The organism is Prevotella conceptionensis 9403948, from assembly GCF_000312305.1.
Lineage (GTDB): Bacteria > Bacteroidota > Bacteroidia > Bacteroidales > Bacteroidaceae > Prevotella > Prevotella conceptionensis.
The window spans coordinates 5530-63200 of record NZ_HE999454.1; the positions used below are offsets into that span (position 1 = coordinate 5530).

Annotated in this window: 43 protein-coding genes, 1 tRNA gene and 1 pseudogene (1 of these 45 running past the window's edge); 23 read left to right on the forward strand and 22 right to left on the reverse strand. The window is 44.0% G+C overall.

Annotated features, from left to right (window positions below):
- From BN93_RS14145 to BN93_RS14170, 6 genes are all read left to right on the forward strand, one after another.
- Positions 1-585 (forward strand): 4'-phosphopantetheinyl transferase family protein (locus BN93_RS14145; RefSeq protein ID WP_019188969.1); only part of this gene is annotated, 585 nt, incomplete at its 5' end.
- A gap of 200 nt (positions 586-785) precedes the next feature.
- Positions 786-1925 (forward strand): hypothetical protein, encoded by a 1140-nt coding sequence (locus BN93_RS14150; protein ID WP_019188970.1) that lies wholly within the window; start codon positions 786-788, stop codon positions 1923-1925.
- A gap of 197 nt (positions 1926-2122) precedes the next feature.
- Positions 2123-2995, forward strand: coding sequence for a nucleoside phosphorylase (locus BN93_RS14155; protein ID WP_019188971.1), 873 nt, complete (start codon positions 2123-2125; stop codon positions 2993-2995).
- A gap of 4 nt (positions 2996-2999) precedes the next feature.
- Complete coding sequence (mnmE, locus tag BN93_RS14160; protein WP_019188972.1) at positions 3000-4382, forward strand: tRNA uridine-5-carboxymethylaminomethyl(34) synthesis GTPase MnmE; 1383 nt, start codon at positions 3000-3002, stop codon at positions 4380-4382.
- A gap of 38 nt (positions 4383-4420) precedes the next feature.
- A complete protein-coding gene (locus tag BN93_RS14165; protein ID WP_019188973.1) occupies positions 4421-6520 on the forward strand; it encodes an McrB family protein in 2100 nt (699 codons plus the stop codon).
- Complete coding sequence (locus BN93_RS14170; RefSeq protein ID WP_019188974.1) at positions 6504-7829, forward strand: McrC family protein; 1326 nt, start codon at positions 6504-6506, stop codon at positions 7827-7829. Before BN93_RS14165 ends, BN93_RS14170 begins: the two co-directional genes overlap by 17 nt.
- Positions 7830-7963: 134 nt before the next feature.
- On the opposite strand, the gene BN93_RS14175 is transcribed toward BN93_RS14170, so the two are convergent.
- Entirely contained in the window at positions 7964-8506 is a 543-nt protein-coding gene (locus BN93_RS14175) for a beta-class carbonic anhydrase (protein ID WP_019188975.1), read from the reverse strand.
- Between the two features lie 398 nt (positions 8507-8904).
- On the opposite strand from BN93_RS14175, the gene BN93_RS14180 reads away from it, so the two are divergent.
- The 3 genes from BN93_RS14180 to BN93_RS14190 are packed head-to-tail and all read left to right on the forward strand — an operon-like array spanning position 8905 to position 9770.
- Entirely contained in the window at positions 8905-9198 is a 294-nt protein-coding gene (locus BN93_RS14180; RefSeq protein ID WP_044260972.1) for a hypothetical protein, read from the forward strand.
- A gap of 13 nt (positions 9199-9211) precedes the next feature.
- Positions 9212-9475 (forward strand): GlsB/YeaQ/YmgE family stress response membrane protein, encoded by a 264-nt coding sequence (locus tag BN93_RS14185; protein WP_019188978.1) that lies wholly within the window; start codon positions 9212-9214, stop codon positions 9473-9475.
- Between the two features lie 4 nt (positions 9476-9479).
- A complete protein-coding gene (locus BN93_RS14190) occupies positions 9480-9770 on the forward strand; it encodes a DUF1294 domain-containing protein (RefSeq protein ID WP_019188979.1) in 291 nt (96 codons plus the stop codon).
- Between the two features lie 137 nt (positions 9771-9907).
- On the opposite strand, the gene BN93_RS14195 is transcribed toward BN93_RS14190, so the two are convergent.
- Genes BN93_RS14195 through aroB form a run of 4 tightly spaced genes read right to left on the reverse strand, consistent with a single transcriptional unit; the run spans position 9908 to position 12350 of the window.
- Positions 9908-10468 carry a GNAT family N-acetyltransferase gene (locus BN93_RS14195; RefSeq protein ID WP_019188980.1) on the reverse strand — a complete coding sequence of 187 codons (561 nt, stop codon included), beginning with the start codon at positions 10466-10468 and terminating at the stop codon, positions 9908-9910.
- Between the two features lie 6 nt (positions 10469-10474).
- A complete protein-coding gene (locus BN93_RS17100) occupies positions 10475-10678 on the reverse strand; it encodes a DUF3781 domain-containing protein (RefSeq protein WP_232211201.1) in 204 nt (67 codons plus the stop codon).
- 38 nt (positions 10679-10716) lie between these two features.
- On the reverse strand, positions 10717-11274 hold the full coding sequence (locus BN93_RS14200) for an AAA family ATPase (protein WP_019188981.1): 558 nt from the start codon (positions 11272-11274) through the stop codon (positions 10717-10719).
- Positions 11275-11297: 23 nt separating this feature from the next.
- Complete coding sequence (gene aroB, locus BN93_RS14205; protein ID WP_044260985.1) at positions 11298-12350, reverse strand: 3-dehydroquinate synthase; 1053 nt, start codon at positions 12348-12350, stop codon at positions 11298-11300.
- A 240-nt stretch (positions 12351-12590) separates the two neighbouring features.
- On the opposite strand from aroB, the gene BN93_RS14210 reads away from it, so the two are divergent.
- Complete coding sequence (locus BN93_RS14210) at positions 12591-15563, forward strand: outer membrane beta-barrel protein (protein WP_044260987.1); 2973 nt, start codon at positions 12591-12593, stop codon at positions 15561-15563.
- A 1420-nt stretch (positions 15564-16983) separates the two neighbouring features.
- On the opposite strand, the gene BN93_RS14215 is transcribed toward BN93_RS14210, so the two are convergent.
- The gene (locus BN93_RS14215) at positions 16984-17523 is read right to left on the reverse strand and encodes a ClbS/DfsB family four-helix bundle protein (protein ID WP_019188985.1); all 540 of its coding nucleotides are present in this window, start codon (positions 17521-17523) and stop codon (positions 16984-16986) included.
- A gap of 136 nt (positions 17524-17659) precedes the next feature.
- A complete protein-coding gene (locus BN93_RS14220; protein WP_044260973.1) occupies positions 17660-18874 on the reverse strand; it encodes an L-serine ammonia-lyase in 1215 nt (404 codons plus the stop codon).
- A gap of 443 nt (positions 18875-19317) precedes the next feature.
- On the opposite strand from BN93_RS14220, the gene BN93_RS14225 reads away from it, so the two are divergent.
- Both BN93_RS14225 and BN93_RS18125 read left to right on the forward strand, forming a co-directional pair.
- Positions 19318-20205: an RluA family pseudouridine synthase gene (locus tag BN93_RS14225; RefSeq protein WP_019188987.1), complete on the forward strand. Its 888-nt coding sequence runs from the start codon at positions 19318-19320 to the stop codon at positions 20203-20205.
- Between the two features lie 4 nt (positions 20206-20209).
- Entirely contained in the window at positions 20210-20365 is a 156-nt protein-coding gene (locus tag BN93_RS18125) for a hypothetical protein (protein ID WP_019188988.1), read from the forward strand.
- 35 nt (positions 20366-20400) lie between these two features.
- On the opposite strand, the gene BN93_RS14230 is transcribed toward BN93_RS18125, so the two are convergent.
- Positions 20401-21450: a type I asparaginase gene (locus BN93_RS14230; RefSeq protein WP_019188989.1), complete on the reverse strand. Its 1050-nt coding sequence runs from the start codon at positions 21448-21450 to the stop codon at positions 20401-20403.
- A 223-nt stretch (positions 21451-21673) separates the two neighbouring features.
- Here BN93_RS14230 and uxaC point away from each other — a divergent pair, with 223 nt between their 5' ends.
- The 3 genes from uxaC (at position 21674) to BN93_RS14245 (ending at position 24976) form a co-directional block, all read left to right on the forward strand.
- Complete coding sequence (gene uxaC, locus BN93_RS14235) at positions 21674-23071, forward strand: glucuronate isomerase (RefSeq protein ID WP_019188990.1); 1398 nt, start codon at positions 21674-21676, stop codon at positions 23069-23071.
- Between the two features lie 216 nt (positions 23072-23287).
- A complete protein-coding gene (locus BN93_RS14240; protein WP_044260988.1) occupies positions 23288-24013 on the forward strand; it encodes a hypothetical protein in 726 nt (241 codons plus the stop codon).
- Between the two features lie 144 nt (positions 24014-24157).
- Positions 24158-24976, forward strand: coding sequence for a carboxylesterase family protein (locus BN93_RS14245; protein WP_019188992.1), 819 nt, complete (start codon positions 24158-24160; stop codon positions 24974-24976).
- Positions 24977-25286: 310 nt separating this feature from the next.
- Here BN93_RS14245 and BN93_RS14250 read toward each other — a convergent pair whose 3' ends face one another.
- From BN93_RS14250 to BN93_RS14265, 4 genes are all read right to left on the reverse strand, one after another.
- Positions 25287-26072: a prephenate dehydrogenase/arogenate dehydrogenase family protein gene (locus tag BN93_RS14250; RefSeq protein ID WP_019188993.1), complete on the reverse strand. Its 786-nt coding sequence runs from the start codon at positions 26070-26072 to the stop codon at positions 25287-25289.
- A 4-nt stretch (positions 26073-26076) separates the two neighbouring features.
- Entirely contained in the window at positions 26077-27141 is a 1065-nt protein-coding gene (locus tag BN93_RS14255; RefSeq protein ID WP_044260974.1) for a bifunctional 3-deoxy-7-phosphoheptulonate synthase/chorismate mutase type II, read from the reverse strand.
- Between the two features lie 284 nt (positions 27142-27425).
- Positions 27426-28616: a pyridoxal phosphate-dependent aminotransferase gene (locus BN93_RS14260; RefSeq protein WP_019188995.1), complete on the reverse strand. Its 1191-nt coding sequence runs from the start codon at positions 28614-28616 to the stop codon at positions 27426-27428.
- Positions 28597-29433 carry a prephenate dehydratase gene (locus tag BN93_RS14265; RefSeq protein ID WP_019188996.1) on the reverse strand — a complete coding sequence of 279 codons (837 nt, stop codon included), beginning with the start codon at positions 29431-29433 and terminating at the stop codon, positions 28597-28599. Before BN93_RS14265 ends, BN93_RS14260 begins: the two co-directional genes overlap by 20 nt.
- Positions 29434-31233: 1800 nt before the next feature.
- Between BN93_RS14265 and BN93_RS14270 the strand changes: the two genes are divergently transcribed.
- The 8 genes and pseudogenes from BN93_RS14270 to BN93_RS14305 all read left to right on the forward strand — a co-directional run bounded on the left by BN93_RS14270 (position 31234) and on the right by BN93_RS14305 (position 40341).
- A tRNA-Arg gene (locus tag BN93_RS14270) sits at positions 31234-31308 on the forward strand.
- Positions 31309-31435: 127 nt separating this feature from the next.
- Positions 31436-32002 (forward strand): hypothetical protein, encoded by a 567-nt coding sequence (locus BN93_RS14275; protein ID WP_019188997.1) that lies wholly within the window; start codon positions 31436-31438, stop codon positions 32000-32002.
- Positions 32003-32270: 268 nt separating this feature from the next.
- The gene (locus BN93_RS14280) at positions 32271-33470 is read left to right on the forward strand and encodes a hypothetical protein (protein ID WP_019188998.1); all 1200 of its coding nucleotides are present in this window, start codon (positions 32271-32273) and stop codon (positions 33468-33470) included.
- Positions 33460-34017 carry a condensin complex protein MksE gene (locus tag BN93_RS14285; protein ID WP_019188999.1) on the forward strand — a complete coding sequence of 186 codons (558 nt, stop codon included), beginning with the start codon at positions 33460-33462 and terminating at the stop codon, positions 34015-34017. The genes BN93_RS14280 and BN93_RS14285 overlap by 11 nt, the downstream gene beginning before the upstream one ends.
- Positions 34001-37652, forward strand: a pseudogene (locus BN93_RS19105) (ATP-binding protein). The gene BN93_RS14285 and the pseudogene BN93_RS19105 overlap by 17 nt, the downstream one beginning before the upstream one ends.
- Positions 37653-37656: 4 nt before the next feature.
- The gene (locus tag BN93_RS14295) at positions 37657-38496 is read left to right on the forward strand and encodes a DUF7281 domain-containing protein (protein WP_019189000.1); all 840 of its coding nucleotides are present in this window, start codon (positions 37657-37659) and stop codon (positions 38494-38496) included.
- A gap of 105 nt (positions 38497-38601) precedes the next feature.
- Positions 38602-39042: a LexA family protein gene (locus BN93_RS14300; protein ID WP_019189001.1), complete on the forward strand. Its 441-nt coding sequence runs from the start codon at positions 38602-38604 to the stop codon at positions 39040-39042.
- Positions 39043-39045: 3 nt separating this feature from the next.
- Positions 39046-40341: a Y-family DNA polymerase gene (locus BN93_RS14305; protein WP_019189002.1), complete on the forward strand. Its 1296-nt coding sequence runs from the start codon at positions 39046-39048 to the stop codon at positions 40339-40341.
- A 379-nt stretch (positions 40342-40720) separates the two neighbouring features.
- On the opposite strand, the gene BN93_RS14310 is transcribed toward BN93_RS14305, so the two are convergent.
- From BN93_RS14310 to BN93_RS14350, 10 genes are all read right to left on the reverse strand, one after another.
- Positions 40721-41290 (reverse strand): hypothetical protein, encoded by a 570-nt coding sequence (locus tag BN93_RS14310; protein WP_044260976.1) that lies wholly within the window; start codon positions 41288-41290, stop codon positions 40721-40723.
- A gap of 12 nt (positions 41291-41302) precedes the next feature.
- Positions 41303-41887, reverse strand: a complete 585-nt coding sequence (locus BN93_RS14315; protein ID WP_044260977.1) for a CHAP domain-containing protein — start codon at positions 41885-41887, stop codon at positions 41303-41305.
- Between the two features lie 642 nt (positions 41888-42529).
- A complete protein-coding gene (locus tag BN93_RS14320) occupies positions 42530-46906 on the reverse strand; it encodes a porin family protein (RefSeq protein WP_019189005.1) in 4377 nt (1458 codons plus the stop codon).
- Between the two features lie 33 nt (positions 46907-46939).
- Positions 46940-49345, reverse strand: coding sequence for an OmpA family protein (locus tag BN93_RS14325; protein ID WP_019189006.1), 2406 nt, complete (start codon positions 49343-49345; stop codon positions 46940-46942).
- 15 nt (positions 49346-49360) lie between these two features.
- Complete coding sequence (locus BN93_RS14330; protein WP_009230015.1) at positions 49361-49930, reverse strand: DUF3575 domain-containing protein; 570 nt, start codon at positions 49928-49930, stop codon at positions 49361-49363.
- 16 nt (positions 49931-49946) lie between these two features.
- Positions 49947-51677 carry a DUF3575 domain-containing protein gene (locus tag BN93_RS14335; protein ID WP_019189007.1) on the reverse strand — a complete coding sequence of 577 codons (1731 nt, stop codon included), beginning with the start codon at positions 51675-51677 and terminating at the stop codon, positions 49947-49949.
- 31 nt (positions 51678-51708) lie between these two features.
- The gene (locus BN93_RS14340; protein WP_009230017.1) at positions 51709-53136 is read right to left on the reverse strand and encodes a tetratricopeptide repeat protein; all 1428 of its coding nucleotides are present in this window, start codon (positions 53134-53136) and stop codon (positions 51709-51711) included.
- Positions 53137-53505: 369 nt separating this feature from the next.
- On the reverse strand, positions 53506-54087 hold the full coding sequence (locus tag BN93_RS14345; RefSeq protein ID WP_019189009.1) for a hypothetical protein: 582 nt from the start codon (positions 54085-54087) through the stop codon (positions 53506-53508).
- A 932-nt stretch (positions 54088-55019) separates the two neighbouring features.
- Positions 55020-55172 (reverse strand): hypothetical protein, encoded by a 153-nt coding sequence (locus BN93_RS17785; RefSeq protein WP_019189010.1) that lies wholly within the window; start codon positions 55170-55172, stop codon positions 55020-55022.
- A gap of 1081 nt (positions 55173-56253) precedes the next feature.
- Positions 56254-57671: the 3' portion of a bifunctional dihydroorotate dehydrogenase B NAD binding subunit/NADPH-dependent glutamate synthase gene (locus tag BN93_RS14350; protein WP_019189012.1), read on the reverse strand. Its footprint extends 946 nt past the window's final position; the window shows 1418 of its 2364 coding nt (coding positions 947-2364); its start codon lies beyond the right edge, outside the window; it ends in the stop codon at positions 56254-56256.

Sequence of the window (57671 nt, forward strand, 5' to 3'; positions counted from 1 at the left end):
ATAGAACGTTTAGGCGAAGATGCCACCCTTGGCTTGTGGACATTGACCGAAGAAGAGCGTTTCTTCTTCGACAACTATCCCGGTCTGCACAGCTTTCAAAAGGAGATAGACACCATCGGAAGTAAGCAAAGGCGCATGGAGAAACTGGCAACACGAGCCTTACTCGTTGAAATGACGAAAAACACGGAACTTACTATTGAACACGACAGCAACGGAAAGCCCCTAGTTAAGGGCTATCATGTGAGCATAAGTCATACCAAGGGACTTGTGGCACTGATGCTTTCTACTACTCGCGAAGTAGCAGTAGATGTTGAATACGATAGCGATAGGGTGAGCAGAATAGCCCATAAGTTTGTCAATACCAATGAAACGATGCCCACCAACGCCCACCTTTTATTGTCATGGTGTGCCAAGGAAACCATTTTCAAATACTTTTCATCCGATAATTTGTTGTCGTCTGACATCTATTTGAAGCCTTTCAAGGTCGAAGATAATGGTACTATCGTTGGCAGAAACCTCAAAAGAAACCTTCTTGTTTCTGCTCGTTATTCTCGTTTTAATGGTTTCACGATGGTTTGCATATAAGCCAACTGCCAACTTGCACAGCAAAATAAAGCACACTTTCCCCTACCCCATCAACCGAACGATGCGGGATGTGAGGCGTTGCAACAAACGCTTTTATCCCCCATTTACAGACAAAGCAACCCTAAAATCAAGATAAATAGTGTCAATCGTTACGTAAACTTGTATAAAATGCGTAACTTTGCGGTATAATCTAGACGAAAATGAAGAAAAGATATCTTATATTTACGCTCATCATAGCTTGTTTATGCACCACTGGTTACGCGCAAAGAAAAAAGGCGAGAGCCACGGTTAAGCCCAAACCACAACCAGTGCAACTAAGCGCAGCCGACCTATTGTACCGCAATATGCTGGGTGCAACGGCCAAAGTGATGTTTGTTGACAGTGTTGTTGTGGAGAAATCGCTTTTCCTTTCGAGCATTCCACTGAACCCGGAGGCAGGAACACTGACCTCGTACCCCGCCTTCTTTAAGGAACATAAGTACCTGGATGGTTCTGTTTATGAGAACGAATTTAAGAACACCATCTACTATTCGGAAGGCGATTCCACACGAAGGTCGGCCATCTACACTTCCGACCGTATTGGAACAGAATGGAGCGACCCACAAAGACTCAGCGAAATAGGCGACGAATTTGAACAACAAAACTACCCTTTCCTCATGGCAGACGGCATAACCCTGTTTTTTGCAGCCAAGGGAGCCAACAGTTTGGGTGGGTACGACCTCTTTATGACGCGCAAAGACGGAGAAACGGGTAAGTTTTTTCAACCCGAAAACTACGGAATGCCGTTTAACTCTACCGCCAACGACTATCTGCTGGCCATCGACGAGATGGACAACCTGGGCTGGTTGGTGAGCGATAGGTTTCAACCCGAAGGCAAAGTGTGCATCTACACGTTTGTACCAACAGCCCAACGCCTATCGTTCAAGGACGGCGAAGTGAGCCAACAGCAGTTGGAATCGTTAGCCAAGCTTAGCAGCATCGCCCAAACATGGTCGTTTGGTAATAGGGAGCAAGCCCTAAAAAGCATCGAATCGCTTAAAGCACGTAGTGCAAAGACTGCGAAGAGCACAGCTTTTCGTTTCCCCATCAACGATGCAAAAGTGTACACTTCCCTATCCGACTTCAAGACAAAGCAAGGGAAGGAACTATACATGGAGCTCACCGAGTTATATAAAAAACAGGCCAAAGCCATGCAGACACTAGAAGAGAAACGCGCCATCTACCACAAGGGACGCTACAACGAGGCCGAGGCTATTAAAGCTTTGGAGAAAAACGTTGAGCAGTTGGACGCCAAAATACACAGCACGGAGAAGGCCATCAGAAACTACGAGAACAAGTAGAACGACAGATATAACGAGGTTGTGCATGAACTCAGAAAGTTATGAACCTACGATCTCATGAATTTATAAACCCACAAAACTCATGAACTCATGACCTTACGGGCTGATAAACTGACGAACTTACAAACTCATAAACTCATGAACGCATAAGCTCATGAACTTACAGCCTCATTCATACCTTTAATTCATTCAATATTATGCCTAAATTCTTTGCAGAGTCTGAACTCATCATCAACGGAGACGGAAGTATTTTCCACCTCCACGTAAAGCCCGAACAACTTGCCGACAAGGTTATCTTAGTGGGCGACCCAGGAAGAGTGTCGCTCGTTGCCTCGCATTTCGACAGTAAAGAGTGCGACATCGAGAGCCGCGAGTTCCACACTATCACAGGAACTTACCACGGAAAACGCATCTCTGTGGTTAGTACGGGTATTGGATGCGACAACATCGACATCGTGCTAAACGAACTAGACGCGCTAGCCAACATCGACTTTAAAACTAGAACGGAGAAAGAACAGCTACGCCAACTTACCTTAGTGAGGATTGGAACCTGCGGCGGACTGCAAGAATACACGCCCGTCGGCACGTTCATCGCTAGCGAAAAGAGCATTGGCTTTGATGGTTTGCTTAACTTTTACAGCGGTCGTAACGACGTTTGCGACCTGCCTTTCGAAGAAGCTTTCAAACAGCACATGCAATGGAACCCACAATTATGCGCGCCATACGTTATCGATGCCGACAAAGAAACCCTCGAACGAATTGCCGGCGACGAGATGGTACGAGGTGTTACCATCGCCTGCGGTGGCTTTTTCGGTCCCCAAGGCAGAGAGTTGCGCATACCACTGGCCGACCCTAAGCAAAACGAAAAGGTAGAAAGCTTTGAATACAATGGCTATCGCATCACCAATTTCGAAATGGAAAGCAGTGCATTGGCAGGTCTTGCCCGACTGATGGGACATAAAGCCGTAACCTGTTGCATGGTAATTGCCAACAGACGAGCAAAGAACGTGAATGCTAACTATAAGAACTCGATAGACGAACTAATAAAACTGGTACTCGAAAGAATTTAAAGAAATGCAAGCCCCATTAAACGACCGTCAAACAATATGTGCCTTGGCCACTTCTGTTGGCGGGGCTTTGGGCGTGATACGCGTGTCGGGTAACGAATCTATCGACATCGTAGACCGCGCCTTTAAAGCGCCCAAAGGCAAAAAATTGCATGCACTTCCACCACAAACAGTGCAATACGGACACATTGTAGACGAAGGAGAGCAAACCATCGACGAAGTTCTCGTTACGTGCTTTCGCGCTCCGCACTCGTACACGGGCGAAAATTCAGTGGAGATTTCGTGCCACGGCTCCGCCTATATACTAAACGAAGTGCTCAAACTACTGGTGAGATTGGGATGCCGACAAGCGCAACCAGGCGAGTTTACACAACGTGCTTTCCTTAATGGAAAGATGGATTTGAGCCAAGCCGAGGCCGTGGCCGACCTCATTGCAGCCACCAATAAGGCCAGTGCGCAGTTGGCTTTGGGCCAACTGCGCGGCCATTTCTCTGGCGAACTCGCTGCACTTAGAGATAAGTTGCTGCACATAACGTCGCTAATTGAGCTGGAACTAGATTTCAGCGATCAAGACGTAACCTTTGCCGACCGCCAAGAATTGCAAGCCTTGGCCGAAGAAATTCGCACAAAAATAGCAACGCTCGCCACTTCATTCGAAACAGGAAGGGCGATAAAGGCAGGCATATCGGTGGCCATCGTGGGCAAAACCAACGTAGGGAAAAGCACTTTGCTTAACCGATTGTTGAAAGAAGAACGCGCCATCGTTAGCGATATTCATGGCACTACGCGCGACGTGATTGAAGATACCATACAGATTAACGGCATCAACTTCCGCTTTATCGACACGGCAGGCATTAGAAAGACAAGCGACGAGATTGAGTCGTTGGGCATTGAACGCACTTATCAAAAGCTAACCGAGGCCGCCATCGTGCTTTGGGTGATAGACAAAGCACCCACATTAAGCGAAATAGAAGAGATGGACGCACACACACGAGGTAAGCGCCTCATTGTGGTTTCAAACAAAACCGATGCACAATCGTTCACCTTCCCCACTTTCTCGTGGACCGAACAGCCCACATTCGTATCTGTTTCGGCCAAGTTTAACACCAACATCGAGAGCCTAGAAACTTGCATCTACAACGCGGCAAACATCCCAGAGATACACGAAAACGATGTGGTTGTTACCAACGTACGCCATTATGAGGCCCTGTCGCAAGCTCTCGCAAGCATCCAACGTGTGCTTGAAGGCATCGCTCTCGACCTCAGCGGCGACCTTCTTGCCGAAGACCTGCGCCAATGTCTGCATTTCTTAGCCGAGATAACAGGGGGCTGCATCACCTCTAATGAGGTTCTTGGCAACATATTTAAGCATTTTTGCATCGGAAAATGATTGTAATATAATCACTTTTATCTACTATAACAAAAAAAATGGAAAGAACTGATTTTATTGAAAGCAGAATTGATGTTGTAAAAAACATCTATACGCTATACTCTTATGCAAAGAGTGATATTGAAGAGGAGAAAGAATGGGCTTTGGAACGTTTCAAACTTGGGAAATGGTTTGTGGTAGAACCATTTGGAAACACCTTGCTTTTTGCTCCAAGCCGTTTTGTTGGTTACAAGAACAACACAATAGAGAAACATACAAAAAAACACGGAGATGGTACACAAACCAATTCCAAGTTTCTAGAATTAAAATTGTACAAAGAATTAGCAGATGATTTCCTATCAGAGCAATTTGAAAGTTTCATGGCAACGCTAGGAATAGAAAAAGACACCCCCAAGTTTCTTATACCTTATAATGCTAACATCAAAGATTTACAACAACAACGCAAATGCTATTTTATTTGCCCTACACATTGTCAGGGACAAAAAGAGGAGGCATGGCAAAGTTTCTTGTCTAAGAACATCATGTCAATAGGCTGGAATAGTACAGATTACACGGACTATAACATAGACAAAATTAAACAGGAATATCAAAATGACTCTGCGGCGATTAGGGCTTTCACGTTAATAAAACAAATTAACGAGGGGGACATCGTATGCTGTACAAATAACAACCATGGGTTATGGGGCATTGGAATTGCCTTATCTCAATACAAATACGAGAAACATATTCACTATGCAGGAACAGATGAAGAAGGGAATGACTCTTTCTATTCACATTATACAGATGTGGCTTGGCTGTGCTTTAACAAACAGGGGTATATACATGTTACCGAATTGGGCATAAAATCACCTGAAACGCAATGGTCGCCTTACGTAACACTGAGCAAGAAAGACGAAATTCCTCATTACATACAGGACTATTTGCTAAAAAACAACAAAAAAAAGGAAATGGTCGACAGATACGTAAAGTTGTTAGAAACGAACAAGAATCTCATCCTAACCGGTGCTCCTGGAACTGGAAAAACTTACTTGGCAAAAGGCATAGCAGAGGCAATGAACGCAGAATATGAGTTCGTTCAATTTCATCCATCATATGATTATACAGACTTTGTTGAAGGATTGCGTCCTACTCCGCCTGACGGAAATGGCAACATAGGGTTTGAAAGAAAAGATGGCGTATTCAAAGAATTTTGCAAAAAGGCAATAAAAGGCAAGAGCTGTTTCGTAGCATTAAAATCTATTTCAGACGCGATACAGGCCTTTAAAGACGAATTAAGAGAAAAAGGAAACGTCGACATCAAAAGTTTCAGAAGTAATACGATCATTAAAACTGCACTAAACGAAAATCAACTCATCTCTGTTCCTGACAAATCAGGATGGAGTATTTCAGATAGAAGAATGTCTGACTACATCGCAAACGGAGTTTGGCATCCTAATGACACATATATAAAGTCAATTGGAGACTATATAAAAGATCATTATCTTAGCAACCAACCTAACGACATTCAAAATGATCCATCAAAGAAGTTCGTCTTCATCATTGATGAAATAAATCGTGGGGAAATGTCAAAGATATTTGGAGAGCTTTTCTTCAGCATTGATCCTGCTTATCGGGGAGGAAAGGGAATGGTTAAAACGCAATATCAAAATATGATAAGCGATAAGACGGATCCGTTTTGTGAATATTTCTTTGTTCCTGAAAATGTGTACATCATCGGAACAATGAACGATATAGACAGAAGTGTTGAAAGTATGGATTTCGCCATGCGCCGACGTTTTGCATGGGAAGAAATAAAGGCTAACGAAAATACAGCAATGTTAGACGAATTTCAAGAAATGAAAGACGAAGTGGTTGAAGTAATGAGGCGTCTAAATGCCGCGATATGGGACGAAGAAACCAATACGGGCATTGAGGGGCTTAACTCGGCATATCATATTGGCGGAGCATATTTTAGCAAACTAAGCCTTTACCTAAACGAAGACCATTCAAACAAGACGGCCGCCTACATGCATCTTTGGGATAACCATCTGAAAGGGGTTCTTTTCGAGTATCTAAGAGGTACTGCCAATGCAATGGAGAATTTAGATATGTTGCAGCAGATATATTATAAGGGGAACAACAATGATGAAATTAACTGATAATGCCTCATATTCTTCAGCGCCCGACAATCTTGAAACGTTTCTATCATTGCAAAATATCGCAAATAAGAAGATATCAGACATTCTAGATGAGAATGAAAATAGCCTACTTATCTACCCTTATTCATTCGACAAGTGCGAGGATAGCATTGGTCAGCAATACCTTCTGTCACTACAAACTCATTGGAAAGGGAAACAATGCACCAAAGCCACCTTGCAAACAGGCAACACAATAGGCTTTATTAGTGCCAACGGACACGCTATTTCCATCCATTCACGCTTTTCTCCAAAAGCAGAAGAAGACTTTTTCTTGCATTATATGCTTCAAAAAGTTTTGTCTATAAACATCGTCAATCTTTCACACAGTACAACGGATGAGCCCACATTCAACTTTCTACTGTACCTATTCCCAAAACTTCTCAACGATGCATTAATGCAAGGAATATACAAAGAATATCAACGAAATGAATATAACGACGCCAATCTGCGGGGCAAAATAGACATTAGCAGACATCTAAAAAGGAATTTGCCTTTTAATGGGCGTGTTGCATACCGCACACGAGAGTTTAGTCATGATAATCATGTAACCCAATTGATACGTCACACAATTGACTATATCAGCAAAAGCAAATTAGGAAAGGAGGTATTAGAAAACAACGCAGAGACTCGCACATGCGTAGCACAAATCATTGCTGCAACGCCACGCTACAATAAACAGGAAAGAGAAAAGGTTATAAAAAGCAATTCAAAAACCATAAGCCACCCTTATTACTCTCGTTATACGCCTCTTCAAAAACTATGCCTACGAATATTGAGGAATGAGAAAGTAAAGTATGGGGTACAGGATGATAAAATACATGGTGTAGTGTTCGATGCATCCTATCTATGGGAGGAGTATATTGCCACCATTCTTACAAAAGAAGGCTTTAAACATCCCAACAACAAAAAAGGGTCTGGCCGCATTTATCTGGCTAAAAACAAAAAGATTCCACGCTATCCAGACTTTTATAGGGAACAAGATAGCATCGTTATTGATGCAAAATATAAGTGGGACGCCAACCGAGATGATACACATCAAATGATCAGCTACATGTATCGACTGAAAGGAAGACGTGGAATATTCATTCATCCAAGTCATACTAATGGCCAAGAAGTATCTTATTTACTAGGTCATGGAGAAGAGAATAGTGCCGAACTACAAACATATCATTATTCCATACCCCAGACGGCAAGTGACTACAGCAAGTTTACAGCAGACATGAAGTATTCGGAAGTAGCACTTAAATCGCAATTCCAACTTAAAATATAGTTATGGGAGAGGTGAACCTATATACATTCCACTCTTCTTAACTGAAATAACAGGGGACAGTATATGCCTATCAGAACCTTCTCCAACAAGGAATTGGCCTTTTGGAGAAGGCTCGTTTAAAACACGTAAGCTACTTAATAAATCTCTTCTAACGCCCCTGTTTCGGAATCAATGATAAACCCACGAACCACAACATCTTTTGGAACTAGCGGATGAGTTTTGATGGTATCTACGGTTTTGCGCACAGAAGTATGCGTATCTTTAAAACCTTCAAGCCAAGAGTTGAGGTCTATTCCACATTTACGGATGGTGTTTAGCGTCTCGTCTGTTATGCCACGGGCAATCATTTCGTGGTGAAAGTGGTCGTAGTTCATGTGGCAAGCACCGCAATGCGAGTGAGCCACCACCATGATTTCTTTCACACCTAGTTCGTAAATGGCCACGATAAGACTTCGCATGGCCGAATCGAAAGCAGAAATAACCAAGCCTCCTGCATTCTTGATAATCTTTGCATCACCGTTTTTTAGCCCCAATGCTGCGGGAAGAAGTTCGGTAAGCCTTGTGTCCATGCAAGAAAGCACAGCCAATTTCTTGTCTGGATACTTATCCGTGATATACTTTTCGTAGCCTTTTTGCGCCACAAAAGTCTTGTTGTGGTTTATAATCTGGTCTATCATAACCTAGGTATTTAATGTTGAAACTTGTTTATTTCATTAAATGCTTAAAGCACTTGCAGTAAAATTACGAATGCTAATTTACAACATTTTCCCCTACCTTATGCTAAGTTGGCATAAATAACTGCCCATCTACAAAGTATTATTAACAATTCAAAGACCATTCCATGCAGGTGCATACAGCAATTACAACGTGCCAAGAGTTGTTTTTGCTTTATCTTGAAAGCTTAGGCTAAGGATGCAACGCCAAAACAAGAACAGTTTCAGATACATCATGCAAGAAGGTGGATTTCAGATAATTTACTGTAACTTTGCATTAGCAAAGAACAAATTCACGTCAAAGAACGCCAATCAACTTCGATGACGTAACATTTAAAAATAAAATAGATAAACAATAGATTATGACTAAGGTATTTGTAATGTCAACCTGTCCGGATTGCGTTCAGGTAAAGGCACAACTGGCGGATAATCCTGCCTACGAATTGATAGATATTGGTGAACACGTAAGAAACTTAAAGCAATTCTTGGCCCTTCGCGACAACAACCCTGCGTTTGCCGAGGTTAAACAACATGGCAGCGTTGGCATTCCGTGCTTTTTGCTAGAAGACGGAAACGTACAGTTTGCCCTAGACAACATCACGATAGAAGATGCTCCCGAAGGTGCCGCTTGCAGCCTTGACGGAAAGGGATGCTAAAAACAGACGACTTATGTTAGAACATATTGCAGAATTTACAGCATGGCCCATACTTACTGGGTTCTTGATTGGCTACATTGCCAACCGCATCATGAGCGGCGAGGGCAAAGGTTGCTGCATGAACTTTATCGTAGGTGTTGTGGGTAGCTATGCTGGTACGTTTATCAGTCACCTGCTGAACATCGAGTTGTTCGGCAGAGGCTATCTCACCAACTTCGTTTTCTGTGTGCTTGGAGCTGTGACTGTGCTGTGGATATGGAAGAAAATATTTGACTAGAACGATGAAAGGCGTTACATTACCTGTCGTTCTTGTTTACCTCATCGCCGTCAACGCGTTGGGTTTAGTTCTGTTTGGCATAGACAAATGGAAGGCCAAGCATGCCAAATGGCGCATTTCCGAACCCACGCTTTTAGCCATTGCCGCCATTGGTGGCAGCATTGGCTCATGGATAGGCATGAAAATGTGGCACCATAAAACGCTGCACAAGAAGTTTAAGTATGGCATACCACTGATAATGATGGTTCAATTCGCCTTATTGCTGTTTGCCTTGTATAAGGCAAACAGCGTATAGCTAATAACATTCCCCTCCCCAGTTCGAGTACATAAAACTTACATTTCATGTTGGCATGAAGACCATCCAGAGATGATCTAAAATCAAAGACACCATCCTTTTAATGGCGTTGTTCTCATCGAAAATGGTCTTGCCATTTACTTCAAACCGTCGATACGTTTCTTCCAATCCTCCAAAGTTATTTTAGTAAAATGTTCCGTGCGAAAGTCGTTCATCAATGGAACAGGCTTGTTTTCTTCTGTATGACTGTAAACGAACCCACATTTCTCTTGTGCTCGTTTCGATTTCTCGTTGCCATCATAATACCCACACCAAACCGTAGTCTGTTGTAAGTTCTCAAAAGCATATCGAAGTAATTCGTTTACCCCTTCTGGTATTAGGCCTTGTCCCCAATAGGGTTCACCAATCCAATAACCAATCTCACACTCATTGTCTGCTATCCTTGCGCTATGGATTTCACTTTTTGCGGTCATTATGCCAATGCAGCCAACAACCTCGCCCGTTTCTTTTAGTACAACCGCATAGGTTTCTGGGGCAGAGAGCACATTCTTTATGATTTCGCGACTGTTCTCTACGCTGGTATGCGGTGGCCAGCCCGCAATGGGACCAATGTTAGGGTTACTGGCATACTTGTAGAGTGCTTCTGCATCACTTTCCTGCCATGCCCTTAAAATCAGGCGTTTTGTTTGTAATTCCATATCTCTTTATATTATATCTACTGTAATAACTCTGTATGTAAAAGAATCGACTGTGATACGGACATGTGCCGCATCGTTGGTAATATAATAATTCTTTCCTTTCTTCTGAAAATGTGCATCGTCCGTACTCTCGACAATTCCCGAAACAAAGCTTTCAATTTCGTGGGTCGAAAGATGAAGTCCGAGTTTTCGGTTTATTCTGTCACACACAAGTTCTGTGTAGCAAAGCTTCTCTATGATCAAAACCTTCAAAGACAGTCAATGCTTTCAACATCTTTATTGCCTGTTATTGGAGAAAGAATCTCAGAAACCTTTTCTTTTAGTTCCGTTTCACACTGCCTAATGTTTTTTCCTGCTGTATCAATGACAATGCGACTGGTTTGCCACTCTTGATACGTTCTTTTCTCAATGTCGTCCCATGTCGGTAGTTTCATGTTCGCCACGTCTGACCTCCTTTGTTCAGCACGTTTTCTGTGTTCCACCTTATCCGAACACACAATCTCTATGTTTACAAAACGGCAACCATTCTTGTTTGCAACGTCTTCCCACTCCTTCCGTGTTAGTTCAATAGGATTGCAGCAATCGGCCACAACATTGTTGTTCAAGTGCAAATTATCACTAGCCATACGGTATGCCAATCTATACCCCTCACCCTCAACATGGATGTGGCATAAGTCTTTCAGTCCTTGCTCAATGGTATCAATTCGTAAATAAACTGCCCCAAACTCTTTTACAATAAACTTCGCCAACGTGGATTTTCCAACAGCAGGCAGTCCCGAAAGAATAAAAAGGATGGCGTTATTCATATCACACAGTCCATATTCGTTCTTTACATCGTCTCCCTAAAAAAGTCGAGAGCCTCTTTTATCTCGTCCCTTGTAGCGGTTTGATTGATAATTGGCTTACCGATGTCTTCCAAAAGCGTGAAGTTTATGCCTGCTGATGTATTCTTCTTATCGTGTTGCATCAGTTCGATAAGGTCGTCGTAGTCGTTGCACGATAGCGGAAACGTACCATAATAACTACGAATAAACTGCACCGTTTGGCGCATTTTGCTTGTAGGAAAGTTTGTTTTAAACGTCGACAGGTACAGCTCGCACACCAAACCGAAGGCCACCGCATAGCCATGCAATATAGGTTGGCCTCTATGTAGAGCCATCGACTCGAATGCGTGCCCCACGGTATGTCCAAGATTCAAGGTCTTTCTCAATCCCTGCTCATGCGGATCTTTTGCAACCACCTCCTCTTTCACCCTTACCGATTGGGCCACCATCTGCTGCAATCGTCCCCAATTGGGCTCTCCAAGGTCGAAATTCAACAGTTCAGCCCACATCCGTTCGTTACTTATCAACCCATGTTTCAGCATTTCGGCATAACCCGAACGCGTGTTCTTGTCGTCAAGCGTATCGAGGAACAACGTATTAAGCAGAACAAACCGGGCATTACAAAACGCGCCAATCTCGTTTTTCAGTCCGTTAAAGTTAATTCCTGTTTTACCTCCCACAGCTGCATCCACCATAGCCAACAGCGTTGTTGGGATATTGATAAAGCTAATGCCCCTTTTAAAAGTGGCCGCAGCAAATCCTCCCAAGTCCGTCACCATTCCTCCGCCAAGGTTTATCAGGCACGAGCGGCGTGTTCCGTCTTGTTCGCTCAACATTTCCCATACCATTGCAAGCGTTGCAATATTCTTATGTTCGTCTGTCGAAGGAATGGTTATCAACTTAGCCCCTTTCACGCAATCAAATCCTTCTATCTTAGGCCAACAATGTTCTCTTGTTGTCTTGTCTGTTAGTACAAACAGCTTATCGGGCGCGCAAACGTCGATGGCGTGCGCCAAATCTCGCTCCAAATTGTCTGAAATAAGAACTTCTTGCATCATGTCCATGTTAGGTTTATTGTTCTCACAAAGTTAAAACAAACCGCCAAACCAGCAAAATTTCATTGTAGAAATTTCGTTTAACCCATTAAACCCTTTTTCCTTTTCATCGTCACATATCGTAAAGTGTCACTCAAAAAGCGTGGCATTGCTGCACTTAACGTGGCTAGTAGCTCGTCAACTTGTCAACTAATAAAAACAAAGGGCGTAGCCAACCCGAGTGCCTTAAAAGGAATTTGGTTTATGAATAAGTATTGTTTAATTATCTTGTTATGCTTTGTTGCAGCGGTTACAAAGGCACAAGAACGTAAGATTAGCGGCACGCTTACCGACCGCGACACGCACGACCCCGTTACACAAACTACGGTTCAATTGTTAAAATCAGACAGCACTTTTGTTGTTGGAGCTATCTCTAACGAGAAAGGCGAGTTCGCATTAAGCGCGCCCGCCGATGGCAATTACCTGCTCAAAATATCGAGTGCGGGCTATATCACCTATTTTAAGAAACTGCACATCGACGGTAAAGACCTGGCTTTGGGCCAGATTGTGATGAATGGCGATGCCATCATGCTGAAAGGAGCCACCGTTACGGGACAGGCCATGAAGGTAACGGTGCGCGAAGACACATTTGTATACAACTCGGCTGCTTTCAGAACGCCCGAAGGTTCTACCATAGAAGAGTTGGTTAAGCGTTTGCCAGGCGCGCAAATAAGCGACGACGGCAAGATAACCATCAACGGTAAGGAGGTGAAAAAGATATTGGTAGACGGCAAAGAGTTTATGACGGGCGACACCAAAACGGCCTTAAAAAACCTGCCAACGTCTATTGTAGACAAAATTAAGTCGTACGACGAGCGCAGCGACCTCGCCCGCGTATCGGGTATCGACGACGGCGACGAGCAAACGGTGCTCGACTTTGGCATTAAGAAGGGCATGAACAAGGGCGTTTTCTCTAATGCCGACCTCGCTCTTGGCACCGAGTCGCGGTATGCCAACCGCCTTATGGGTGCCTATTTCAAGGACGATTATCGGGCGATGCTTTTCGCCAACGCCAACAATACCAACGACATGGGGTTTCCTGGTGGCGGTGGTAGGGGCAACTTTGGCCACAATCGCAATGGACTTAACGCCTCGAAGATGGTTGGAACAAACTTTAACTATGAGAAGAAAAACAAGTTAAAGATTGATTGGAGCGTGCGTTGGAACCACTCTGACGGCGATGTGCAAAGCAAAGTGGCAACAGAAAACTTCGTTAGTACGGCCGCTTCGTTCTCCAATAGCCTTAACCAAAGCTACACACGCGGCAACCAATGGAACGCGCGCGGACGTTTAGAGTGGCAACCCGACACGCTAACCAACATTATGTTCCGCCCTTCGTTCAGCTATTCCACAAGCGACGGCACTTCGTCTAGCACCTCAGCCGCCTACAAAGACAACCCCTACAACTACGTTTCCGACCCACTTTCCCAGTCGGCCATGGCCCAATTGGCGGCTCAAAACTTGATGGTGAACTCCCACTCGCAAAACAATATCAGCTATACACAGAACAAAAAGGCGGGCGGAATGTTACAACTGAACCGCCGATTAAGTGCAAACGGACGAAATGTTACTCTCCGTGCCGACGTTGATTATGAGGACACCGACACCAAATCGCTCGCTTTAACCGACGTGCATCTTTTCCAATTGAAGAATAAGGCAGGACAAGACTCCGTTTACCAAACCAACCGCTACAACCTCACGCCCACAACAGCATGGAGTTACAGCCTACAAGCCACTTATAGCGAACCTCTTTGGCGAGGCACTTTCTTGCAATTCAGGTACAAATACGGTTACAGTCGCACCACGAGCAACCGCTCTACGTTCGATTTCAGCAACCTTGGCGAAGGCTTTTTCTCATCCTTATCGCCGCTTTATCGTGGTTGGAACAGCTATCTTTCCTTGCTTACCAACCCCTACGAGAGTTATCTGGACCAGCGATTGAGCCGCTCTTCGGCCTACACCAACTACACACACGAGCTAGAAATGATGATTCGTTTTGTGGGAAAGAGTTATAAATTCAATGCCGGCTTTATGGTTCAGCCCCAATCGTCGCACTTCACGCAAACCTATCTGGGCCAAAATGCCGACACCACGCGCCACGTTTTCAACGTTTCGCCCACACTCGAACTGCGCTATAAGTTCAGCGATGTAAGCCAATTGCGCGTCAACTACCGCGGAACTACTTCGCAACCAGCGATGTCGGACCTGCTAGACATCGTAGACGACAGCGACCCATTGAACGTACATAGGGGAAACCCAGGCCTCAAACCCTCGTTCACCAACTCACTTCGTTTCTTCTACAACACCTATAAGGAGCGTCGCCAGCAGGCCTTCATGTCGTTTCTTGATTATAGCAACACACGAAACGCTGTGAGCAACCGCGTAACCTACAACGAACAAACGGGTGGAAGAACCACGCAACCCGATAACATTAATGGCAACTGGAATGTCAATGCAGGGTTAATGTTCAACACGGCCATCGACTCGGCAGGTGTATTCAACGTCAACACGTTCAGCAATCTGGGTTACAACAATTATGTAGGCTACGTTAGCCTAAATCCAACGTCGGGTTCGCAACGCAACGTTACGCGTTCGCTAAGTGTTTCAGAACGATTGGCCACAAGTTATCGCAACAGTTGGTTAGAATTGGAGTTGGATGGTTCGTTTACGTACGCCCATTCAAAAAATCAGCTGCAATTGCAAAACAATCTTAACACTTGGCAGTTTGCCTACGGGGCCACACTCAACTTTACCCTTCCGTGGGGCATGCAGCTCTCAACCGACTTACACCAAAACAGCCGTCGTGGATATGCCGACCGCGCACTTAACACCAACGAATTGGTGTGGAATGCCCAACTATCGCAGAGTTTCCTCAAAGGCAGTCCACTCAGCGTGAGCCTTCAATTCTACGATTTGCTACGTCAACAAAGCAACTTTTCGCGTTCCATCAACGCCTATCAGCGCACCGACACCGAGTATAACAGCATCAACAGCTACGCCATGCTGCATGTGGTTTATCGTTTTAACCTCTTCGGTGGCAAAGATGCTCGCCAACAGATGCGCAAACACAGGCCCGATGGCGACGGCGATGGGCCAATTGGTCCTCCTCCTGGCGGTCCTCCTCCTGGTGGAAAGCGTCCTTTTGGCAGCGGTCGCCCTATGGGTGGAGGATTTTAAGCTCCCATTAACCCACCTATAACCACAATCCAACACGCTCAACTGCCTAACCCCATCCTCCCCCTTCAAGGGGAGAGGGGGCGGTTGTGTATTGCTGCAACAAACATTTTGTATGTAAGTGCGCATGACTTACGATAGAAATCGGTTGAAATGTGCATTAGACGACCTAAGTATTAAAAGGGCTTGTTCCAATTAATGGAACAAGCCCTTTTAATAGCAAATAATCTATTATGATTTATTGCTGTCTGCTAATTTTCAAATCGACTCGGTTTCTCTATCCGCAATGCCCATCAATAGGCGTTGCGGATTTCGTTTTCGAAAGGTAAGCCCCCTTTCAAACAATCATTCATCCCAAAAGTTATTCCGTGTAAGCGCCCTTTTACTGGCACAAGGGTAAAATTCAACACAGTCACGCAATGACGCAGAATTACAGCCATAAGGTTGTAAAACATTTGTACCGAAATTTAACATTATGAGTGCCCTCGTCGTAAAATTTCCAGGCATCGGTCGGATTTTCGCGCGTATTTTTAAAGCTTGTAACCATTTGATTTATTGACGTTTACGAAAAATAAAGCACAAATACATGCCTTTTAGCATGTATTAGAGGTGCAAAACAACATGAAGTGCTCAACAAAACGCCACCAAGCAATTTTTCATCCCAAATGGTCAAAATGCCTATAAATAACGCTTAAAATGGTGCTTTTTATGGGTTTTGGCTGCATTTTGCTGCATTTAACCTCGCGTTTTGCTGCAATTTTACCTTGCATTTTGGTGCATATTGCAGTGCGTTTTGGTGCAAAATGCACTGCGTTTTGCTGCATATTGCGATGTGTTTTGGTGCAAAATACGTTGCAACAACTAGCGATTAGACTCCATTTTCTTGTAGTTGCGGATGCAAATTTTGGAGAATTTTTCTTCAAAGAGAAATGTAAAAGCATAGTAAATGGCCAAGAGCGGAGGGGATAAGCACGAAAAAAATCCTGAAATTTCATCGTTTGGGCGCATTTTATATGGCTTTTGGCGGTTGTTTTCTTCTAGAATGGTTTGGCCGAGGAGCGCAGTTTGTAAAATATATTTATCATATTAACAAATCGCAAACAGACACTTTCCAAGATAAGGACAACAGCTATATATCGGCATAAGCGATAAGACTAAACATGATGGGCGCAATGATGTGAAGGGTGTTAAGTCCTTACTAAGGTAATGATATAGGGCGACGAAACGCGTATGGCGATCACGTTTCAGCCAGTTGCGCCTTTAACCCCAATCGGCTGTCCACTATATCGCGCTTGTGAAAAACAGAAAGGGGCTTACTTTTGGTGAGAGGTGAAACCAATTTTTCTATTTGTCGGCAACCTGAATACCGTATTTGCTGTTTCAAATCTTTTAGCGGACTGCAATAATCATGATTTCTTTTGCATTATTTCTTAGATGTTTTTATGTGCATTTTTATCTTCTTCATCGCCCAATCGTAATGGCTCGCCATTACTGAAACACAGTAAGAACCAAGTGGAGAAGTTCCTGTCCAATCCAAAGCACCTTTGGCAAAGAGTTCATCGTTGGAGTAATTTTCTATCAATACCATTACATCCTTATGGCTTTCTTTCAATTTTGCCTTTACTTCCGTCAGCGGTGTGCTTTGGTGTTTCTTCCAAAACTCCACGTTCATTGCCGGATATGTCCTCCAATTATATGGTTCGGGAAGAAAGGGTTTAGGTTTGCCGTTACTATTGGCTTGAACCCAATCCAGCAACAGATGATGCCACTCGTACAGATGCACAAGCACATCTCGCAGGTTCTTGTCCCTTCCCCAATGTGCCTCCTTACCTGCCACAGCCATTTCTTCGGAAAAAGTTGCCGTCTGAAGTTCCTCACTCATACTGTCAATAATCTTCCACATTTTTTCGAATTGTCCGTTGGCAGATGTTGTCAGATCCGTCTTTGTTGTTGCTCTTGTCATATATATATATCTATTTTGATGATTACATAATTGTGAAAGAAAGCGTGTTAGCAGATTTGCAGACCGCACCTTGTACTGATGTTATAGTCAAGCCATGAACTTATTTTTTAACTCAAGAACTCATAACCTTACAACCTCAACTTCCCATCATAAAGTCTTTGGCCAGTCCTCCTTCGCTTGTTTCCTTATAAAGCGAAGGAATATCGTGGCCAGTCTGTTTCATAACCTCGACCACACGGTCGAACGAAACGCGGTGTCTGCCGTCTGAAAAAGCTGAATATAGGTTCGAATCCAATGCACGAGTGGCTGCGAAAGCGTTTCGTTCGATGCAAGGTATCTGTACCAAACCGCACACGGGGTCGCAAGTCATGCCCAAATGGTGTTCCAAACCCATTTCCGCAGCATATTCTATCTGTGCAGGACTGCCACCAAATAGCTGACACGATGCCGCAGAAGCCATTGCACAAGCCACGCCCACTTCGCCTTGGCAACCTACATCGGCGCCAGAGATGGAGGCATTCTTTTTAACAACGTTGCCAAAAAGACCTGCTGTGGCCAAAGCATGTAGAATACGCGTCTCAGAGAAATTGTGCCCCCGTGACAAATGGTAAAGGACGGCAGGCAAAACGCCACTAGCACCACAAGTGGGCGCAGTTACGATGGTTCCACCCGACGCATTCTCTTCGCTCACAGCTAAGGCATAGGCATAAACCAAGCCGCGTGTTTGCAATGTTTGCTTATACCCACTGGCCTTTACATAATAGGTAGCCGCCTTACGCGGTAAGCCCAACGGGCCAGGCAGCACACCTTCGCGATTAAGTCCGCGTTCAACAGCTGCTTGCATAACGGTCCACACCTCATGAAGATAATCCCAGATGTCGGCCGTTTCGCATTGTTCCACATATTCCCAATAACTTCTGCCGCTTTTCTCGCACCATCGCATAATGTCCGTTAGCGTATTCATGTCGTATATGTCCTTCGTGTCGAACAAGTCGCCCTCTTTCTTTCCCTCAGAGAGCGCACCTCCGCCAATACTATACACCGTCCACTCGTCAACGGGGTTTCCATTGGCGTCTTTTGCAACGAACTTCATGCCGTTAGGATGGAACGGCAAGAACACCGAAGGCTGCCAAACAATTTCAACAGGCGCAGTGGGTTCCAGCGTTTCAACGATGATGGCGTCGGTCATGTGGCCTTTACCCGTTGCAGCCAAGCTACCATAAAGGGTAACTTCAAAGCTAGCCGCTTGCGGATTGCGTTCTTTAAATATCTGTGATGCTTTTTGTGGTCCCATCGTATGGCTACTCGAAGGGCCTTTGCCTATCCTAAACAATTCTTTTAATGATTTCATTTCTTTCTATAATGTTTTTGAAGGGGTAAAAGAGTAGGTTCTTTATCTTTTTGATTATACTTAATAAAATTGGAATGAGGAAAGGGTAACGATTTGGTTACAGCTAAAATTCCCCGAACTTCCTTGATTTGCTATTGTTCCGAACAATTCTTGTTATCCATGCAAAGATAATAAAAAGGTGCTGTCCAGCCAAAGAAAGCATTTGTTTTTTTGTTTGTTGCAAACTCTTTATACAGCTTGGTCGGCCTTTAATTGTCTTATTGAAAGGTTGTGCTTGTCTGCAAGAATGAAGTGTGGGCAGTTCGCCATTTGTAAAGGATAGTGGATGTTTTTGTGCAATTACTTAAGGGCATTCCACTCAAAGGGATTTTTTAGAACCAGCCTTTAAGGTCTGCTCCTTTTTTAGTAACTTTGCACAATATATACTTATGTGACGCAAAAACATGAACAATAAAAACAAAGGGCAAGACTACGACCGCTACGATGTGGCCGAAGAAAGCATGCTGCTTGATTGGCTGCTGCGCAATGTCAAAGGTAAGAGCCGAAACAAGTTGAAAGACATTCTGCGTGGACACGGCGTGTACGTAAACGGCAAGTGCATTACGCGGTTCGACTATCAGCTTGTGCCTGGCATGAAGGTAACCGTGAGCCGAACAAAAAAAGCGGCTCCGTTTAAGAGTCGCTACATCAAGATTGTGTACGAAGACCGTTACCTCATCATTGTAGACAAAAGCGCAGGTGTTTTGTCTATGGCGGCAGGCCAATCGTCGGTAAACGTTAAGTCGATACTCGACAGCTATCTCGAAAATAGCGGTCAGAAGTGTCGCGCACATGTTGTGCACCGGCTCGACCGCGAAACAAGTGGTTTGTTGGTTTATGCTAAGGACATGGAAACCGAGCAAATATTGGAACGCAATTGGCACGACATGGTGTACGACCGCCGCTATGTGGCCGTAGTTTCTGGTGAAATCGTAGACGAAGGCGGAACAATAAGCAGCTGGTTGAAAGACAATAGCTCGTATGTCACATACTCGTCGCCCGTGGATAATGGCGGAAAGTATGCCGTAACCCATTTCCATGTGCTGAACCGCACCACAACCCACTCGCTTGTAGAATACAAACTGGAAACGGGACGTAAGAACCAAATACGCGTGCACTCGGCAGACATAGGTCATCCCGTGTGTGGCGACCTTAAATATGGTAATGGCGACAATCCCATTGGCCGCTTATGCCTACACGCTTACATGCTATGCTTCTATCATCCCGTAACACGCGAGCGGATGGAATTTAACACACCCATACCCCAAACCTTTAAACAATTATTCAAATAAACTTATGTCGAGCTTATCTTATTTTATCTTTGTGCTTGTGGCCATCATCATTGGCGTGGTGGTAGTTAAGAAAGTTACAGGTTGCCTGATACGTCTTGTTGTCGTATCGGTGCTGTTGGCCATCTTGGCTTACTTGTATTTCACTTATTTCAGCGCATAACAGCGGTGCCCTTAGTGGGCACACACCGCCTTAAACTATACCGATATTTCGCCAGCGATGCTCTTGTGCATCAGCTTTCTTACCATTCCGTTGTCGCGATACATGCCTTGCAGAAACATCAGTTTGGCCAAGGCAGCCTCAACGGTACTGTCGTAACCCGTCACTACACCTGCATTTTTCAGCTGAAAACCCGTGTCGTAACGTTCCATTTCAACACTTCCGGCAATACATTGGCTGATGTTCACCACCACCACACCGCGGTTGGCGGCCTCTTTTAGCAGCTTCATCAACCACGGATGTTGCGGAGCGTTACCGCTACCATAACTTCTCATCACGATACTACGAAGTTCGGGAGCCTCTATCATGTGGCGAACAATGTTTTCTTGTATGCCAGGAAAGATAGATAATATCGTGAGATTGGAGTCGAGAGCGGTGTGCGGCACCATCGGTTGCTCATAGTCTGGCTTTAATATTTCGTGGTGATGAAAGTTAAAGTTGATGCCCGCATCGCAAAGCGAGGGATAATTAAACGACTCGAAAGCATTAAACCCTTCGGCGTTTTGCTTGGTCGAACGGTTGCCGCGCAACAGTTTTCCACTGAAATATATACATACCTCTGGCACCATTGGCCTGCCGTCTTCGTGGTGCGAGGCCGCCAAGTCGATGCTTGTAACAAGGTTTTCCTTGCCGTCGGTGCGCAATTGGCCGATGGGCAACTGGCTACCTGTTAGCACAACGGGCTTGGTAAGGTTCTCCAACATAAACGAAAGGGCCGATGCCGTGTAAGCCATCGTATCCGTTCCGTGCAAAATAACAAAGCCGTCGTAACGGTCGTAGTTGTCGGCAATGATGCCCACAAGGTGCGCCCACAGCCGCGGAGACATGTCGCTTGAATCGATGGGCGAGGCAAACTGATACACCTCAATACTCGTTTTAAGGTATTTAAATTCAGGTAGATTGTCTACCAAGCAGTTAAAGTCGAGCGGTTCGAGGGCACCCGTGGCAGGATTTTTGCCCATTCCGATGGTTCCACCCGTGTAGATAAGCAGCACCTTGTTGGTTCTTTGATATGTGAAACTTGCCATAACGACAATTTTTTAAACTTAATTTTTGCTGCAAATTTACGTCAAATCTTTCGTAAATCAAAAAATAAATGTATATTTGCGTTGCGTAAACAGAAGGTCTAGAACACCTTGTTTTGGGCATTGTGTTATCCGTTTGCAGCAACTAGCCTGCAAAGTGTAGCCGAAAGGCTGCTTGTGCCTGTCGGTTTTGCAGTAATCAACACGACAAAGAAACTTATCTATAATGCTATATATAGACGAAAATATTCTTCTTGAGACCGATTTTGCCCAAGAACTCTATCGCAAACATGCGCAGCGAGTGGCGGTGATAGACTATCACAGCCACATTTCGCCGCACGATGTGGCCGTAAACCGCACCTTCGACACCATCACTTGCATCTGGATGGAAAACAATCCGTACGTCTGGAGAGCCATGAGGGCAAATGGCGTGGAAGAGAAATACTGCACGGGAACAGAGGCCGACGATTGGCAACGCTTTGAAAAGTGGGCACAAACCATGCCTTACCTCATGCGCAGTCCGCTATATCTGTGGTCGCACTTGGCCTTGAAGTCGGTCTTTGGAATTAACGAGCCACTGAATGCGCAGTCGGCTCGCCGCATATTCGATGCTTGCAACGAGCAGTTGCAAGGTGGAGAACTTAGCGCGCGGTCGCTGTTACGCCGCTTTCGCATAGCTTGTGTTTGCACCATCGACGACCCAATAGACACCCTTGACCACCATCGGAAACTGAAACGTGAGGGATGTGACATACAGATGTTACCCACTTGGCGACCCGACAAGGCCATGAACATCGAGAAGAAAGAGTTTCGCGGCTACGTAAAGCAGTTGGGCGAGGCGGCAAACATAGAAATTTCTACCTTTGAGAGCATGATGGATGCCTTGCAAAGACGGCACGATTTCTTTGCGCAAAACGGCTGTTGCATGGCCGACCACCAACTAGAAGAGTTTTACGACGAGGAATATACCGACTCGCAAATAGAGATAATCTTTGAAAAGGCCATGCGCGGACAAGACCTTTCGCGTGGAGAAGTGCGCCAATACAAGCACTGCTTTTTGAAACGTACGGCCGAAATGAACCAAGAAAGCAATTGGACACAACAATATCATTATGGCATTCTGCTCGACAACAATTCGCTTTTGTACGATGCCTTGGGGCAAGGCGTGGGTGCCGACTCGATTGGCGAGCCCTATACGGCGCATGCCATGAGCCATTTCCTCGACGATTTGCACACACGCGGCAAGCTGACCCGCACCATATTGACCTGCATGAACCCTGCCGACAACGACATGCTCTGCTCTATGACGGGCAATTTTCAAGAGCCTGGCATACCAGGAAAGCTGCAATTCGGCATGGGATGGTGGTCTAACGCCCAGCCGGGAGACATCAACGAACAGATAAACGCCCTCTCGCGTTTCGGTCTTTTGGGACGTTCCATTGGTGTTTCTACGGGTTCGCGTTCGTTGCTCTCGCTTGTTCGGCACGAGTATTTCAGGCGTTTGCTTTGCAATCTCTTGGGCAACGATGTGGCAAAGGGGCTTCTTCCTGCCGACATCGACTCGTTGGGCACACTGGTCGAAGACGTTTGCTGTAACAACGCACACCGATTTTTCGGGTTCTAAGAGGCTTAATGGTTTGAAGGAAAAGCTTGTTACACGGGCGTTGCAGGTTTATAAGCACGCTAAATCCACATTACACAAGCAACCGGCTTGTAACACATGAAACAGACCCCACAAGTTCGGAAGCTCAAAAGAACAACAAGCCCAACTAGCTAATTAACTTCATTCATGTCTATTGCTGACATATATTTAATAACTTAATTTTAAATGACTAACAACATGAACAGAACATTTAAAACACTAGTGGCGCTGCTCCTTACCGCACTTTGCTTTGTGCAATGCAGCCAAACCGACAACAAAAGCCTGCGCATAAAAGGTAAGCTAGAAGGCGTAAAAGACTCGTTGCTATTCTCGATTATGGCTATCGAAAACGGCGATCCTGTTGCTCACGACACCATTATAAGTACCAAAGGTGGCGAGTTCGACTTCACCATGCACCTAGATAGTGCGGCAGTGATGACCGTTAGCGACAAGGCTAACGACAAATACGACACACTTGCAGGGTTCTACTGCGTGGCTGTACCTGGCGAAGAGATGGTTTTAAAGGGCAACATCAATAAAGGATGGAGTTATAGCGGCAGCAAGTTCTATCGCGAACTTAACGAGGTGGAACAGGCCGTACAGCCAATCAACTTGGAGATAAGGGACTTTACTGCGGAATGGAACAAGCTAATGGCGGCTGGAAAGATAAATGATGACGTGGAGAAGAAGTTCTCAGACCGTGAAGAGGCCTTGTATAAGAAACTAGAAACCGCCTGTTTGGCATTTGCAAAGGCACATCCCGACATGGAGGCAGCAGTTAGTTTGCTTAACTATTTGAACGTGGAGAGTTCGGAAAAGCTCGTTAAGTTGCTTGATCCCAAGGTGCTTAATGGACGTATGAAGGCTTATGTTAACCCACGAATTAACCAACCCGACATAGAACCGTTGTCGATTCCCGAATAAAGAGAGTCTTTTAAGTAGATAAGACAAAAACATATTGCGGCCATATCCCATTTGTTCAGCATATGGGGTGGCCGCAACAACTCGCGGCCGAACCATAGTTTGGTTATGTATATCAGGCCGGTATAAGATTGTATCAGTGAACAAATGAAGATGAGAAAAGTGTTAATGCTGTTGGTTTTCTTTGGTTTGCACCTTGCTGCAAGAGCTCAGAAAACCGACAAGGGTAATTTTGTGACCAAGGTAAATGCAATACCCAAAGGCTATAACTTTTGGGTTTACACGCCCACTGAGTACGAAGTGGATCAGCATCCCTTGCCATTGGTAATCTTTCTGCATGGCGCCAGCCTTTGTGGCAACAACTTGCAACGCGTTCGTCGCTATGGAGTTCTCGATGCAATAGACCGCGGAAAGATTATCCCTACACTTGTTGTGGCACCTCAAAACCCAGGGGGAGCATGGAGTCCGCAGAAGATTAACGACCTTTTGGAATGGACCAAAGCCCACTATAGGGTAGATACCACGCGTGTCTATGTGCTGGGTATGAGCTTGGGGGGCTACGGAACGATGGACTTTGTGGACGCATACCCAGAGAAAATTGCTGCAGCCATGGCGCTTTGTGGGGGCTGTTCGCGCAACGATGTCAGCGGAATTGGCCTCGTTCCGATGTGGATAATGCACGGAACTGCCGACAGAGCGGTACCAATGAAACAATCGGAAGTGGTGGTAAACAAGCTTAAAGCCCAAGGCAACGACAAACTGCTGCGCTACGATTGGATTCAAGGTGGCTCGCACGGGTTGCTGGCACGATTGTTCTACCTACAAAAAACCTACGATTGGCTCTTTTCGCATTCGCTACGCGACAATCCCCGAACGATAGACATGCACTTCGAAATAACTCGTGCAGACATCAACCAGACCTATCAAGAACTAAAAAGATTGCCTTCGTGGTATGATAACGACTGATTTTGTAGCTAAAAATCAAGGGGTTTTATCCTTTAAACAACGAACAGCAGCGCACGTATGCACCAGTACAAGCAGCTTGTAGTGGCACTACAAAGGTGCTTGTACTGATGCTACAAGATACTTATACAGACCTTCAAACAACTTGTAGTGCAACCACAAGCGGCTTATAGACCCACTACAAGCGGCATTGTACCGATACATTGCTTGCAACTGGATGGCAGATGTATTTCTAAAACCAATTCTTTTATTATCCAAGGCGAAAGCACCTTTTAGCTCTTTTCACCCTTATATCCCTTTAAGATAACCTTTTTCACTCCTTCCCCTTAACCACATTCTTTCTTATTTTCACAAGATACTCCTTCATTCCGTCGGCATCTTTCTTGTCGATGATGTCGAGCAGGTTGTTTAGTTCGTCGCGAATGTGGCCCACTTGTTCGGCAGTATAAGGGTTGAAAAGAATTTCGCGCAACAAAAAGTCGTCCTCACCCAATACACCGCGCGCAATGTTAAGATGGCGTTTGAACGTTGTTCCGGGCGCATCTTGCGGTTTCATCACCGCAGCAAACACAAAAGTACTTACAAAGGGGATGCTTAAAGAATAGGCCACGGTGCGGTCGTGTTGTTCAAACGTGTACTCATGAATGTTCAATCCCAGCCTACTGTACAAGTCGCGAAAGAAGATACGCCCCATATAATCGCCCTCGCTGATGATAATAGCGTTCTCATCGCTCAGCTGATTGAGGTTGGCGAAGGTTGGTCCGAACATTGGATGCGACGAGACAAAGGGATGATTACAACCTTCGTAATACTCGTGCAGACCCGTTTTAACCGATGCGATGTCGCTCACGATGCACTGCTGGGGCAGAAAAGGCATCACCGACTCAAACGCTGCGATGGTGTATTTCATCGTTACGGCATTGATGAGCAACTGCGGTTCAAATTGTTTCACCTCTTCCAACGAAGTAAAACGCGCGCAATTGTATGTAAACCTCATTCTACGCGGCTCTTGATCGTAAACGGCAACCTCGTGTTCGAAACTCAACAAGTCGGTAAAAAAGCTTCCCATCTTGCCTGCGCCCAGTATTAATATCTTCATCTTTCTACTTGTTTATAATCTCTATCTGTTGTCTAACCGACTCTTCGTGCACACTTTCGAACACCGTTGCCACAAATTCGGGACTCATACCACACAACGCACCTTGCGCACCACGTTTCTCTAATATTTCATTATAGCGGCTAGCCTGAAACACCGTCATGTTATGTTCCTTCTTATACTGTCCAATCTGCCTGCAAACACGCATGCGCTTGGCCAGCAGTTCCATCAATTGGTTGTCTAAGTCGTCAATTTGTTGGCGCAATTGGATAATCCCTTCCTGCACTTGACTTTTGTCTCGCACGATTAGTAGCGACAAAATATAGTCCAACACATCGGGCGTAACCTGCTGTTTGGCATCGCTCCATGCCTTGTCGGGGTTGCAATGGCTTTCCACAATCAGTCCGTCGAATCCCAAATCCATAGCTTGTTGGCACAACGGAGCCACCAATTCGCGCCTTCCGCCGATGTGACTTGGGTCGCAGATAATGGGCAACGCTGGTATTCTACGGCGAAGTTCTAGCGGTATTTGCCACATGGGCGAGTTGCGATACATCTTGTTGTCGTAGCTCGAAAAGCCGCGATGTATGGCCGCCAACCGCTTAATGCCTGCCTGATTGATACGTTCCATGCCGCCTATCCACAGTTCCAAATCGGGGTTCACAGGGTTTTTAACCAGCACAGGCAAATCCATCCCGCTCAAACTATCGGCCAAAGCCTGCATCGCAAAAGGGTTGGCACACGTGCGTGCACCAATCCAAAGGATGTCAACCCCATGTTTAAGGCATAGTTCCACGTGTTCGGGTGTGGCCACTTCGGTGGCAATGAGCATGCCCGTTTCCTCCTTTACACGTGCTAGCCACGGCAAAGCCGCCTCGCCGTTGCCTTCAAACCCACCCGGCTTGGTGCGTGGTTTCCATGCGCCTGCCCTGAAAATATGGCAGCCTTTCTGTGCCAAAGTATTGGCAGCCTGCATTACTTGCTCTTCGGTTTCGGCCGAACAGGGTCCAGCCATCACGATGGGGCGTTCGTTATCACTAGGTAAGTTAAGGGGTAATAAGTCTAGTTCCATATCTTTTTCCTATTATATCGTTGTTATTTGGGGTTAATGGGTTTATGAGTTGTTGAGCTTGCAAATTGTTTGGCCTTTAAAATTTTCCTGAATTTATACGTTCTTTTTCGTTCCTCGAAAAGTGCGTTTTCTCGCCATGACAATGTCCGAGCAAGCTCGACATTGTTCATTTGGCTTAACGAAAACGTTCTTTGGCTTATCCTCAATGGTTCGTGTGATAGAACTAGTAAGCTTAGAACTTAAAAACTCATTAACTGCTTAACTCATTAACTTAAAAACTCAATTTACTTGTTGCCGACAATACGCTGCAACGCCTCTTCCATTCGCTCTTCTTTCGCGCACAGCGAAATGCGTATATAACGCTTGCCGTTGCTACCAAAGATAAATCCTGGGGCAACAAACACGCCGTGATGGTGAAGTAACTGTTCGGTAAGTTGTTCGGCATCGGCCATGTTGTCGGGTATTCGACCCCATAGAAACAAGCCCGTTTGTTGTGGATCGAAGGTACAATGCAAGGCCATCATTATCTTCTCGGCAATGGTTCTTCGGCGCAAGTACACCTCCTTATTATATATGGTGTACCATGCCGTGTCGTTTCCTGTCAGTGCCTCGGCAGCAGCCAGTTGGATGCCGCGAAACGTTCCGCTGTCTATGTTGCTTTTCACTTTAAGAATCCATTGCACCCATGTGGCGTTGCTAACACACATTCCCACGCGCCACCCTGGCATGTTGTGGCTCTTGCTAAGCGAGTTTAGTTCGATGCAGCAGTCTTTCGCGCCGTCTACTTGCAGTATGGACATCGGTTTGCTGTTCAAGATAAGCGAGTAAGGATTGTCGTTCACCACCACGATGTTGTGCTTTCGGGCGAAGTCGACCAACCTTTCGTAGGTCTTCATCATGGGCTTTCCACCAGTTGGCATGTGCGGATAATTGGTCCATAACAGCTTAACACGACTTAAATCCATACTTTCCAACTCGTCGAAGTCGGGTTGCCATTGGTTTTCTTCGCGCAGATTATAGTTCAGAACCTCCACGCCGAGCAACTTGCTGAGCGAAGTATAGGTGGGATAACCGGGATTGGGCACCAACACTTGGTCGCCAACATTGGCAAAAGCCAGAGTAACATGCAATATGCCCTCCTTACTCCCGATAAGCGGCAGCACCTCGTTTTGTGGGTCAACCTCCACACCATACCATCTACCATAATATGCAGCCATAGCTTTAAGCAATTCGGGCGTACCCTTTGTGGGTTGATAACCGTGCGCATCTTCGCGTTGCGCCACCTCACATAGTCGGGCGATGGTATTGGCAGAAGGAGGCAAGTCGGGCGAGCCAATAGCCAAACTAATAATGTCGTTTCCCTCGGTCACCAGCTGTGCCACCTCTTTCAGCTTACGGCTAAAATAGTATTCTTGCACCGTGTCGAGCCTTTGTGCAGGCCTTATGTCGAGCGTTTTATTGTTTCCCATCTTCATATTCTCCTAAAATTTTAAGCCTTTTGGTAAGTGGAACAATGGCGTCTATACTTTGGTGATAACGCGTTACGTTGTCGAACGTAACGTCAACATAGAACAAATACTCCCACTCGTGACCGATAACGGGCAACGATTGTATCTTGGTGAGGTTGATGTTATAGAACGAAAGGATGGTTAGCACCTTCGACAAGCTGCCCTCTTCGTGCGGGAGAGAGAACACCAAGCTGGCTTTATTGGCATGTTCCCAGGGTCGAAGGCTACCTGCACGTTGCGGATGGCACACCACAAGAAAGCGCGTAAAGTTGTGCTTATTGTCTTCAATGTGGTCTTCAAGCACTTTCAGTCCATACAACTTGGCTGCCGAGGCATTACAGATAGCGGCCCAACCGCGCTGTTTTGTTCGTGCAATAAGTTCGGCCGAACCTGCTGTGTCTTCCGCCTCCACAGCTTTAAGCTTGGGATGCCGTGCTAAGAACTCCCTACATTGCATCAAGGCCACAGGGTGCGAATGCACTTCGCTCAGCGAATGCCAATCGTCTTCGGGCAAACAGCAAATGGAATGCTCGATGTGCAGCTTATGTTCGCCCACAATGGTAGTGCCCGATGCGCGCAACAACTCGTAGTTATGTAGCAACGAGCCTGCAATGGTGTTCTCGATAGCCACCATTCCAATGACTGTTGGGTCACAGGCAATCTGGTTGAACACCTCTTCGAAGGTGTTACAATATATGCCTTGCACCTGTTCGGTGGCGAAATATTGGTGTGCGGCGATGTCGTGGAACGAGCCAGCGATGCCCTGTATGGCGATTCTCTTCATATCTGTTACAATAAAAAACATCCCGCCTCAATTGATTGAAGCGGGATGTGACTGTTATTATCTATTTGCTATATTCTTGTTAATGTTGGCACGCATCTTCCCGCTTTACATTTTGCTTGTAAAGTAAAAGTAAAAGAAGTATGCGTTAAAGCTCAACATATTGCCTTATTTCATTGTTTATTTCTGCAAAAGTATTACTTTAATTCTTATTTACCAAGAAAATCATCACTTTTTTAGTGCCGTCTAGCGTTTTTTATTCACCTTTAAGACTGGCTTTCACTATCATCCATCTCATTGTTAGCCATGCTGCCAGATATTCTCTCCCCTATTTCCTTATGCTAATAACCATTTCAAATTATACTAATCATTCTTTCGGACACCTCTTTTTAATAGGCCAACTTGCCAACTCACACTCCCCCACAAGCCTATCAAGTAACAAAACCATGAACTCATAAACAGATAAACCCATCGCCTTTTCCAACAACGAAGTAGTCTTGACTTTTAATCTTTCTACAGATTGAGAGGAGTTTATGCCTTTGTGCTGTTAAACCAAGATAAACGCCCCGCTCATGTACGGAGTGCGGGACAAAGATATGATGAAGTCTGAAATTCTGCCCCATTCGTCTGTGGCAAAGCAGGGCTATGTCTCAAAAAGGTAACCTGGTGGGAGTTATTCCAATACATTCTTTACAAGTTGAAAGCATCTTTACAGTGGCACATAGTGAGGAAAAAGTAAAGAGCAATTCTTTATCCCAAATAGGTCGTTAGCCTTTTATGTTTGCCAGCCATTGTAATCTTTTCAGCGAGTTTTTTAACACTATGAGTGCCTTTTTATCCACCAATCGCTCACCTTGCCGCAAAAAATCGATTCTCGCGAAGGTCGGTTTTGATGCAAAAAGGGGTTAGCTTGTGAATGCAATAAAATGAATATTTATTTTAAGAAACCGCCATTTGCACCACATTTGGGGCTATTTGCGGCTAAATGTACTGCAATTTGCTGCAAAACGCAGTGCAATATGCCGCTAAACGTAGTGCGTTTTGATGCTAAACGCAAGGTAAAATGGTGCTAAACGCAGTGCAAAATGCTGCTAAACGCAAGACGAAAAGCATAAATATCCACTGCAATGGTATAAACAAAACCTTTCTGGACCATTAAATATATGGCTGAAAAGGGCAAAATAGCTGTTAAAAAGCAGGTTTTTGGGGTTAAAAGCGAGTAATTGGGCTTGAGAAATTACGAGTCTTCAGCCAAACTAGAAAGGCTAAATGGTGCAAAATGCAGGCTCTTTTCTTAAAAACGAACATATTGGAAGGTGTGAAAGACTAGAAATAGTGGCAATTTACCTACTTTATGCCCTATATTTTCGCTAGAACGGCGCGGGATTCGGAGTAGTATTGTAAAATAAAAGATAACAATTTAAGTTTTTGAGTTGGGGAGTTGGGGAGTTGATGAGTTGGGGAGTTTTTAAGTTAATGAGCTATTGAGTTAATGAGCTATTGAGTTGGGGAGTTTGTGAGTTGGGGGGAGTTTTTAAGTTGATGAGCTTTGAGTTGGGGAGCTTTTGAGTTGATGAGCTATTGAGTTGGGGATTTTGTGAATTTGTGAGTTGATGTCTTCGGGAGTTGTTGGGCTTTCATGAATTCATAAGCCAGTGAGTTGACTTGTCCTGCACTCCTCTCAATTTATAGAAATACTAAAAGTCAAGGCGACTTCAACATTTATCGCGAAATATTTTGCCATCCCCCCTTTTTTTCATACCTTTGCAACCGCAAAACGCGCATATCAGGCGTTGCAATATTGGTTCCGTAGCTCAGTTGGATTAGAGCAACAGCCTTCTAAGCTGTGGGTCTTGGGTTCGAACCCCAACGGAATCACTCTGATAATAGGACACCATCCTTGGTGTCCTATTCCTATTGTTAAGAATAACCCAATTACATAGGTGACATAAATCTTTTATCTGACTTTCTAGTTATTATATTTTTATCTATAACTTTTGATATTATGGTAATTTTATTCCAAGTTCCCGAATTAATTGAGGCTTTACAAGATTCTGCCCCTACGGAACAACAATTGAAACTTGCAAGAGAGAAATTCTGTATTGAAGTAAAAACCATCAACACTATTAATATTGGTGTTGGTGCTGATTGGATTGTATTTCTTGCAACATATGTCGTCGCCCCTTCACTAGCGGTTCTTGCTATGGGCAAGAAAGTCAATGAAGGTATTGAGGGATGGTCAGCTGTTGGAAAAAAACTCAAGAGCATGTTTAAGTCTATAGATGTTGTATCTATTGATTGCGACACTGCAACTTATCTTGCAATAGAGTTTATCAACAAAAGGATTAAGATTGAAAGCCTTGTAAAGACGAACGAGACAACTATAAATTTATCAAATTTAGAGGGTGCGATAAGAGGTCTAGTCGGGTTAGCGAAGAAACCAGACAACTACTACATACAAGTATTTCTTGTGAACGATAAATTTTACTATATCATTGGAATAAGCTCTAGAGGTGAATTAAGCCTACTAAGAAAATTTAAAGCTGCGGATTATAAGCATGTTCTTCCGTAAGCCTGTTCTATCTATCACTCCTACACATTTAAACATGTCCCTAATAAGCCTATTAATTATTCATCTTGCGAGAGTGGCTTTCTCGCATATTATTCGTACTTTTGCCTTAGCAACATGTTGCGCAGAACATTTTTCTTGCAATACATAAATAAGCAAATGGCACGAAGCAACTAAATGCCAAGTTACTTATTTGTTTCCAAGAAGGACATAACCCACTTAAATTCGGGGGATTGCACAATGAGGTTGTTTCATTGGAAGATTACTTGCTATGGACATTCTGACACATTTCAGAACGATAGAGGAACTAACAAAGACGCTCGCACGCGAACAGGCATTGCTAAGCGAGATGTTTGAAAAGCGAAAACTGTTGAAGTTTCCGCGAGGGCTGGCCATCGACCTGGTGGGTGGAAACGAAACCCGACTAAAACGCCTGGTGGACTATGGCGTGCTTGTGGAAACAGGTAACACCATTGAAATTGAAAGCGACTATCTAAACTTCTTTGAAGAAGTGCTGAACGTGAATGAGGAAATAAGCGTGTTGAGCGTGCAAGAGTGTATCAATACGTTGAAAGAGCATATCGGCTATTTTCTGCAAGAAAACAACGTTAACCGCAAAGCCGGATATCAAGACAGCGTAAGGCAACTGCTGAAAAAGACGGGATTTAGAACTTTAAAGAATGTGGTTGACCTGAAACGCAACATGGATAATGCCTATAAGCAAGAGCCTACCTACAACGTAAAGAAACAACGACTGAAAAACCTGGACGAAAAGAGCCACAGCATACGAGCAATGATAAAAGAGTGCGAAAAGCTGATGGACACCGAACAGGCTTTCTTCATCATGGCCAACGACCCACACATGGCTAAAACATGCAGCGACGTAAGGCACGATTTCGTTGAGGCCTATCACGCCTTGATGGAAATTGATAGGCAAATTATTGTGTACATCAACCAAATTGACTTGCAAAACCAGCTGTATAAGAAGATACGCAAGCTGAAATACCTGCAAGACCAGCTGCTTATCAAAACCGACACGAACATTGTGCAGGTGCTTGAAGACATGAACCCGCTATGGATGGAAGGTAGGCAGTACAGCAAAATACGCTTATCGCTGGAAATGCTGAGAGAGAACGAGGAGATGGCAAAGATGCTAAGGCGAATTGCCGAACACAACGGTGTGCAGAAAACAGCACGCACAGAGGCGGACCCACTAACCGACGAAGACTTGCAGGAACATGTGCAACAATTGAAGGAGGTGGACCCTGCGGAGGTGTGGAACGCTTTTGCGGCATCGGGGTACAACCTGTTTGAGTTCGTTCTGGCATATAACTATAAGGCTGAGCGCAATATTGAAGACCACGCCACCCTATTTTGCCAACTGGTTATACTGCATGCTGACGAATGTAAGCTTACTGGCGAATATGCAACTTATCAAGATATTGAATACCCCATCGTCTATGCGAAATAATACACAACGAATATACGAACGACTGAGCCGAGGAGAGTTTCTATCTGTGGACAGTACAAACAGTACGGTTAGGCATCTGTATGAAGACATTGAAGAGAATATGGACGACTATGCCGACTACTTTAAGGAAATAGGACTAAGGCTTGAAAGTGGCAACGGATACTTCTACCTGTCGCGTACGGCGGAAAACAAACAAGCCATAGAAAGCAAGCTGGAGAGTTTTTCCAAGTGGCTAGACTACCTTGATTTTCTGAAATGTTATAACCAGTCGTTTACTGCCGGCTATCAGTTTCGCAAGAGCAACCTGATAGAACAGATAAGCCTTGACATTGAATTGAAGGAGAAGGCTGGACACTTGTTTAAGAAATATGGTGTGGGGTCTAACTTAGAGATTGTAAACAAGCTGCTGCAAGAGATGGGTAGCATGGGCTTTGCCGAATGCATCAGTGAACAAGACGAGACATACAAGGTTACTTCGGCATTTCGCTATGCAGAGGAACTTGTTAACATGATACAAATAGCCAACGAAGATGAAGTTCCTGAATAAAATTGTGTTTGTGAATAGCGCAAACATTCCGTATGCCGAGATTTCGGTAGACGGAAACGTGCACTTCACAGGTACGCAAGGCGTGGGTAAGAGCACCGTGTTGCGCGCGCTCTTGTTCTTTTATAACGCCGACAAACATAGGCTGGGCATTCAGCAAGGACAGAAATCGTTTGACGAGTTTTACTTCCGCCAATCTAATTCGCACATCCTTTACGAGGTGATGCGCGACAATGGCGCATACACCATCTTGGTAAGTCGGTATCAAGGGCGTGCGTCGTGGCGATTTATTGATGCGCCTTATCAGCGCGAATGGCTGGTAGACGAAGACAAACAGGTGCTGAGCGACTGGGTGAAGATACGCGAACGCATTGACAAGAACGTTGCCGTAACGGCAAGGATAGACTCGGGCGTGATGTTCAGAGACATCATCTTTGGCAACACGCGCGACAATAAGTACACACGCTATGCGCTGGTGCAAAGCACCCACTATCAGAACATACCCCGAAGTATACAAAACGTTTTTTTGAACACTAAGCTTGATGCCGACTTCGTGAAGAATACCATCATACAATCTATGGCCGACGAAGAAGTGCCCGTTGACTTACAAACCTACCGCCGGCTTGTGACCAGCTTTGAACGCGAGTATGATGAGATTGACTGCTGGTTTAAGCAGGCACGAGACGGCAGCTACCCCGTGCGACAACAAGCATCGAAGATTGCAGAACAAGGTAGGAAGGTTGTGGCCTTAGACCAACAACTGAGGGATGTGTGGCACATGCTGAACCATGCGGTGGCCGACAACGAGCAACAGATACCGCTGTTGGAGGCTGATGCAGCAGAGACCAAAGCGAACATAGAGAAAGAACGCAACCGCGAAAAGGAACTTACGGCCGAATATTATAAGGAGAATAACTCGCTTAACCAGAAACTGGGCGGCAAAAAACAAAAGTTAGATGAGGTGTTGCAGGCAAGAAAAGAATTTGAGGCTATGGGCATCGAAGACAAACTGAAACTTGCCAGTCGGGAAGACACGATAAAGAAAGAGGCAGGCAATAAGCAGACTTTGCTAAACGACTTGTTGAAGACCCATGCCTCGATTGAAGAGAAATACAACATTGCCAAAGCAAAATTGGAGAATGCACAACAAGCATTTGACAATGACCAAAAGGAGCGTTTCTACCAAGAACAAGACAAAATACAAGTAGAACGTAAGCGGCTGGAAGACGAACGAACGAAGAACAGAAACCAAAGGACAGATGCTTTTGCGGCATGGCGATACGAGTCGGACGAACGCTTGCAGACGTTGCAGGCCGAACAACATAGGGCTGACGCTGCGCAGAAAGAACTAAAACAGTGGCATCCCCTTAGCCAACGAGATGCAAACCATAGCGGAGCAGATTAGGACATTAGACGTAAAGGAGAAGGAAAATGCCGCACAGCAGGCTGTTGTTAAAAGTCAGATGGAACAACTTACGGCCGAATTTGAAATGAAGGAGGCCGAACTGAAAAAGATTGCACAGCGCGAACAAGAACAGTTTGAGGCTAGCCGCTCATCATGTCGCGAGCAGATTGCAAAGATAGAAGGTTTGTTGTCGCATCTGGATGGTTCGTTATACCAATGGCTGAACGAGAATGTAGAGGGATGGGAGAACACTATCGGCAAGGTGGTTGACGAGGAGAGAATCCTCTATGCACAAGGTTTGGAACCACAGGTGGACACTTTGGCCGAGGGTTTGTTTGGCGTGCGCCTTAACTTATCAGATGTTGGTGCGACACATCGAACTCCCGACGAATATCGAAAGGAAAAGAAAAAGCTTGAAGAACAGCTGCAACAGATAAACCGCAAGCTGAACGATTTACCCCTTACGCTTGAAGAAGACACGGCAAAACTTGGAAAGAAATATGCCACAATGCTGAACCCCTTGCGCCAAAAAGCAACCCATCTGCGGGTGGAAGAGGAACAGATACCAACGAAACGACAAGACCTGCAAAACCAACAGCACAAGCTGAAAATGGACGAACAGGAAATGATTGAACAAGAAAAGGAGGTACGCGAACGGGCGTTTAACGCGGCCTTGCTTTGTGTGCAGGCAGAGAAGGATGAACGGGAGCGACATGAAACACTGCATAAGAAGGAGTTAAAAGAACTGGACTTGCACTTCAACAGGCAATCGAAGGAGTTTGATAACAGGCTCAGCGCATTTAAAACGGCCTTGGAAACGGAGACAAAGGACCGACATGAAGAGTTTTGCAACCAAAAGAAACAATTGGAAGAGCAACAAAAGGCGGAACTGGCAGGGAAAGGTGTTGACGTGAACTTGCTGGAGCAATATCGCCAGGCCATAGAACAACTTGCGGACTTGCTACAACAAATAGACAACGAACGGCCTATGGTTATTAGGTATCGCGATGCTCAGCAGAACCTCTTTGCTAAGGAACCCGAAATACGAAAGGACATAAAGGACATTGAGCAGCAACTAGCCAGGATGAGTAAGCGATATGAAGACAAGAAAATAAGGGTGGAAAAGAAACGGCTGGAACAGGAAGAAAGACAAAAGGCCATTGGTAAAGACCTTGCTCGCCGCCGCGAAGGACTGAACTTGTATCACCAAATGGTGGAGAACGAACATCTTGTACCCGAAACACTGCTTACAGACAACAAACCTGTTGCAACTAAGCAAGACTGCCAACAGCTGTTGAGCCTGCTAAGAGGTTCGGTTAATCAGAAACGTGAAACGATTGAAAGGCTAAAAGACTTTGTGGTGAACTTTAACCGAAACTTTAAGCCGCAAAACGCGTTCCACTTTAACACGATGCCAATTACAGACAACGAATACTTGCAAATAGCTGCCGACTTGCAAGACTTTATGGACAATAACAAGATTGAGGAGTTTCGCAGGCGCACTAGCGAGCATTACAAGGACATACTCGGCCGCATCTCTACCGAGATCGGCAGTTTGCTGAAACGAAGGTCGGATGTAGATGGCGTAATACTAGACATTAATCGCGACTTCGTTGAAAAGAACTTTGCAGGCGTAATCAAAAGTATTGAACTGAGAGCGGACGAATCGTCGGACAGGCTGATGCAATTGCTCATGTCTATTCACAACTACACCGCAGAGAATGCCTTCTCGATTGGTGAGCTGAACCTTTTTTCTAACGATAATCGCGATGAGGTGAACCGTAAGGTAGTGGATTACCTCAAAAGTCTTTCGCATCAGTTGCAGAACGAGCCAAGTCGAACAACTGTTTCGCTGGGCGACGCATTCCGCTTGCAGTTTCGCGTAAAGGAAAACGACAACGACACCAATTGGGTTGAGCGCATCAACAATGTTGGTTCTGATGGTACAGACATTTTGGTGAAGGCTATGGTGAACATCATGCTCATCAATGTGTTTAAGAAAAAGGCTGCCCGAAAGAGTGGAGAGTTCATCGTGCACTGCATGATGGACGAGATTGGACGGCTGCACCCGAACAACATCAAGGGCATTCTGCAATTTGCCACCTCGCGTAACATTTATCTTATCAACAGTTCTCCAACATCATACAATCCTTACGACTATAGATATACCTACTTGTTGAGCAAGCAAGGCGTGAAAACGCGAGTGGAAAAATTGTTGAAACGTAACCCATAAGATTATGGCAATAGGAAAAGCGATACAAAGTTTGGTGGCAGGTGAACAGGTGGCAGGCTCAAAGATAGGTGGAAAGCTACTCGAAGAACTGTTGTCGGAGGGCTTGCTTATGGTTGTTGCTCGTGGTTCGAGGAAGTCGTACCGCGCTCGCGACATTGAAACGCTGAAGAGGTTTCTTACAGATAAGGACGAAAACTATCGTGTACTTGAAGTGGAGAACGCAGAAACACGTGCTGCTATGGCCAACAAAACGGGTAATTCGAAGTTGATGACGGTTCGTTCGTGTCCCGGTTTTCCTGTTAACAGCTACGAACCCATTGCGTGTCTGCTAAATGGTGAGCCGTTTGTGGTTAATCCGCATGAGGGTAGCTTTTTGTTCGTGACACAATGGGAGGGTTTTAGAATACCTGCCGACGTTATCGTTATCGGAATAGAGAACATGGAGAATTTTAGGCTAATTCGCAAGCAAAAGAAGTTTTTTGAGGGTTATCTGCGCGCGCATGCACTGCCCACGAAAACTCTTTTTGTGTCGCGCTATCCACAATCCAACGACCTAAGGAAATGGCTCACGGGCATACCTAATCGTTATCTGCATTTCGGCGATTTCGACTTGGCAGGAATACACATCTTTCTGACAGAGTTTGAACGACATATTGGAAATGCGCGCGCATCGTTCTTAATTCCTTCTGACATTGCCGCCCGATTGAAATCGGGGTCTAGCCGGCGATATGACGAGCAGCATGCCCTATTTAAAGATATGCAGACCGATGTGCCAGAGCTTGGACAACTAATAACGCTCATCCATCAAGAACGAAAAGGTTACGACCAAGAGGGATATATATAAATAGGTGTTGGGCTGAGTAATGCCAAGGAGGAACTATCCGATAAAGCAGACTTGCCGTGCTCGGGGAAATTCTTCTGAACTAGATAAAAACAGAAAGTTTTATACATGACGAGTATTCAAATCATCCGGGGCGACTTCCAAAAAGAACTGAAATTGCCCATCGCCGAAGGAGTAAAGGCAGGGTTCCCCTCGCCTGCCGAGGACTATATACACGAGACACTCGATTTCAATCACGACCTCATACGCAATCCCGAGGCCACATTCTATGGCAAAGTGGAAGGAGACTCGATGATAGAGGCTGGCATATGCAATGGAGACATTGCCGTTATCGACCGCTCTATTGACCCAAGAGACGGGGATGTTGTGGTGGGCTACATCAACGAAGAGTTCACCATCAAGTATCTCGACCTTAGCCATCGCGAGGAAGGGTATATAGAATTGCGGCCGGCCAACTCAAACTTCAAGCCCATAAGGATTGATGAAGACGACGCTTTTGAGGTGTGGGGCGTGGTTGTTTGGACGATTAAAAACTGGAGAAAATACTAGGAAATGTACGGTATTGTTGATTGCGATAATTGCTACGTGTCGTGCGAGCGTGTATTTAGGCCCGACCTGAATGGCAAACCCGTTGTTGTGCTCAGCAATAATGATGGCTGTGTGGTGGCACGTTCGAACGAGGCCAAGCGCATGGGCATCAAAGCTGGCATGCCCTACTACCAGCTAGCAGAGCAGTTTCCTAATCAAGACATCGCTGTTTTTTCGTCAAATTACGAACTATATGGCGAATTAACAGGACGCGTAGTGGAGATTATCAGGAAAGAATCGCCGGCATACTTCCGATATAGCATCGACGAGTGTTTCGTTTATTTTAATGGAACAGGAGAGTTGGACTTGAAGGGTTGGGGAGAAATGCTACACAAGAGGATTAAGCGTAGCGTTGGCATGCCAACAAGTATTGGCATCGCTCCCAACAAGACGCTTGCAAAGATGGCAGGACATTTTGCAAAAAAATATCAGGGATACTATCATTGTTGCCTAATCGACAACGACGAGAAACGTGTTAAGGCACTGAAACTCTTTCCTATTAGCGAGGTTTGGGGGATTGGACGACGTTATGCAACACGCCTCCAAACTATGGGCGTTAAAACGGCGTTCGATTTCGCTGAGTGTAATCTTTCGTGGGTAAGAGCCACATTTAAAAACATTGTGATTGAACGAACATGGCGCGAACTGAACGGAGAAGATTGCATACCTAATGAGGAACTGGCTAAAAAGAAATCTATTTGTATGAGTCGCTCTTTCAATGATATGATAACAGACCTTGATGGCCTGCGCACCCACGTATCTAACTTCGCCGCCCGATGTGCAGAAAAACTGCGCCAGCAAGGAACAGTTGCCTCTATCGTTGGCGTATTCCTCCACACCAATGCTTTCCGTGAGGACCTACCACAATATTGGAACTTTCAAGAAATGCGACTCATTACGCCCACTAACAGCTCCATAGCCATTGTAAAGGCCGCCAACAATGTGCTGCAAAAATTATATCGACAAGATTATCGCTATAAGAAAGCGGGCGTTATAGTCATGGGGATTGCGCCAAATGCACCCATCCAGCAAGACTTCTTCGACATAACCGCCGAACAGATTGAGAAAATGCGCCGACTGGATGCCGTCGTCGACCGCCTTAACAAAGTTAATGGTACTGAGTTCATCGTTCTTGGTAGTCAACAATATACATCCAAAGGCTGTGAGGGAAAAGCTTGTTCCTTTGCTAATGCCATTAAACATGATTTTAGGAGCAAGAATCCAACCACCCGCTGGAAGGATATCATAACATTGAAATAACACGCATCCTAACTGCTAGGCTGACGAGAGCTTACAGTTGTCTTGCTAAACCAAATTGGTGCAAATGGCAGCTTTTTGAAATAGAAATTCATTTTGCCTGCATTTACAACCATCCCCATTTTGCATCAAAGCCAAGCCTCGCGAAAATCGATTTTTTGCGGCAAGGTGAGCGGTTGGTGGACGGAAAGGGCACTCATAATGTTAAATTTCTTACTGGAAACCAAACAAAAACGATTATATTGTATACACGCGCATGGGCAACGGCACGGAAAACACGTACGCTTACGACCGCCAGAACAAGCGGTTGCTGGACATCCATTAAAAGTCAAGACGATTTCATCGAGTTAAAAATTAAATCAAGCCTTATACACAGCAGATTTTACTTGGATTTCTTGGCATCGTTAGCCAGTGACACTTTGTGTAACATCTTCAATTTTACTTTGACGTACAAATAGTTTTTTCCATTGGTGGTATGCGCTTGTGTTTCTTCCATCAATGTGCCTTGGCGTCTATTTGACGGGGGGCTTATAGTTCTCAATATCACATCCCCCCTTTTAAGGTTTAAAGATGTATATACAGGCAGACTTTCCGAGAAATATGCAGGTGTGATGTATGCTTGCTTAGCAAGATAATCGAAGAAGAGGAAATTGCTCTCATCTGTGGCTGCATTGTAAACGGCATATACACCAATCTTTCCTCGCCCATCCTGCCCTGTTAGATTCGTCAAAAAATCTATGGAACTGCCATCCAAACAATATACCTTTATCAGTTCTTCTTCAAAACATCCATGTAGAAACATCAAATGAGAGACACAAGATGTATCATTCTCTTCTGCAAAAATAAAAAGAGTATCTTGGCATTGCTGAACAGAATCCATAGAGTGGGCGTTAGACCACCCACAAGAAAGGTAAAACAACACACAAGTTATAAATATCATAGTTTTGTTCATAGAAGGTACTCCTTATTTCCTTAACCAACCAAGAACTCTATTGTTTTTTATCTGCCAGCTCTTGCCATTTCTTTGCAACTCAATACAAGCCCGACTTTTCCCCCAAGGACCTGGATTTTGCTGAATAATCTCTATGTTACTGTCAGTAACCCTAGAAACGATTGCGACATGCCCATAGGGATTGAGTATGTAGGAATCAAATACTAACAAATCACCCTTCTGAGGTTTAACACGGTCTCCATTCGTATACTGAAAAAGTGCTCGAGCAGTATTTAAGGAACCATTGGATAACTTTTTGTCAAAAAAGGCTTTCGCATGTCCATAGGTATCGGGCATACGATGGTGGTAATGCAGATAGTAATATCGTTTCACAAATTCCACACATTGGTATCGAACTCCTACATTATAGCCATCAATGATATTCCGTCCAGACGATTGGCCTGTGCCTCCATTATAGTAGACGTAAACACCATCAAGGCTATCAATAGGAACTCCCCTGCTTAATGTGGGATTCAAATTAACATGAGTAACACACCAATAGCTTGTCACCAACAGGATAATTCCAAACAATGTATAATATATTACTTTTTTTACCATGAAATCATATTAACTTTTGAAATTACACAAATAGAAGAGAGGTTTCATCCATGTATTTCCAAACTAATACTACCCTCCCTCATGTATGAAGTACTAGGCAAATTTACATAAAAATCGTGATTTAAAATCCTGTGGAGATAGAAAAACGACAGAGAATACTCTGGAATGTGCACAAGTGGAAAAAAAACATCAAGGCCTGCATGGATTCTCAAATTGAACATGTTGGGACGCTTTCTCAATACAGACGCAGACTTTGATGCAAGACTGTTTTGGTAGATAGGCAAGAAATACGAGTCCTTCAACAACATGTGCTTCAACAAACACAATGAAGCTAAAGAGATTTTCCTCTTGATGAGATTCCTAACAAGGCAAGGTCAGCATCAAAAAATAAAACCTGGATAAGCTCATACAGAAACGCATAAAACAGGCTTGAACCAAGGCTCAGTAGCGTGGAAGAAGTAAACTATCTCGCATTTATACTCAACCCGATGGGAAAGGTAAAAGGAAAGGGAAAGTTGAGATGACCTCTCCTTTTTTGTTTAAAAGGGTAACTAAACAAAAAGAGGATGTGCTATTAAATACACATCCCCTTCCTTGATAGAATATTGAGCAATTAAATTAATGTGTTGCCTTAAACTTTTGTCAGAACTTGTACTGAAGGCCTACGTTGAGACTGTTTACAATAGCTCCTGGCTTAGTGTAAATTTGAGAACTTTGATAATGTTTCTTATCCATACGATAGATAGTATGGCTATAGAATAACGCCATCTTAGAACTTACATTATAAGATATTATTCCACCAAGATTCCATGCTAACCCATTTCCAGCTTTACTTTGTACGTAAGATGGACCTAGGTACAACGAAACATCATATCGTCTTGCAGGATTTATACCAGCAATGGCATTCAAGAGATGGAAGTTGTAATCCAGTGAGTATAATTTATTCTCAAATTCTTTCTTTTCCAGTATGGCTCCCGATTTTTCCCACACCTTATCTTGCATAAACTCGGCACTAACACGTACACCATGATAACCGCCAAATCTATAACCAAAGAACAGCAAGGCATTCTTAAAGAACGGGGTCTCTTGCCCACGTGTTCTCCACGTATGTATAGTGGTATTCCATCCACCACCAGCAGCCACATAGAATCCATTGGCAGGGTTGTAATCAATCTGCGAAGCATCAGATGAAGAAACATCTTCTTTATTAGCAAGTTTCTTACCTAATAATAGGGACAAGCCAAATTTTAAGGATAATTCATCTGTCTTCGCAACAGATTGCACTTTCTCGAAACCTCTAAGTAGCGAATATGTTGGCTCGATGTTAAATCGTAGGTTATCAGCTAAACGCAACCAGATTTGTGTTCCTAAACGCCACTCATTAAACTTGCTCTCATGAGTTGACGACTGGCCAGTTACAAACCTTATATTGCCTGTCCCTGCACCTGCAAACAGGTTTAGTCCTGCTGTCGAGTTCCAGTCATATTTCTTCTGGAAACCAAACGGGTTGAACATCAAGTCCAAAGTTCCAGCATAGAATCTTAACAGATATCTTTGTTCACCAGAAGCGTCGTTCGTCCAATCAGCGTTACTTACATGAATACCACCACGTACGCCTAATGCCGAATTTAGCCACCAGCCAAGATTAGCGTTTGCAGTAAATCCCATTGAACTTGCCCTAGATACTTCAAGACCGTTAAACCAAGTTGGACCTACATTATACTCGAATATTACGGGTTTATGTTCATAATCACATGTAAACGAGCCAACTCCATCTCCCAAAGAACCACTCATATTATATATAATACCAACATTTAAACTGTTGACATATGTTCCAGGAGTACGATAAACCTGTGCTGTCTTATACCTATTCTTCTCCATGCGATAAACAGTATGACTATAGAACACGGATAGTTCTTTCGTTAGTTGATACGAGAGAATACCACCAAAATTCCATCCTAAATCTGTACCTTTCTCGCCCAAAGCAAGGCTTGGTCCCAAATATAGGGATGCCTCCCATCTACGTCCAGGCCTTACACCTGCTATGGCATTGAGAATGTTGAATTGATAGTCAAGCGACAACATCGTATTCTTAAACTCCTGCTTCTCGTAGATGCCTGGTCCATTATAATCATTCCAGACATAATCGTACAGATATTCGCCGCCTAAACGCACACCATGATACTCGTTGAAGTTATATCCAGCAAACAGAAGGCCGTTCTTCAAGAGGTCAAATCCACGTCCTGTGTGTCGCCAAGTATGAACTGTTGTATTCCAACCAAAACCACCTCCGAAGAAGAGACCATGAGGCGAACGAACACGAGCTTGTGTAGCACTATCAAGCTCTATTGTCTTATCCTTATCGGCTTTATCACGCAAAATCATAGACACACCAAGCTTTAAGGCAAGCTCATCTACATGTTTTGCAACTCGTCCATGCTCAAATCCCCTCATCCTAGAGAATGTTGGTTCAACATTGAAACGAAGATCATCAGTCATCTTCATCCACAATTGTGCACCCATTCTAAATTCATGAAACTTGGTCTCGTAAGCTGTCATTCTACTTGTCACGAAACGTATCTTTCCGAGTCCTGTTCCCATGAACAAATTGAAACCAACTGGCATATTCCAATCATATTTGCCTCTAATCCCAAGAGGATTGAACATCAAATCAACAGTTCCCGCCAATAGTCCCAATTGGTTTTTCCGAGGTTCATTAAGATCATGAAACCAATCGGCATTACTGATGTGGACTCCACCCCTCATACCAATTGCTGAGTTTAACCATAGCCCCAAGTAGGTGTTGGCTGTATAACCGAGTGAACTTCCAGTAGAGATTGGTAGATTGTTGTACCAAGAAGGTCCAACACTATACTCAAACGTTAAAGGTTGCCTAGAATAGTCTGACTTAGTGAGTTGACTAATCCCTAGAAGCACATCGCGGATAGGCTGATTGATGGTATATAAAACTCCAACATTAAGACTATTCACATACGTACCATCATTACCATATATTTGATTATTCTCATAACGACCTTTGGGCATTCTGTAGACAGTGTGGTTATAAAACAGAGCTAAACTACTTGTTAAGCTGTATGTCAACATACCACCGAAGTTAAACGCCAATTGCCTAGCATCACCTCGTGCCCAAGTTGGACCACCATACAAATAAACATTCCACCGACGATATGGATTATACCCTGCAAATGCATTCATGATGTTAAACTGGTAGTCAAGTGAAAGCATCATATTTTGAAGGTTCTCATTATTCAACCCATTGCCAAGTTCATTTAAGGTGTGTATTCTGTCGCCCAAATATTCAGCACTAAGTCTAAAACCATGGAAAGGATCGAAATTATAGCCTGCAAAGAATTCTGCATTCTTTAATGCAAGGTCGTCACCACCTGTGTATCTCCATGCCCTAACCATTGTGTTCCAGCCAAATCCCATACCAATAAAGAAACCGCGGTTAGGCGACATTCGCATTGAAGCTGGCACACTATCAACTGGGATGAGAAGTTTCTCCCGATGAGCTTTATCACGGAAGAGTACAGCCAGTCCCAATTTAAGACCTATTTCATCATATTGTTTACGCTCATTAACGGCGTTATACAATTCCATAAAAGAATAGGAAGGTTCAACATTCAACCTAAGGTCGTTACATAGTTTCAACCAAACTTGTGCACCTGTACGATAGCCCACATAGTTACCACTATACGAGCCATAGTGCCACTCGTTTGCCAGTTTCTGTTGGCCATACTCGTAGCCGGCAAACAAGTTGAAACCTACATTACTATCCCAATCATATCCACGTTTAAAACCTAGGGGATTGAATAGCATGTCCAACACGACACCCCGAGTACCAATCATACTCCTAGTCTTTATATCACCACGCACAGGTCTATCCGCCCAATCTGCATTGGAGACATGGAAACCTGCACGAAGACCAATAGCTGAGGATAACCACCATCCCATATACACATTACTACTCCAACCCAAGGTGCTCATGATAGGTAGGTTAGTGCGATTATGAAATGCTGCTCCTATACTATACTCAAAGAAGAACGGCTTACGCCATGGTTTCTTCATATACTCTTCGAGGAAGAATCGTTCGTTGTCATTGAAACGCCTTAGAAAACTACCCTTATCTCTCTCACTAGAAAGATTTGGCCATAAGTACCATATATACGACATGTTTATTCCGTATGCCAAGTCAAGGCTCTCAAAATCAGTGCCCTTCACAAGATCGTGCGTCCTTGTAGCCAATCTCAGATAAGGTTCAAAAGCCAATGAAGCATGCGGACTAGTCATAATCTTGAACTGCATACCAAACCGGGCGTTGTACGACAAAGCCGAGTTTTCAGCATAATAAGGTACGAAAGTATTTTCCGTAGCATTCAATCTTGCTGTTTGCACTCCGACACCAATTGTACCTAACACGTTCAAAGGCCTGTCGGGACGGTTTCCCATCAAGTAGTTGCTAAAATTAAACAAATAATCAATTCCACCTCCCCAAGTACTATAGGTTGTTACTGACGAAAAGCCTAGAGCCGCCTTGGTGAACCCCCAAGACTTTTCGGCAAACAATCGAATGGTACTCATTGGACTGAGTTCCTTGGCTATACCTACATGAAGATTCGCTATGGGAGTATAGTCAAACTTATCATTAGGTAAGAAAGCTGATACACCACCGCCAAGCGTTACATAAGTATGGCTAAGGAAACCGCTATCAACAAATTGGTCGCCAGCATAACGGTGTCTTTTGTCCAGGACAAAACGAAGACCATTGTAACCTTTCGGGCGCGGAATACCCATTACAGTATCCTGTTTGGTTTCCAACACCGAGTCGGGTAACATATTTTCCAAATCTTCCAAATCCATCTTCGCAGTATCTTGCTTTGCTATGGTATCAGGAACAGAAATATAGAAACGTTTGTTGAAAGGTTGAGAGCTAACCCACGCGCTGGCACACAATGGGAGTAGCCCTGCAAGCATTGCAACAAGGACTCTCTTTTTCATTGTATATCTTCTTAAAATCACATTCATACTCTATCATTCAGAAGCCGTTTCTTGTGGAGCAGGCTTCACCATCATCATGTTAAACTTTTCCCTATACAGGTCTTTTTTACTTTCAACATACGGATATCTCTTACGTATTTCATCCGTGATGTTACCATCAGTCTTGAAGAAACGTTCATAAAATGAAGGATCCAAATCAAAACAATGCTGGAAATAAGCCAAAAATCTAGGCGTATCGTTCGTTTGCATCTTGACCGCAGCTTCTGAGCCAAATTCCTTTATCAGATTCATGAAGTCGTTCTCTTGTTCGATGTCTGGGTTATTTGCAGCAATCACACCTTTAAGATACCATTTCTTAACCAGATTATCTGGCAAGGAGTCAACTAAAGGATTGAGCGACTCATAGGTGATACCTAGCTCAGGAGCTAATTCCACACTTAGTATAGCTCTATTGAGCGGATTCTGGTTCATCACAAAATTCAAAGCATTCGATGCCCTCTGCTCCTCTTCAGGAGTTTTGTTCTGTTTAAAGAACAGCGATTCGAGATCTATGAACATCTTTAGGTCATGGAATTTCTGAGTGTCTGGAAGTTTATTAGCCAAATGTGCAGAATGGCTCAATTTTCTCGATTTCAAATACATAAGAGCCTGATTAGCAACAACCTCCTTAAAGTTCACAGTGTACATATAGGAACTCTCAAAAGCAACAGGTCTTTGTACCTCAACTCCAGAGGACATATCTACGAATGGCTCTAACACAGAGAGGTTTACAGAATCCTGCTCTAACAGCTCTATGGCTATACGGTTAGCCAAGTAGGCAGCAAAAGCACTGAACTTCGCAGTTTTTCTCGACATGTTCTCTTTATAGGCACGATGTGTCAACTTACGGAGTTCTACCGAGTCTGTAATCTGCGTAAAGAGGTTATAGTAATCACCATTCGAAAAATACTCTTCCCCACCAGGTCTGTACCTGTTGTCATTATAATATGCCCATACAGCTTCTTTGGGTTCCATTATCTTATTCCTTCGCAAAGTATATGTACTGCGCATCAAACGTTGGTTCTGCATAATTTCCTCTATTATAGGATTACTGGTCGTCATACGCTTTATGCCTACATAGTCTTTTGCCTTCGCATATTTTCGCAATTCGTCAGCTTCCGAAGCCTGACCTCTCTGCACTAATGAGTCTGCTACATCATCCCATGTATAAACCAGAGGCTCCTTAACCGTCAAACTAGCACTACGAATATGACTACCAACCATTGACAGAATCTTACGTGCCCTTTTCTTTGCTAATTCTATATTCAACGACAGCCCCCCCTCTGGAGATGCTGTACCTTGCACAGAGATATTCATCAAGGAAGTACCATAGGAACGAAGTTCTTCAATAAGAAAATCCAACGTTTTCTGGTTTTCTTCGTCAGTGGTCAACTCATCTTTACCTACCACAAAGGTTACTTGCAGATCTCGTGGTACCTCTAATAGTCTTGCCCTTACCGTCTCAAAGAAACGTGGATCTAGCTCTATGCGCTTTGCAGATGCACCTAAGTCAAGCATCTTCCAAGGGCGTCGGACGTTGTTAGTTCCCTCTTTGTTGTCATTAAAATACACATGAGTATAATCCTCCAAACTCAGCTTAGCTTTCCATTTATAGTTTTTGTCTATGTCCGGTTTGGGATACGTTATATCCCAACTGAAACTAAATGGTGCATTTGACATCACATTGTCAGGAACATAATATGCGTGAAGCGAGTCGTTCCTTTCGTAACCAAAACTCTTACGTTTTATCTGATTCTGATGATACTTATCGCCTTCAAATACAAGCGGTTCAAGATATTGGATGGTATCTCCCGTATTGGTATTAACTGCAACCGGCTGGAATATCAACCTAGAATGCTTAGTGGTATACCATGCTGGTAGAGATATGCCCACAGTCCATCGCATATTCTCACCATCGTCAACAGGTGGAACCTCTTTAAAGTCCACGCCTTGCTTCTTAGCAAATACATTAACGTTCTTGATGAGAATACCATCTGATCGAGATGGTGCGAAAACAATGTCATAATTGAGTTTCCCTCCTATGACGTCAACCATTTTAAGAGCACCTTCGTTTATCAACAACATTGCTCCACCCACGGAAATGTCTGCTTCGAAGTGTCCTTCGTAGTCGGGAATCACCACATCATTACTTTTAATTTTCACTATACTTCCTGACATACCATTCTGTGAATTGTATAACTGAGCCTGCTTACGTGCTTCAGCCTTATTGTCAAAGATATAAATAGGCACAGACAAAGGCATCTTACCAGAAATTTGCCCATTCGTTTCTTTCATAGATTTTGATACGCTACCAGTTATATGAATAGCCTGGGCAGACATTTTCAAAGTAAACAACCCCAAAAACAGTAGCAAGATAAAAATCTTCTCTAGTTTCATCATATTTCCTCCTATTGTTTACCAAATTGTATACGATAAGGTTATGCCTAATTTAGTAGGCAAGATGCGATACTCCCAAAAGCCGTCCTTGGCTTGTGAATTGTCGTTTAGCAACAAATCATCACCATTAACCATAAATTCTTTATGGTGGGAAAAAATCGCACCAACTCCCCCATGAAAGTCAAGATTCCATCTTTTAGACAGTGAAATGACATATCCAAATGTCATTCCGCCTCCCCAAGCCGTTCCATCGTACTTCCTGTTTCCCCATGTAATGGAATAGTCAGCCGCTAAAAGGCCTATACCCACATAATGGTGATACATTGGGCGACCACCGAAATAATATTTGAATTCAGGTTGTACCCCAATTGCCCTCATGCCTTTGTGGAAGTACGGCTTATTATTGCCAAAAACACTTAATCCAAGTGTTGTGTGATTACCTACGGTTATCTCAGCACCCAAATTGTATGTTTGCGTGGATAGCAACAGAAGGTTAGAGTTGACGGCAAAGGTCTGCGCCTGCATTTGGGTGAACAATCCAACAAGCAAGAACAGAAGTAGTCCTATTTTTTTAGTTACCATTTTCATAATTATTCCTTATTAGTCAATTTTGTGAGAAACTATCCCCAAAGGCACATAGCGCATTTCTATCTATCTGCCCTAGATACACACCAGAATAGGAACTGTATCCAATGGAATTCAGGTTCTTCAACATGTTTGCATCAAAGAATGGACACAAACTTCTACGCGAGTCTTTTTCACAGACCAATACTTTGGCTTCACTAACATGTTTCACTATGCCAGATTCTGCCTTTTCTTTGTTATCAGAGTTGTCAGAGCCTTCTTCTGATTTCCCATTCTCACCAGAAGGCTTAGCTTCTGGTGATTCATGGTCTTCTTTCGTTTCAGATTTTTTCTCCTCCGCCCGTTTCTCTTCGGTTACAGGTTTCTCTGTACTTTGCCCATCGTCCTTAGATTTGCTCTCAGGATTTTCCTTAGATTGTCCATCTTTTTCTTCCTTAGGCAAAGCCGTATCCTCTACTTGTGGCGTTTGAGATGTGTCAACATCTTCTTGCGGAGCAGAACTATCAGACTTTTTCTTATCAGCTTCGCTCTGCTGTTTTTCCATTTTTTGAGCGACTTTAATGGAATCTGCAGTACGTTTAGCGTTCTCACGTTCCATTGCTTTCTGCTCTTTAAGTTCACGTGCACGCTCTTGAGCAGCGTACTTCAAGGAATCGGCAGTTCGTTTAGCATTTTCTTTTTCTTCAAGTTGCCTAGCTTTCTCTGCGAATTTAAGGGAATCAGCTGTAATTTTAGCATTAGCCTTGTCTTCCATCGCTTTAATTCTTGCAGCTTCTTTCAGAGAATCTGCTCGGTGTTTCGCTTCTTCACGTTCAACGGCCTGTTTTTCTTTCAGAGCCTTATTCTCTTGCCTAATAGAATCCTGCGTATATGCCCTTTCTATTTCAAGGCGTTGCTCTTCAAACCTCCGTTCATAATCAGCTTTAGCAAGCGAATCCATCTTTATGCGCTTCTCTTTCGCTTGTACAGTATGTACGCTGTCCCTTCTGATCTTTTCTTTCTCAACGGCCAAGCGATAATCATTATCAATCAAATTCCGATTCTTATATCTGTTAGCCAGTTTTGTACCAAAGTGGTAAACAAAAGACACATGAACTACGTCTACGGAAGCAGCATAAACCCAAGGGTTAAAAGTCAGTTTGTATCCTGTATCTCTTGTTGTCCGAGAATAGTAATACTTACCACCCTTGTAAAGTCGCGTATAATCATGCATATCAGCGAAGACAACACCAGGGCTAAATCCCAATTCCAGGTCTAGGCTTGCTCCATTTGTATAGCCATAAACCTGCGTGACCATTCCGACCATCAGACCGCCAACGAATGAGTTACCTTTCTTTCCTATATCACTGAACTTGATGTCAAAAGAGTTTGCACCTCCATACAATCCGATATAGTAAGCTCGTTTAGGCATTTTAGCATGCCAATACTTACGCACTTCGGCACGAGCTCCAAAAATGTCATACACATAATACGATTTCGTACGTGTGTTAACATCCCAGTTTGCACGTCCATACACACCAACAGTCCATTGGTTCCAGTTTTTATTCCCTAAGGAAAATTCAAGTCCCAAGTTTGGCGTCAAGGTCAACCACCCGACAGCATCCGTTTTCAAATTGAAACGGTTTTGAAGTTCCATGGTATCCACCTTGTTGTAATATAGTTGATTGCCCTGACCCAAGGCTCCTGTCACTCCAACGAAGAGCTGGACTGTCAGTGCAAGTATCAGTTTATATCCTTTCATATTCATCATAACATATAGTTGTCAACTGTGCATTGTCAAATTACTTTCCTTTTGTTGCCACAACCTGCTTAGCAAAATCATCTTCTGGATCCAATGCTAACACCTTCTCTGCGTATTCAACAGAAGAATTCATTTCCTTCTTTATATAATAATAATAAGAGAGTTGTTTATAACATTCGATAAGATGGTCTTTATTGCTCCCACTCTTTTCAAGTAGTTCTGCAGCCTTCGAGAAATAAGGTTTTGCCAATCCCTTTGTGTACTCGGGGTCAAGCATGGCATTGGCATTACCCTGCCAATAAAATCCGAGATAGCTGTTTGGGCGTAGCGTTGCAACTTGACCAAACAAATCTGCGGCGTGTTCGATAGCCTTGGTTTGTTCCTCGGTTCTTTTCTCATTCTCTTTGACGTAAGTTCCCTTTCTCCAATACAGCCTGCCCAACTGGAAGATTTCGTAAGCCCGATTATCGCTGGTATCTTTCAAGTTGGAAACATACTGTTCATAATACTTGATGGCATTGTCGTAATCATGTATTCGGCTATATGCGTCAGAAATCTGTTTGTGAATTCCAGGGATATTCCCATTCTTTTGTAGAGCGACATTAAATTGTTGTATCGCTTCCTGCGTTCTTCCTAGTCCACTCAATGCATAACCATAATATATATAGTCTTGGTATTGAGGTTTAGTATCCTTACTATTGTTAAACAAATCGTTAGCGTTACTGATAGCCGTATCGAAATGTTGCAGTTCGGTATTGTTGTACAAGAGTAACCTATTAAACACAGGGTCTTTTGAGGCCCTTTTATGCCCCAATGTGGCAAGGTCTAAGGATTGCGAATAATCCTTCTTTATATACAAACTTAGAGAGTACTGCATCAATTCCTTATCATTCAGAGAATCGATACCAATACTCTTATAGGCGGCAATTGCATTTGTAAGGTCGTTTGCAGTATAATACACTTCGGCCATCATCCTCTGTACATTTAGGTCAGGTCGGTTTCTTTTCAAGGCATTAAGCGTTTCTATGGACTTGTTGATTTCTTTCGCTTTCAACAACTCTGCCAACTTGTAATACGCATCCGGGTCTTTGCGGTCAAAATACATAGCCCTCCTATAATAAAATTGTGCGGAGTCGGGCCTATTCCTAGCCTTTGCAATATCTCCGCCTAGATTTAAGGCTTTTGTGGTAATACGCCTACACCTTTGGGCTAGATAAAAATAATGGGTGGCTTCATCCAATTGCCCAGCTCTAAGGTAAAGCGTACCGAGACCAGCCAACAAGGCTCCGTCTTCTTTATGTTTACTTGCGAATTTCTCCGCGCTACTCTTAGCTGCGTCAGGGCTGCTTGTAAGTAACGTAGCAATCACCTGCAAATCGTCATTATACGAAAAATAGTCCTGCGAGAAGACAGGAAGACTAATCATAGCACAGAAAACAAACGCCAGCCACTTTTTAGTCATACTCATAATTATTTGATCACCATTAATTTAATAACAGACTGTCGACTAATGACAGGACTGTGCACACTATATTATCAAGGCACTTCACTCCAATTCTCCTTGCAAAGTAAGCAGGAAGTTCATTATTTCGTCAGCAGCAATATTCCATACTGTCAACCCTGCCATAAAACAAGGCAAACAACAAAAGAAGAATTATAAACGTAAGATATTAGCTACACAACAAAACGAATAGTTCTTCGTTGTCATTTAGATTATTAACGTCTTTTTGAAGATAGGCCAGGGCCATCTGAAAGTCACGACTCCAAACGGCCCTGACGTCTCATCTCACAACAGGAAATGTTATCCTATCGTTGTGGTTTAAAGATACAAAGAGCTTTAATTTGTTGACTTTGCTTTTTCAATAGCAGCGTTTGCGGTCTCGATTGCAGCAGCGGCGTCAGCACCAGCCTTAGCCAGCTCAGCCTTAGCTTTGTCAACCTCGGCCTTAGCCTTAGCAGCTTCTGCTGCAACTTTGGCCGTCATTTCCTTTGCTTTTGCTGCTTCCGTACGAGCTTTAAGCGCAGTAGCCTTGCAAGCATTTGCATTAGCGATAGCCTTTTCCGTTTCGGCCTTAGCTTGGTTGGCAGCTTCTACGGCCTTCTGGGCCTCAGCCTCAGCAGCTTCGGCATCAGCACGTGCCTGTTCGGATTCAGCCTTTGCTTTTTCCGAATCCATTCTCGCTTTCTCTGCTTCTACCTTGGCCTTAGCTGCTATGACTTTAGCTTTTGCTGCTTCGGCTTTTTGTTTTGCAGCTTCTGCTGCAGCTCTTGCTGCATCGCTCTTGGCCTTCTGAGCGTCAGCTACGGCCCTTTGGGCATCCGCCACTGCAGACCCTTGGTTTTCAGACTGAGCAGAGGCACTCATAACCGAGACAAATGCTACGGCTACAATAGACAAGATACACCTTCTCATTTTCATATTTCCTTAATATTAAATATAAAATATAACACGATTGGCATGTCAATCATGGTAATAAATTTAATTTAAACGAACATGCCCGTTTACTATTTCTGATGCAAAATTACAAAAAAAAGAAACACCCAAAAGAAAATCAAGAAAATAATGTAAATTATTCGGTATTTCTGTTGTAAAACATGTTAAAACGAATAAGATATTATAAAAGTAATAATATAACAGAAAAATAGAACAACAAAATACTGATTGACAGTGGGATAAACAGCATGCTAATTGAGAAAAGAGAGGTAATTGCCCAATAAAGATACATATATAAAGATACCATAAACGTAAAATATAACCACAATCAACTAGATAACAAGTGGTTATATGCTATTCTTAACAAGGAGCAAGAAACGCACAATAGAGTAAGCCCAGCTCTACACCAACCAAAAAACAGTTTCACCAATGGTAAGAAACAAGTTGTTTAGCCTTTTGAGCACTTCTGAATTAACATTAACCAATCGCCTTTATTAGTCATTAAACGACACCACTAGAGTCCAGGAAAATCACTAACCATTGTACAATACACCTTTTAATACACAATAAAACCGTCTTAACCTTTAATATTCCTATAAATTGAGAGGTGTTTGTAATCTTTGTGATGCCAACACAAGATAAACACTCCTCTCATATACGAAGTACAACACAAATCAACTTACTGGCTTATAAACACATGAAAACACAACAAAACCCGAATACATAAACTCATCAACATACAAACTCGCAAACTCACAAGTTCATCAACTTACAAACAAATCAACTCAACAAGTCATCAACTCAAAAACTTAAATTATTGCTTTTGTTTTACAAAACCACTCTGATTTTCTCTCCGTTCTAGTGAAAATAAAGCACATAAAAGAGGTAAACAGCCTATTTTTCTAGCTTTTCACGCCTTATGTTTCGTCCATTTTTAAGAGCAGAACCTGCATTTTGCACCATTTAGCCTTTCTAGTTTGGTTGCCAACCCGTAATTTTTCAAACCCAATTACTCGCTTTTTACCCCTAAAACCCCACTTTTTAATGGCTATTTTGCCCATTTTAGCCATGTTTTTAATGGTTCTAAAAGGTTCTGTTTATACCTTTTGCGTGTATTTTTATGCTTTTTACCTCGTATTTAGCAGCATTTTGCACTGCGTTTAGCACCAAATTAGCTTGCGTTTAGCACCAAAATACCTTGCGTTTTGCTGCAAAACGCATTGCATTTAGCACCAAAACGCACTACATCTTGCTGCAAATAGCACTAAAATGGGCGCAAATGACGGTTTCTTTAAATAAAAATTCATTTTGCCGCATTCACATACTACCCCCTTTTTGCATCAAAACAAACCTTCGCGAGAATCGATTTTTTGCGGCAAGGTGGGCGATTAGTGGACGGAAAGGGCACTCATAATGTTAAATCCCTTACTGAAAACTAGACAAAAACAATTATGCCGCATATACGCGCGTGAGCAACAGCACGGAAAACACGTACGCTTACGCCCACCAGGGCGAGCAGTTGCAGGGCATGCTGCTCATGACCAACGGAAAACAGTTTCGAGGAAACGCAGAAACCATCTTGACTTTCCTTTCGTATCTTCCTGAAAAGAATTAGTATGAATGCGATATAGTGTCATGCCTTCCAACTGGATAGTATTGCATCAAACCTATCAAGTACGATTCAGTATGAATACATCCACGCATTGGTTCTTTCAATACAGATCGGCAATTAGAGCCTGTGCAGATTTAATTTAGTTGTTGGGCATATTCTCTGTCCTATTCTTGAAGGCGTAGCGGGCTACGTCAAAGGAATAAGACTGGCAAGATGCCGACAAGCAAACGAAGGCTAAACAGGAAACAATGGAAACAACTTGAATTATTTGATAAGCATTGTGATTGTCTATTTCGGTTTACAGTCAAACATAATTGCTTTTGGAAAATTGTTCTTACAAGTTTGCTTACGATGCACCTATGGCTTTCCATATCTAATTCTGTTTGGCTATAAGTTCACTCTTCACTAGCTTTCTAGAACCTGCGGTAAATAAAAGGTTGCCTTTTCGGATGGTTCAAAATCCGAAAAGGCAACACGAAATGGAGTGTTAAGACAACACTTAATGTATTATATCTCCGTGTAATGACTATGGCATACGCTTAGATCGCAAGTTGCAATTCTTCCGTCAACTGCTTGTGCATACTGGCGGCAGCCTTTCTACCGTCGCCCATAGCCAAAATAACCGTTGCACCACCGCGCACGATGTCGCCACCAGCGTAAATTTCCGGGCGACTAGATTGCATACCTTCATTCACTACAATGGTATTCTTGCGCCCTAATTCAAGTCCGCGGATGGAATTAGGAACAAGCGGGTTGGGCGATACGCCTACCGCAACAATCACTTGGTCTACATCGAGCGTCTTCGTAACGCCTTCGATGGGTTGCGGACTACGTCTTCCGCTCGCGTCAGGTTCTCCCAACTCCATCACTTGCAGCACAGCGGCCTTCACAGCGCCCTGCTCATCTGCAAGATATTCAAGCGGATTGTGCAATGTCAGGAAGTCGATGCCCTCTTCTTTGGCATGTTTCACCTCTTCAAGTCGGGCAGGCATCTCTGCCTCCGAACGCCTATAAACCAGCGTAACCTCTGCACCAAGACGCTTAGCCGTGCGACATGAGTCCATTGCGGTATTACCTCCACCCACAACCATTACGCGTTTGCCCAAGTTTATGGGCGTATCGGTGTTAGGATTGGCGGCATCCATGAGGTTAACACGTGTAAGATATTCGTTAGACGACATGATATTGATGGCGTTCTCGCCAGGTATGCCCATGAAATTAGGCAATCCGGCACCAGAACCAACAAAGATACCCTTATAGCCTTGCTCTTCCAAATCATCTACAGAGATAGTCTTTCCTACAATGCAGTCGGTGATAAATTTCACACCCATCTTTTTAAGGTTGTCTATTTCCACGTCCACAATCTTATTGGGAAGTCTAAACTCTGGTATGCCATACTTCAAAACGCCCCCCACTTCGTGTAAGGCCTCGAACACCGTAACGTCATAACCGAACTTAGCCATATCGCCAGCGAAACTCAAACCAGCAGGTCCCGACCCTACTACGGCAATCTTTATACCATTGGCTGGTGCCAATTCGGGTACGGAGATATTGCCACTTTCGCGTTCGTAGTCGGCTGCAAAACGTTCCAAATAGCCAATGGCCACAGCGGGTTCATTCATTTTGAGGTGCACACAACGGCTCTCGCACTGCTTTTCTTGCGGACAAACACGACCGCAAACAGCAGGTAAGGCCGACGTGTCTTTCAAAACCTTGGCCGCAGCAAGAAACTGGCCACGCTCTATGTTCTTAATAAACGAGGGTATATTGATGCTAACCGGACAACCTTCCATGCAAGTGGGCTTAGCACAGTCAAGACATCGCTTGGCTTCCACCAAGGCCAGTTCCTTTGTAAGTCCTTTATTCACCTCCTCTACACGCGAAGTGGCGCGGTAAACGGGGTCTAGTTCGGGCATTTCCACACGGTGAATGCCCGTCCTTTCTTTGGGTTTCATAC

Coding starts and splice junctions, on each gene's coding strand:
- BN93_RS14150 (WP_019188970.1), top strand. CDS start 786: ATGAAGAAAAGATATCTTATATTTACGCTCATCATAGCTTGTTTATGC.
- BN93_RS14155 (WP_019188971.1), top strand. CDS start 2,123: ATGCCTAAATTCTTTGCAGAGTCTGAACTCATCATCAACGGAGACGGA.
- mnmE (WP_019188972.1), top strand. CDS start 3,000: ATGCAAGCCCCATTAAACGACCGTCAAACAATATGTGCCTTGGCCACT.
- BN93_RS14165 (WP_019188973.1), top strand. CDS start 4,421: ATGGAAAGAACTGATTTTATTGAAAGCAGAATTGATGTTGTAAAAAAC.
- BN93_RS14170 (WP_019188974.1), top strand. CDS start 6,504: ATGATGAAATTAACTGATAATGCCTCATATTCTTCAGCGCCCGACAAT.
- BN93_RS14175 (WP_019188975.1), bottom strand. CDS start 8,506: ATGATAGACCAGATTATAAACCACAACAAGACTTTTGTGGCGCAAAAA.
- BN93_RS14180 (WP_044260972.1), top strand. CDS start 8,905: ATGACTAAGGTATTTGTAATGTCAACCTGTCCGGATTGCGTTCAGGTA.
- BN93_RS14185 (WP_019188978.1), top strand. CDS start 9,212: ATGTTAGAACATATTGCAGAATTTACAGCATGGCCCATACTTACTGGG.
- BN93_RS14190 (WP_019188979.1), top strand. CDS start 9,480: ATGAAAGGCGTTACATTACCTGTCGTTCTTGTTTACCTCATCGCCGTC.
- BN93_RS14195 (WP_019188980.1), bottom strand. CDS start 10,468: ATGGAATTACAAACAAAACGCCTGATTTTAAGGGCATGGCAGGAAAGT.
- BN93_RS14200 (WP_019188981.1), bottom strand. CDS start 11,274: ATGAATAACGCCATCCTTTTTATTCTTTCGGGACTGCCTGCTGTTGGA.
- aroB (WP_044260985.1), bottom strand. CDS start 12,350: ATGATGCAAGAAGTTCTTATTTCAGACAATTTGGAGCGAGATTTGGCG.
- BN93_RS14210 (WP_044260987.1), top strand. CDS start 12,591: ATGAATAAGTATTGTTTAATTATCTTGTTATGCTTTGTTGCAGCGGTT.
- BN93_RS14215 (WP_019188985.1), bottom strand. CDS start 17,523: ATGACAAGAGCAACAACAAAGACGGATCTGACAACATCTGCCAACGGA.
- BN93_RS14220 (WP_044260973.1), bottom strand. CDS start 18,874: ATGAAATCATTAAAAGAATTGTTTAGGATAGGCAAAGGCCCTTCGAGT.
- BN93_RS14225 (WP_019188987.1), top strand. CDS start 19,318: ATGAACAATAAAAACAAAGGGCAAGACTACGACCGCTACGATGTGGCC.
- BN93_RS18125 (WP_019188988.1), top strand. CDS start 20,210: ATGTCGAGCTTATCTTATTTTATCTTTGTGCTTGTGGCCATCATCATT.
- BN93_RS14230 (WP_019188989.1), bottom strand. CDS start 21,450: ATGGCAAGTTTCACATATCAAAGAACCAACAAGGTGCTGCTTATCTAC.
- uxaC (WP_019188990.1), top strand. CDS start 21,674: ATGCTATATATAGACGAAAATATTCTTCTTGAGACCGATTTTGCCCAA.
- BN93_RS14240 (WP_044260988.1), top strand. CDS start 23,288: ATGAACAGAACATTTAAAACACTAGTGGCGCTGCTCCTTACCGCACTT.
- BN93_RS14245 (WP_019188992.1), top strand. CDS start 24,158: ATGAAGATGAGAAAAGTGTTAATGCTGTTGGTTTTCTTTGGTTTGCAC.
- BN93_RS14250 (WP_019188993.1), bottom strand. CDS start 26,072: ATGAAGATATTAATACTGGGCGCAGGCAAGATGGGAAGCTTTTTTACC.
- BN93_RS14255 (WP_044260974.1), bottom strand. CDS start 27,141: ATGGAACTAGACTTATTACCCCTTAACTTACCTAGTGATAACGAACGC.
- BN93_RS14260 (WP_019188995.1), bottom strand. CDS start 28,616: ATGAAGATGGGAAACAATAAAACGCTCGACATAAGGCCTGCACAAAGG.
- BN93_RS14265 (WP_019188996.1), bottom strand. CDS start 29,433: ATGAAGAGAATCGCCATACAGGGCATCGCTGGCTCGTTCCACGACATC.
- BN93_RS14275 (WP_019188997.1), top strand. CDS start 31,436: ATGGTAATTTTATTCCAAGTTCCCGAATTAATTGAGGCTTTACAAGAT.
- BN93_RS14280 (WP_019188998.1), top strand. CDS start 32,271: ATGGACATTCTGACACATTTCAGAACGATAGAGGAACTAACAAAGACG.
- BN93_RS14285 (WP_019188999.1), top strand. CDS start 33,460: ATGCGAAATAATACACAACGAATATACGAACGACTGAGCCGAGGAGAG.
- BN93_RS14295 (WP_019189000.1), top strand. CDS start 37,657: ATGGCAATAGGAAAAGCGATACAAAGTTTGGTGGCAGGTGAACAGGTG.
- BN93_RS14300 (WP_019189001.1), top strand. CDS start 38,602: ATGACGAGTATTCAAATCATCCGGGGCGACTTCCAAAAAGAACTGAAA.
- BN93_RS14305 (WP_019189002.1), top strand. CDS start 39,046: ATGTACGGTATTGTTGATTGCGATAATTGCTACGTGTCGTGCGAGCGT.
- BN93_RS14310 (WP_044260976.1), bottom strand. CDS start 41,290: ATGAACAAAACTATGATATTTATAACTTGTGTGTTGTTTTACCTTTCT.
- BN93_RS14315 (WP_044260977.1), bottom strand. CDS start 41,887: ATGGTAAAAAAAGTAATATATTATACATTGTTTGGAATTATCCTGTTG.
- BN93_RS14320 (WP_019189005.1), bottom strand. CDS start 46,906: ATGAAAAAGAGAGTCCTTGTTGCAATGCTTGCAGGGCTACTCCCATTG.
- BN93_RS14325 (WP_019189006.1), bottom strand. CDS start 49,345: ATGATGAAACTAGAGAAGATTTTTATCTTGCTACTGTTTTTGGGGTTG.
- BN93_RS14330 (WP_009230015.1), bottom strand. CDS start 49,930: ATGAAAATGGTAACTAAAAAAATAGGACTACTTCTGTTCTTGCTTGTT.
- BN93_RS14335 (WP_019189007.1), bottom strand. CDS start 51,677: ATGATGAATATGAAAGGATATAAACTGATACTTGCACTGACAGTCCAG.
- BN93_RS14340 (WP_009230017.1), bottom strand. CDS start 53,136: ATGAGTATGACTAAAAAGTGGCTGGCGTTTGTTTTCTGTGCTATGATT.
- BN93_RS14345 (WP_019189009.1), bottom strand. CDS start 54,087: ATGAAAATGAGAAGGTGTATCTTGTCTATTGTAGCCGTAGCATTTGTC.
- BN93_RS17785 (WP_019189010.1), bottom strand. CDS start 55,172: ATGGCTAAAATGGGCAAAATAGCCATTAAAAAGTGGGGTTTTAGGGGT.